Source organism: Brevibacillus sp. B_LB10_24, from assembly GCF_046036945.1.
Lineage (GTDB): Bacteria > Bacillota > Bacilli > Brevibacillales > Brevibacillaceae > Brevibacillus_C.
This window is the reverse complement of sequence record NZ_JBJQOQ010000001.1, coordinates 113795-170651: the sequence shown is the minus strand read 5'-3', so window position 1 is coordinate 170651 and position 56857 is coordinate 113795. Positions and strand designations below refer to the sequence as shown.

Annotated in this window: 58 protein-coding genes, 1 other RNA gene and 1 pseudogene (2 of these 60 cut by a window edge); 12 read left to right on the top strand and 48 right to left on the bottom strand. The window is 56.1% G+C overall.

Features of this window, described 5'->3' with window-relative positions; genetic code table 11:
• From priA to ACI7RC_RS00825, 6 genes are all read right to left on the bottom strand, one after another.
• On the bottom strand, positions 1-1624 hold the 5' portion of the coding sequence (priA, locus tag ACI7RC_RS00850; protein ID WP_408106324.1) for a primosomal protein N'. The gene continues 815 nt to the left of window position 1, outside the view; only the first 1624 of its 2439 coding nucleotides appear in the window; its start codon is at positions 1622-1624; the stop codon falls past the left edge of the window.
• Positions 1621-2868, bottom strand: a complete 1248-nt coding sequence (coaBC, locus tag ACI7RC_RS00845; protein ID WP_408106323.1) for a bifunctional phosphopantothenoylcysteine decarboxylase/phosphopantothenate--cysteine ligase CoaBC — start codon at positions 2866-2868, stop codon at positions 1621-1623. The genes priA and coaBC overlap by 4 nt, the downstream gene beginning before the upstream one ends.
• A 99-nt stretch (positions 2869-2967) precedes the next feature.
• On the bottom strand, positions 2968-3174 hold the full coding sequence (gene rpoZ, locus ACI7RC_RS00840; protein WP_408106322.1) for a DNA-directed RNA polymerase subunit omega: 207 nt from the start codon (positions 3172-3174) through the stop codon (positions 2968-2970).
• 5 nt (positions 3175-3179) lie between these two features.
• Positions 3180-3800 (bottom strand): guanylate kinase, encoded by a 621-nt coding sequence (gene gmk / locus ACI7RC_RS00835; RefSeq protein WP_408106321.1) that lies wholly within the window; start codon positions 3798-3800, stop codon positions 3180-3182.
• Between the two features lie 60 nt (positions 3801-3860).
• Entirely contained in the window at positions 3861-4121 is a 261-nt protein-coding gene (gene remA, locus ACI7RC_RS00830; protein ID WP_408106320.1) for an extracellular matrix/biofilm regulator RemA, read from the bottom strand.
• 23 nt (positions 4122-4144) lie between these two features.
• Complete coding sequence (locus tag ACI7RC_RS00825; RefSeq protein ID WP_408106319.1) at positions 4145-5032, bottom strand: YicC/YloC family endoribonuclease; 888 nt, start codon at positions 5030-5032, stop codon at positions 4145-4147.
• Between the two features lie 177 nt (positions 5033-5209).
• Here ACI7RC_RS00825 and ACI7RC_RS00820 point away from each other — a divergent pair, with 177 nt between their 5' ends.
• From ACI7RC_RS00820 to ACI7RC_RS00810, 3 genes and pseudogenes are all read left to right on the top strand, one after another.
• Positions 5210-6940, top strand: a complete 1731-nt coding sequence (locus ACI7RC_RS00820; protein WP_408106318.1) for an Rqc2 family fibronectin-binding protein — start codon at positions 5210-5212, stop codon at positions 6938-6940.
• Positions 6941-7011: 71 nt separating this feature from the next.
• Entirely contained in the window at positions 7012-7419 is a 408-nt protein-coding gene (locus ACI7RC_RS00815; RefSeq protein WP_408106317.1) for a hypothetical protein, read from the top strand.
• An 82-nt stretch (positions 7420-7501) separates the two neighbouring features.
• Positions 7502-7675 (top strand): annotated as a pseudogene (locus ACI7RC_RS00810) (AAA family ATPase); the annotation flags it as partial.
• A gap of 116 nt (positions 7676-7791) precedes the next feature.
• Here the strand turns inward: ACI7RC_RS00810 and ACI7RC_RS00805 are convergent.
• The 13 genes from ACI7RC_RS00805 to ACI7RC_RS00745 form a co-directional block, all read right to left on the bottom strand.
• A complete protein-coding gene (locus tag ACI7RC_RS00805) occupies positions 7792-8667 on the bottom strand; it encodes a hypothetical protein (RefSeq protein WP_408106316.1) in 876 nt (291 codons plus the stop codon).
• 154 nt (positions 8668-8821) lie between these two features.
• Positions 8822-9139: a metal-sensitive transcriptional regulator gene (locus tag ACI7RC_RS00800; RefSeq protein WP_408106707.1), complete on the bottom strand. Its 318-nt coding sequence runs from the start codon at positions 9137-9139 to the stop codon at positions 8822-8824.
• Positions 9140-9253: 114 nt separating this feature from the next.
• Positions 9254-10111, bottom strand: a complete 858-nt coding sequence (locus tag ACI7RC_RS00795; protein WP_408106706.1) for a nucleotidyltransferase domain-containing protein — start codon at positions 10109-10111, stop codon at positions 9254-9256.
• Positions 10112-10252: 141 nt separating this feature from the next.
• Positions 10253-10990, bottom strand: coding sequence for an AAA family ATPase (locus ACI7RC_RS00790; RefSeq protein WP_408106705.1), 738 nt, complete (start codon positions 10988-10990; stop codon positions 10253-10255).
• Between the two features lie 107 nt (positions 10991-11097).
• Positions 11098-13902, bottom strand: a complete 2805-nt coding sequence (locus tag ACI7RC_RS00785) for a VWA domain-containing protein (RefSeq protein ID WP_408106315.1) — start codon at positions 13900-13902, stop codon at positions 11098-11100.
• Positions 13892-15754, bottom strand: a complete 1863-nt coding sequence (locus ACI7RC_RS00780) for a vWA domain-containing protein (protein ID WP_408106314.1) — start codon at positions 15752-15754, stop codon at positions 13892-13894. Before ACI7RC_RS00780 ends, ACI7RC_RS00785 begins: the two co-directional genes overlap by 11 nt.
• Before the next feature lie 16 nt (positions 15755-15770).
• Positions 15771-16658: a DUF58 domain-containing protein gene (locus ACI7RC_RS00775; RefSeq protein ID WP_408106313.1), complete on the bottom strand. Its 888-nt coding sequence runs from the start codon at positions 16656-16658 to the stop codon at positions 15771-15773.
• Positions 16655-17638, bottom strand: coding sequence for an AAA family ATPase (locus ACI7RC_RS00770; protein WP_408106312.1), 984 nt, complete (start codon positions 17636-17638; stop codon positions 16655-16657). The genes ACI7RC_RS00775 and ACI7RC_RS00770 overlap by 4 nt, the downstream gene beginning before the upstream one ends.
• 25 nt (positions 17639-17663) lie before the next feature.
• The gene (locus ACI7RC_RS00765) at positions 17664-19361 is read right to left on the bottom strand and encodes a hypothetical protein (protein WP_408106311.1); all 1698 of its coding nucleotides are present in this window, start codon (positions 19359-19361) and stop codon (positions 17664-17666) included.
• 14 nt (positions 19362-19375) lie between these two features.
• Positions 19376-20263 (bottom strand): ABC transporter permease, encoded by an 888-nt coding sequence (locus ACI7RC_RS00760; protein ID WP_408106310.1) that lies wholly within the window; start codon positions 20261-20263, stop codon positions 19376-19378.
• Complete coding sequence (locus ACI7RC_RS00755) at positions 20260-21186, bottom strand: ABC transporter ATP-binding protein (RefSeq protein WP_408106309.1); 927 nt, start codon at positions 21184-21186, stop codon at positions 20260-20262. Before ACI7RC_RS00755 ends, ACI7RC_RS00760 begins: the two co-directional genes overlap by 4 nt.
• A gap of 1 nt (position 21187) precedes the next feature.
• Positions 21188-23551: a DUF7408 domain-containing protein gene (locus tag ACI7RC_RS00750; RefSeq protein WP_408106308.1), complete on the bottom strand. Its 2364-nt coding sequence runs from the start codon at positions 23549-23551 to the stop codon at positions 21188-21190.
• Positions 23552-23667: 116 nt separating this feature from the next.
• Complete coding sequence (locus tag ACI7RC_RS00745; RefSeq protein WP_408106307.1) at positions 23668-24024, bottom strand: DUF2512 family protein; 357 nt, start codon at positions 24022-24024, stop codon at positions 23668-23670.
• 193 nt (positions 24025-24217) lie between these two features.
• On the opposite strand from ACI7RC_RS00745, the gene ACI7RC_RS00740 reads away from it, so the two are divergent.
• Positions 24218-24787, top strand: a complete 570-nt coding sequence (locus ACI7RC_RS00740; RefSeq protein ID WP_408106306.1) for an RNA polymerase sigma factor — start codon at positions 24218-24220, stop codon at positions 24785-24787.
• Positions 24768-26519, top strand: a complete 1752-nt coding sequence (locus tag ACI7RC_RS00735) for a DUF4179 domain-containing protein (RefSeq protein WP_408106305.1) — start codon at positions 24768-24770, stop codon at positions 26517-26519. Before ACI7RC_RS00740 ends, ACI7RC_RS00735 begins: the two co-directional genes overlap by 20 nt.
• A gap of 49 nt (positions 26520-26568) precedes the next feature.
• Here the strand turns inward: ACI7RC_RS00735 and ACI7RC_RS00730 are convergent, their stop codons facing one another.
• The 5 genes from ACI7RC_RS00730 to ACI7RC_RS00710 all read right to left on the bottom strand — a co-directional run bounded on the left by ACI7RC_RS00730 (position 26569) and on the right by ACI7RC_RS00710 (position 30496).
• A complete protein-coding gene (locus ACI7RC_RS00730; RefSeq protein ID WP_408106304.1) occupies positions 26569-26892 on the bottom strand; it encodes a hypothetical protein in 324 nt (107 codons plus the stop codon).
• 80 nt (positions 26893-26972) lie between these two features.
• A non-coding RNA gene (gene ssrS, locus ACI7RC_RS00725) (6S RNA) lies at positions 26973-27161 on the bottom strand.
• 107 nt (positions 27162-27268) lie between these two features.
• Entirely contained in the window at positions 27269-28732 is a 1464-nt protein-coding gene (locus ACI7RC_RS00720; RefSeq protein WP_408106303.1) for a M20/M25/M40 family metallo-hydrolase, read from the bottom strand.
• Between the two features lie 122 nt (positions 28733-28854).
• The gene (locus ACI7RC_RS00715) at positions 28855-30069 is read right to left on the bottom strand and encodes a CaiB/BaiF CoA transferase family protein (RefSeq protein ID WP_408106704.1); all 1215 of its coding nucleotides are present in this window, start codon (positions 30067-30069) and stop codon (positions 28855-28857) included.
• Positions 30070-30142: 73 nt separating this feature from the next.
• Positions 30143-30496 carry a DUF4870 domain-containing protein gene (locus tag ACI7RC_RS00710; protein ID WP_408106302.1) on the bottom strand — a complete coding sequence of 118 codons (354 nt, stop codon included), beginning with the start codon at positions 30494-30496 and terminating at the stop codon, positions 30143-30145.
• Positions 30497-31227: 731 nt separating this feature from the next.
• Between ACI7RC_RS00710 and ACI7RC_RS00705 the strand changes: the two genes are divergently transcribed.
• Entirely contained in the window at positions 31228-31398 is a 171-nt protein-coding gene (locus tag ACI7RC_RS00705) for a YjzC family protein (protein WP_408106301.1), read from the top strand.
• A 51-nt stretch (positions 31399-31449) separates the two neighbouring features.
• On the opposite strand, the gene ACI7RC_RS00700 is transcribed toward ACI7RC_RS00705, so the two are convergent.
• Positions 31450-31680, bottom strand: coding sequence for a hypothetical protein (locus ACI7RC_RS00700; RefSeq protein WP_408106300.1), 231 nt, complete (start codon positions 31678-31680; stop codon positions 31450-31452).
• A 76-nt stretch (positions 31681-31756) separates the two neighbouring features.
• Here ACI7RC_RS00700 and ACI7RC_RS00695 point away from each other — a divergent pair, with 76 nt between their 5' ends.
• Positions 31757-32281 (top strand): DUF309 domain-containing protein, encoded by a 525-nt coding sequence (locus ACI7RC_RS00695; RefSeq protein WP_408106299.1) that lies wholly within the window; start codon positions 31757-31759, stop codon positions 32279-32281.
• Here the strand turns inward: ACI7RC_RS00695 and ACI7RC_RS00690 are convergent.
• Positions 32278-32949: a CPBP family intramembrane glutamic endopeptidase gene (locus tag ACI7RC_RS00690; protein ID WP_408106298.1), complete on the bottom strand. Its 672-nt coding sequence runs from the start codon at positions 32947-32949 to the stop codon at positions 32278-32280. The genes ACI7RC_RS00695 and ACI7RC_RS00690 overlap by 4 nt on opposite strands.
• Before the next feature lie 192 nt (positions 32950-33141).
• Here ACI7RC_RS00690 and ACI7RC_RS00685 point away from each other — a divergent pair, with 192 nt between their 5' ends.
• Positions 33142-33612 carry a CcdC family protein gene (locus ACI7RC_RS00685; RefSeq protein ID WP_408106297.1) on the top strand — a complete coding sequence of 157 codons (471 nt, stop codon included), beginning with the start codon at positions 33142-33144 and terminating at the stop codon, positions 33610-33612.
• A 150-nt stretch (positions 33613-33762) separates the two neighbouring features.
• On the top strand, positions 33763-34152 hold the full coding sequence (locus ACI7RC_RS00680; RefSeq protein ID WP_408106296.1) for a DoxX family protein: 390 nt from the start codon (positions 33763-33765) through the stop codon (positions 34150-34152).
• A gap of 57 nt (positions 34153-34209) precedes the next feature.
• Here the strand turns inward: ACI7RC_RS00680 and pyrE are convergent, their stop codons facing one another.
• The 15 genes from pyrE to ACI7RC_RS00605 all read right to left on the bottom strand — a co-directional run bounded on the left by pyrE (position 34210) and on the right by ACI7RC_RS00605 (position 48486).
• Positions 34210-34854, bottom strand: coding sequence for an orotate phosphoribosyltransferase (pyrE, locus tag ACI7RC_RS00675; RefSeq protein WP_408106703.1), 645 nt, complete (start codon positions 34852-34854; stop codon positions 34210-34212).
• Positions 34855-34875: 21 nt separating this feature from the next.
• Positions 34876-35598 carry an orotidine-5'-phosphate decarboxylase gene (gene pyrF, locus ACI7RC_RS00670; RefSeq protein ID WP_408106295.1) on the bottom strand — a complete coding sequence of 241 codons (723 nt, stop codon included), beginning with the start codon at positions 35596-35598 and terminating at the stop codon, positions 34876-34878.
• A gap of 15 nt (positions 35599-35613) precedes the next feature.
• Positions 35614-38826 (bottom strand): carbamoyl-phosphate synthase large subunit, encoded by a 3213-nt coding sequence (gene carB / locus ACI7RC_RS00665; RefSeq protein ID WP_408106294.1) that lies wholly within the window; start codon positions 38824-38826, stop codon positions 35614-35616.
• Entirely contained in the window at positions 38810-39907 is a 1098-nt protein-coding gene (locus ACI7RC_RS00660) for a carbamoyl phosphate synthase small subunit (RefSeq protein WP_408106293.1), read from the bottom strand. The genes carB and ACI7RC_RS00660 overlap by 17 nt, the downstream gene beginning before the upstream one ends.
• 5 nt (positions 39908-39912) lie before the next feature.
• The gene (locus ACI7RC_RS00655; RefSeq protein WP_408106292.1) at positions 39913-41205 is read right to left on the bottom strand and encodes a dihydroorotase; all 1293 of its coding nucleotides are present in this window, start codon (positions 41203-41205) and stop codon (positions 39913-39915) included.
• Positions 41172-42116 carry an aspartate carbamoyltransferase catalytic subunit gene (locus tag ACI7RC_RS00650; protein ID WP_408106291.1) on the bottom strand — a complete coding sequence of 315 codons (945 nt, stop codon included), beginning with the start codon at positions 42114-42116 and terminating at the stop codon, positions 41172-41174. The genes ACI7RC_RS00655 and ACI7RC_RS00650 overlap by 34 nt, the downstream gene beginning before the upstream one ends.
• A gap of 46 nt (positions 42117-42162) precedes the next feature.
• Positions 42163-43509, bottom strand: coding sequence for a solute carrier family 23 protein (locus ACI7RC_RS00645; RefSeq protein WP_408106290.1), 1347 nt, complete (start codon positions 43507-43509; stop codon positions 42163-42165).
• A 177-nt stretch (positions 43510-43686) separates the two neighbouring features.
• Positions 43687-44223 carry a bifunctional pyr operon transcriptional regulator/uracil phosphoribosyltransferase PyrR gene (pyrR, locus tag ACI7RC_RS00640; protein WP_408106702.1) on the bottom strand — a complete coding sequence of 179 codons (537 nt, stop codon included), beginning with the start codon at positions 44221-44223 and terminating at the stop codon, positions 43687-43689.
• Positions 44224-44457: 234 nt separating this feature from the next.
• Positions 44458-44601 carry a hypothetical protein gene (locus ACI7RC_RS00635; protein ID WP_408106289.1) on the bottom strand — a complete coding sequence of 48 codons (144 nt, stop codon included), beginning with the start codon at positions 44599-44601 and terminating at the stop codon, positions 44458-44460.
• 90 nt (positions 44602-44691) lie between these two features.
• Positions 44692-45213, bottom strand: a complete 522-nt coding sequence (locus ACI7RC_RS00630) for a TolB-like translocation protein (RefSeq protein ID WP_408106288.1) — start codon at positions 45211-45213, stop codon at positions 44692-44694.
• Between the two features lie 108 nt (positions 45214-45321).
• Positions 45322-46251 (bottom strand): RluA family pseudouridine synthase, encoded by a 930-nt coding sequence (locus ACI7RC_RS00625; RefSeq protein WP_408106287.1) that lies wholly within the window; start codon positions 46249-46251, stop codon positions 45322-45324.
• 37 nt (positions 46252-46288) lie between these two features.
• Positions 46289-46741: a signal peptidase II gene (gene lspA / locus ACI7RC_RS00620; RefSeq protein ID WP_408106286.1), complete on the bottom strand. Its 453-nt coding sequence runs from the start codon at positions 46739-46741 to the stop codon at positions 46289-46291.
• A gap of 85 nt (positions 46742-46826) precedes the next feature.
• Entirely contained in the window at positions 46827-47306 is a 480-nt protein-coding gene (locus tag ACI7RC_RS00615) for a DUF2306 domain-containing protein (RefSeq protein ID WP_408106285.1), read from the bottom strand.
• 53 nt (positions 47307-47359) lie between these two features.
• Positions 47360-47866, bottom strand: coding sequence for a DUF4188 domain-containing protein (locus tag ACI7RC_RS00610; protein WP_408106284.1), 507 nt, complete (start codon positions 47864-47866; stop codon positions 47360-47362).
• Between the two features lie 14 nt (positions 47867-47880).
• Entirely contained in the window at positions 47881-48486 is a 606-nt protein-coding gene (locus tag ACI7RC_RS00605; RefSeq protein WP_408106283.1) for a TetR/AcrR family transcriptional regulator, read from the bottom strand.
• 100 nt (positions 48487-48586) lie between these two features.
• On the opposite strand from ACI7RC_RS00605, the gene ACI7RC_RS00600 reads away from it, so the two are divergent.
• Entirely contained in the window at positions 48587-48847 is a 261-nt protein-coding gene (locus tag ACI7RC_RS00600) for a hypothetical protein (RefSeq protein ID WP_408106282.1), read from the top strand.
• A 47-nt stretch (positions 48848-48894) separates the two neighbouring features.
• Here the strand turns inward: ACI7RC_RS00600 and ACI7RC_RS00595 are convergent, their stop codons facing one another.
• Both ACI7RC_RS00595 and ACI7RC_RS00590 read right to left on the bottom strand, forming a co-directional pair.
• Positions 48895-50316, bottom strand: a complete 1422-nt coding sequence (locus ACI7RC_RS00595) for a phosphoglucomutase/phosphomannomutase family protein (protein WP_408106281.1) — start codon at positions 50314-50316, stop codon at positions 48895-48897.
• Positions 50317-50350: 34 nt separating this feature from the next.
• The gene (locus ACI7RC_RS00590) at positions 50351-50803 is read right to left on the bottom strand and encodes a DUF4912 domain-containing protein (protein WP_408106280.1); all 453 of its coding nucleotides are present in this window, start codon (positions 50801-50803) and stop codon (positions 50351-50353) included.
• A gap of 231 nt (positions 50804-51034) precedes the next feature.
• Between ACI7RC_RS00590 and ACI7RC_RS00585 the strand changes: the two genes are divergently transcribed.
• Positions 51035-51349: a YbjQ family protein gene (locus tag ACI7RC_RS00585; RefSeq protein WP_408106279.1), complete on the top strand. Its 315-nt coding sequence runs from the start codon at positions 51035-51037 to the stop codon at positions 51347-51349.
• A 134-nt stretch (positions 51350-51483) separates the two neighbouring features.
• Here ACI7RC_RS00585 and ACI7RC_RS00580 read toward each other — a convergent pair whose 3' ends face one another.
• Positions 51484-52434 (bottom strand): DUF2167 domain-containing protein, encoded by a 951-nt coding sequence (locus ACI7RC_RS00580; RefSeq protein WP_408106278.1) that lies wholly within the window; start codon positions 52432-52434, stop codon positions 51484-51486.
• A 272-nt stretch (positions 52435-52706) separates the two neighbouring features.
• Here ACI7RC_RS00580 and ACI7RC_RS00575 point away from each other — a divergent pair, with 272 nt between their 5' ends.
• Entirely contained in the window at positions 52707-54644 is a 1938-nt protein-coding gene (locus tag ACI7RC_RS00575; protein WP_408106277.1) for a DNA topoisomerase III, read from the top strand.
• 180 nt (positions 54645-54824) lie between these two features.
• On the opposite strand, the gene copZ is transcribed toward ACI7RC_RS00575, so the two are convergent.
• From copZ to ACI7RC_RS00555, 4 genes are all read right to left on the bottom strand, one after another.
• A complete protein-coding gene (gene copZ, locus ACI7RC_RS00570; protein WP_408106276.1) occupies positions 54825-55031 on the bottom strand; it encodes a copper chaperone CopZ in 207 nt (68 codons plus the stop codon).
• Between the two features lie 56 nt (positions 55032-55087).
• Complete coding sequence (locus ACI7RC_RS00565; protein ID WP_408106275.1) at positions 55088-55945, bottom strand: M15 family metallopeptidase; 858 nt, start codon at positions 55943-55945, stop codon at positions 55088-55090.
• 84 nt (positions 55946-56029) lie between these two features.
• The gene (locus tag ACI7RC_RS00560; RefSeq protein ID WP_408106274.1) at positions 56030-56344 is read right to left on the bottom strand and encodes an AtuA-related protein; all 315 of its coding nucleotides are present in this window, start codon (positions 56342-56344) and stop codon (positions 56030-56032) included.
• A 5-nt stretch (positions 56345-56349) separates the two neighbouring features.
• A protein-coding gene (locus ACI7RC_RS00555; protein ID WP_408106273.1) for an acyclic terpene utilization AtuA family protein crosses the window boundary here: on the bottom strand, positions 56350-56857 show its 3' end. It continues 803 nt past the right edge of the window; only the last 508 of its 1311 coding nucleotides appear in the window; the start codon falls outside the window, past its right edge; its stop codon occupies positions 56350-56352.

The window sequence follows — 56857 nt, the reverse complement described above, 5'->3', positions numbered from 1 at the left end:
CCGTATGGTTGGTCCGGTGGTAGGTAAGCGAGATGTCGCAGTGCGGACAAGAGAGCGTGTAGCCGCACGACCGGCACATGACGAAGGTGGAAAACCCGCGCCGGTTGAGAAACAAGACGATCTGCTCCTGCTTTTCCAGCCGCTGGGCAATCATCTGGAACAGCGTCCGGCTGAACATCGAGCGGTTGTCTGAGCGAAGTTCCTCCCGCATATCCACCACGTGAACGGGCGGCAGAGGGTGGCTTCCCACCCTCTCTTTCATAGTAAGCAGCTGGTACCGTCCGCGTGACGCCAGCGCGTACGTTTCCAACGCGGGCGTGGCGCTGCCCAGGATCAGCGCGCCGCCGGCCTGTCTGGCCCGCCACATCGCCACATCGCGGGCGTGGTAGCGCGGCGTCTCTTCCTGCTTGTAGGAGCCTTCGTGCTCTTCGTCGATGACGATCAGCCCCAGCCGCTGAAACGGCGCAAACACCGCCGAGCGGGCTCCGACCACCACCTTGACTTCTTGCCGGTGGATTTTGCGCCACTCGTCATAGCGCTCCCCGGCAGACAGCGCGCTGTGCAGGACAGCCACCAGATCGCCAAAGCGGGATTTGAACCGCTCTACCATCTGCGGAGTCAGGGAGATCTCCGGAACGAGGAAAATCGCTTCCTTGCCCTGTCCAAGAGCGTGTTCGATGGCGGCCATGTACACTTCGGTCTTCCCGCTGCCGGTCACCCCATGGATGAGAAATGCACCGAACTTCCCAGCGTCGAGAGTTTCGGTGATCGCTGCGAGACTTTGCTGCTGCAGCGGCGTCAACACGTGCCGAACCGGTTGGGAAAACGCTCTATCGGCGTATGGGTCGCGAAAAACCTCCTGCTGCCAGATGCCGACCCAGCCCTTTTTCTCCAGGCTCGTTAAAACGGATCGCGACGCGCCGGTCAGCTCCAGCAGCCGAGACACGGCAAGCGGCTCCCCCCTCTGTGCGAGCAGGGCGATCATCTGTCTCATCCGCTCGGCCCGCTGCGGCAGCGACCGGACTGCCTCTTCCAGCTCCCCCTCGGACAGGACCAGCTTGGCGTAAGTGACATGCTTGCTGGTAACCTTGTCCTTTACATGATACTCCGTCTCCACCCAGCCCGCTTTAATCCAGCCGGGCAGCAAGGGGTACTCTTCGGGAAATCGCTTTTCCGCTTCTGCAAGCGACAAGGTCTTCTGCTGCGACAAATACCCCAGCAGAGCAAACTGCCGGCTGACCGCATCAGTCAGCCCTTCTGCCGCGCGCAAATGCTTCTCGGCCTTCCCCTTCAGTACAGACGGCAGCATCGCCTGGATGGCCGTAATCCACGGACACAGGTATTGACGGCTCATCCACTCGGCAAGTTGCAGCAGTTCTTCCGTGAGCGGCGGCCGGTCGTCCATCACCTCGGCGATTTCCCGCAGCTTTCGCCCGTCAGCAGCGCTGGAAGACAGCTCGCTGATGCCGACGATAAAGCCTTGCAGCTTGCGCGGCCCGAACGGTACAATCACCCGGCTGCCTACTTCGGCCAAGGGCATGAGCCATTCCGGGATCAGGTAGTCAAACGGACGGTTGGTGCGGGAGACAGGGACGTCAACGACGACCTGTGCAACCCTGTTCATGAGTCGGTCAGGGATTCGCCCGATATTTTGGCCAGCACGGCATCCAGCAGTTTGTCCGCGACATCCCGTTTGCTCATGATCGGCAGGGTCAACTTATCGTGGTCTCTGGTTAGAATCGTAACGATATTGGTATCTTTGCCCATTCCGGCACCTTCCTCCAATACGTTGTTGGCCACGATCATATCAAGATTTTTCCGCTCCAGCTTCTCTTGGGCGTAGCGCAGCAGATCCCGGGTCTCGGCGGCAAATCCCACGACGAACTGACCTGTTTTGGCCTGTCCCACCGCAGCCAAAATATCCGGGGCCCTCTCCAGCTCGAGGGTCAGCTCGCCGTCCTGCTTCTTCAGCTTGTGGTCATAGGAAGTCTTTGGCCGGTAGTCGGAAACCGCTGCCGCTTTGATGACAATATCGCTCTCACCCAGCGCGGCAAACACCGCATCGTACATCTCCTGCACCGATTCGACCGGAACGAACACAACCCCCTCCGGCCGCGGCAGAGCGGTCGGGCCGCTGACCAGCACCACCTCGGCGCCGCGGTCTCTCGCCGCCTCGGCGATGGCGTAGCCCATCTTTCCCGACGAATGATTGGAGATGTAGCGCACCGGATCGATCTTCTCCCGGGTCGGCCCGGCCGTAATGAGAATCCGCTTGCCAGCCAAGTCCCGCTGGGCCGCGTCTCTTTGTCCCATCTCTTCCTGGGCAAAAAACGCAGCTGCCGTCTCCAGAATCTCTTCCGGTTCAGCCATTCTGCCTTTGCCGACCCAGCCGCAGGCCAAAAGGCCGACGCCCGGCTCGATAAAGCGGTACCCGTCCTCAGCCAACCGCCGCAAGTTCCGCTGGACAGCAGGATGGTCATACATGTTGACATTCATCGCCGGAGCGATCATCACCGGGGCCTTCGTCGCCAGCAGGACGGTTGACAGCATGTCATCCGCAATGCCGTTCGCCAGCTTGCCGATCAGATTGGCTGTGGCCGGAGCGACAATGACCAGGTCGGCCCTGTCGGCCAAATCGATGTGGGCGATCACATTCGGGTCAGGTTCGTCAAACGTATCCGTATAGACGGGCAGATGGGAAAGCGCCTGGAACGTAATCGGCCCGACAAACTTGCGGGCATTTTCGGTCATGATGACGTAGACGCGAGCTCCCGCCTGTGTCAGCTTGCTGGTCAGCGCCGCAGCCTTATAGGCGGCAATCCCTCCGGTAACGCCCAAAACAATGGTTTTTCCGGTCAAAGACTGCATGGCATGTTCTCCTCTCAATCCAAATCTGCTTTACCGCTTTATGTAAGGAAACTTCTGCAGGAAAAGGCACTGAAAAAAAACAACCTGCGGTGAGGTTGTTTACTTGCGTGTACTGCTATTCTCGTAGATCAGCCTGTCGGAAAACAGCTCCTCTAAAGCCTGACCGACGTATTTGCTCGACTTCGGTTTTTCCAGCTGCGTCTGATGGGTCTCCCTTAACCGGCGGGCGCGCTTTGCCGCAACCGTCACCAGCACGTATTTGCTATCTACTTTTTCCATCAATTTGTCTATCGAAGGATACAGCATGACATCTAGTCCTCCTTGAGCCATTTGCGATATTTGTTGATTTGCCGCTCTTTTTTCAGGTGTTCGGCAGTGATGATCGCCTCGATGCTCCGGCATGCGGATTCGATCCGATCATTGACTACGACGTAATCGTAGTTGTCCATCATTTCAATCTCTGTGCGGGCAATGCTCATCCTGCTCTTGATCGAGTCTTCCGTTTCGGTGCCGCGTCCGACGATGCGGTTTTGCAGCTCCTGCAGATCGGGCGGTGCGAGGAAGAGAAAGATCCCTTGGGGAAACTTCTCCTTGACCTGCATGGCACCCTGAACTTCGATCTCCAGAATCACGTCGCGGCCGCCCGCCAGCGTTTCTTCGACGAACTGGCGCGGTGTTCCATAGTAATTGCCGGAGTACTCGGCCCACTCCAACAATTCGTCGTGCTCGATCATGCGGACAAATTCGTCTTTGGTCTTAAAAAAGTAATTCACCCCGTCTACTTCGCCCACTCGGGGTGATCGCGTCGTCGCAGATACGGAGTACACCAGATCCGGCATTCTCTTTCGCAGGGCGGCGCAGACCGTTCCCTTGCCTACCCCTGAAGGCCCGGACAGAACCAGAAGGAGGCCATTGTCAAAATCCATGCTCATTTGTTCAACTCCCTGTAAGGCGGTCCAAAAAGGCTGCTCCTCTTCGGACTGATGATCTCTTTATTCGTCGGATTCGTCGTCTTTGGCGCTCAGCCTCTGCGCTACTGTCTCAGGCTGCACAGCCGACAGGATGACGTGATCGCTGTCCGTAATGATTACCGCGCGTGTGCGCCGTCCATAGGTCGCGTCGACCAGCATGCTGCGGTCGCGCGCCTCCTGGATAATCCGTTTGATGGGAGCTGACTCCGGACTGACGATAGAAATAATTCGATTCGCGTTTACAATGTTCCCAAAACCGATATTGATCAACTTAATGGCCATGCTGACAGCCTCCCCTTCTTTCCTCACTCGATGTTTTGAACCTGCTCTCTCATTTTTTCCAGCTCGGTCTTGATCTCAACAGTGAGGCGTTGAATAGGTAAGTAATTCGCTTTTGAACCGATCGTATTGGCTTCCCGATTCATTTCCTGCAACAAGAAGTCAAGCTTGCGTCCTACCGCCCCCGTACCCCCGAGCAGCTCGGAAAACTGCGCGCAGTGGCTGCCGAGTCTTGTCGTCTCTTCGGAGATGTCGACGCGTTCGGCAAAGAGGGCTGCCTCCTGGATGACGCGCTGCTGATCAAACGGAAAGGCTGCCTCGCGCGACAATTCGGAAATGCGCTGCTCCAACCGTTTCACATATTCGTCTTTGACGGATGGAGCCAGCTGCCCAATCTCCCTGTTCCAATCGGCAATGCGCATCAAGCGCTCCAACAAGTCACGCTGCAGCTTCTCGCCCTCGGTCTGTCTCATGACCACCAGATCGACGGTCGCCCGGGTCACCAGCGGCAGCAGACTCTCCGCCAGTTCCTCCGCTGTCAGCTCCACTTCCTGCTCCTGCCGGATGATGCCGGGCAGCCTGAGCAAGTCCGTTACTTCCAAGGGCTGTTTGAGTGAAAACTGCAGCTGCAATTGACGGGCCATCTGGACGTACTGTTCGGCCAACTCCCAATCAAGCGACAGTCCGCCGGATTGCCCCGCCCGTTTTTCTATGGTAATGACGGCCTCCACGCGGCCGCGGTAGACCTGCTCGGCGATTTGCTGCTTGATTCGATCCTCCAGCACCGCCCAGGTCCGGGGCATGCGAACAATCACTTCGCCATAGCGGTGATTGACGGACCTCAGCTCTACAGCTAGGTGCATGTCCCCCCGCTGTTCCTCTTGCCGGCCGTATCCTGTCATACTTCTGATCATGGATTTCACATCCAGAGCCTTGGTAAAAGCCTCTTAAAATCATTATATTATTATAGAAGACAAAGCTTGCCAGTGTCAACTCGGCCAGCCCGCGGCGCAGAAGTGCTTAGCGAGACTCCCTCCGGTGTGTTACACTAACAGGAAAACGCGCAGCGTGTCCGATAGAGGTGAACCCATATGGCGTTTGACGGAATCGTCACTCGCGCCGTCGTCCACGAACTGCAAATGCTCGTCGGCGGCCGCATAACCCGCATACATCAACCCCATACAAGCGACATCGTCCTTACGGTTCGCGCTCAGGAAGGCAGCGTCAAACTGCTCCTGTCCGCCAACCCCACCTACCCGAGGCTGCACCTTACCAGCGAGGAGTTCGTCAATCCGCAGATCGCTCCCATGTTTTGCATGCTGCTGCGAAAGCACTGCGAGGGAGGGAGGATCGAAGCGATCAGCCAGGTAGACACCGAACGGATCGTCCACATAGACGTAAAGACCCGTGACGAATTGGGAGACACGGCCCACAGGCGCCTGATCGTCGAGATCATGGGACGCCACAGCAACATCATCCTCGTCGATCCAGGCAGCGGCACCATCCTGGACGGCATTCACCACGTCACGCATGCCATCAGCCAGTATCGCCAGGTTCTCCCCGGCCGAACCTACACAGTCCCGCCGGAACAGCATAAAAAGAATCCGCTGGCGGCGACGGAACAAGACTTTTTGCAGGCGCTGCAGTGGAACGCGGGCAAGCTGGACAGACAGATCGTCGACGCCTTCAGCGGAATCAGCCCTCTCTTGGGCAGGGAAATCGTCCACCGGGCCGGGCTGCCTACACGCGAGGCGCTGTGGCAAGCCTTTTCCACTCTATTCCGGCAGATCAGGCTTCACGACTATGCGCCCACGATCGTGCTGACGAGCGACCGGGCTGCCTTTTCCGTGGTGGAACTGACTCATTTGAACGGAGAATCGACCGGCTTTGAATCGGTCAGCGGCTGCCTGCAGGAGTTTTACCAGGAAAAAGCCCTGCGGGACACGGTGAAGCAAAAGGTGCACGACCTGATCCGGATCGTCACGACGGAAAAACAAAAAAACGAAAAGAAGCTGGAAAAACTGCAGCAAACGCTGGACGATGCACAGGAAGCGGAACGCTTCCGCCTGTACGGCGAGCTGATTACCGCCAACATGCACCAAATGAGGCGCGGCGATACCGAACTGGTCGCCGTAAACTGGTACGACGAAGCGGGGGGAACCGTCTCCATTCCGCTCGACCCGCTGAAAACACCTTCAGAAAATCTGCAAGCGTACTACAAGCGGTACAACAAAGCAAAGAACAGCGTCCAGATCGTCCAAGAACAACAGCGGCTGGCCCAGGAAGAGATCACCTATCTGGACGGCCTGCTGGTCCAGCTGGAACACGCCTCGGTCGCGGAAGCCGAGGAGATTCGCGAGGAACTGACGGAACAGGGCTACGTTCGCTATCGGGGCAAAAAAGGCCCGCGCAAGAAACAAGCGGACCGGCCTGAGCTGGAAACCTACTTCTCGAGCGAAGGCATCCCGATCCTGGTCGGCAAAAACAACAAACAAAATGACTATCTCACCAACAAGCTGGCCCATGCCCACGATACATGGCTGCATACAAAGGACATCCCCGGATCGCACGTCGTCATCCGCGCCCGCGAATACTCGGAGCAGACGCTCCGGGAGGCGGCCAACCTGGCCGCTTTTTTCAGCAAGGCCAAGCACGGCAGCCAGGTACCGGTGGACTATACATTGGTCAAGCACGTAAAAAAACCGTCCGGGGCCAAACCGGGATTTTGTATCTACGAGCAGCAGCGCACGCTTTACGTCACACCGGATGAATCCCTGGTCAAAAAACTGCGAATCCGGCCTGGCGCAAATGTGAGCGAATAGGAGGACCGAGGAAGTCCATACTAAGATTGGAGATATGGGAAGCCATAAGACCGACTAAAGGAGATTGGTCAATGAACGTGATTGGAATCGTGCAAACGGACCTCAATGAATTCAACATATTATTTGAAGAAGAGCGAAAGCACGGCCGCGGTCAGGACGGTGAAGATCAGCAGGATGACCAGGACAACGGACAGGACAGCGGGCAGGACGGCGGACAGAACGATGGCGGCGATTCTTCCGGGATTGAAGATCTCTTCGGACTCGGCGGCAGCGGTCAAAACCAGAACGGGGGGCAGGGACCGCAGGAGATGATGGTCCGGATCAAAGGAGTTCCGGAAGGGCAAAAAGCCACCTTTTTGCAGATGTATCAGATCATCCAGGACGCAAAAAAGATCAGGGATCTGGAAAAGCAGCTGACGATCGTCAGCCGGGGCGATGACAACAGCGACCAGCAGCAAGGACAGGATAAAAAACACTGAGCTTGCCCGAATGACAGGAGCCGGATTTCCTGGGAAGGAGAACCGGCTTCCTTTTTGCTTGCACTGAAATGATGGGAGGAATATTGCGACCCACTCCCCGATCCTATTGGCCTATCCCGGTGCCCAAATCCTGAATTTTGACGCAGCCCCCATCCAGGAGATATCGTACGAGAATACGCTTCACTACCAGCTTACCAGGCGCTTTTTGGAAAACCGGGATGCCATGCTTGACGAGTTGTTTCACGACCCTACGTAAAGACCACGAGCAGAAACCGGGCCTCCTGGTCTTGAGCGCACTTTCCCGTCCAGTTCTGCCGGGGTCGCCATTTCATACGTGCAGGAGTAGTCGGGCATGAGCAGTTTGCGCATTATTTATTTCACATCGACGACAAAGGGGACGGTGATGACTTCTCCGCGATGTTGAAACTGCCCCCAAATCTTGTAGGTGCCGCTTCGCGGAAATGCTGTCATGAACTGTGCCAGCGGTCCGGTTGTTTGCTCGTTTTGCGGGTGAACATGCAGGTACTGCTCCGCATCGGCCGATAAGATTACCACGTGGCCGACAGCACCCAAATAAGGTTCCAGGTCGTCTATGCCCCGCTTGGTCCTGGCGTCGCGAAACGAATACGTCAGCGTAACGTCGTCACTCGCTTTTGTACTGCTGAGGGACAGCTCAATTTCCTTGCCGTCCGCCTCTTTTACCAGCTTCGGGTCGGCTGTGATCGGAGTATGCTCCCCTTCTTTGCCTTCTACCTGTATCCATTGGCTCTGTGTCGTGCCGGCGCCGCCAGCCGGAGTAAAGTCCGCAAATACTTTGTACTTCCCGCCTGCCGGAAAGGAAGTCACGACCGTAAATTTGCCGTTTCCCCGGTATTCGGGATGGATGTGGCGGAAGAACGACTGATCGTGATTGACGATGATGAGATGAAGCAATTTCTCGTGATTGACCTCAAAATCCCGTACCGGCTTACCGGCTTTATCGGTGATTTGGATGGTCATCTCTGCTGTTTGATTTGCTGTTGCCCCTCCGTTGGCGAACGTAAACGAGGCTTTGAAGTTGTCTCCCGCGCTCTGCCGCCCGCCGCCGCGGCCGCTGTGCCCGCCGTGGCTGCCGGTCTGCCCGGCAGCGCTTGCCTGACTATGTAGCGCCTCCTGTCCGGGCACCTGGACCGCCTGGCTCTCTTTGTCGCATGCGGACAACAAACCGAAAGCCAGTATACTTGTGATGAGGATCGTTCTCTGCTGCATGGCTGGATCGCTCCATTCTTTTTCCGGATGGACTGTAGGTTGATCGTTGACCCGCAAGTGGCGTAATCAGCCCCTTTTTACTATAGCCCTGTACCCTATTTTATATCCAATAGAAAAAAGCAGCATACCTGCTGCTTCCCGCTCTATGTGTTCGTTATTTGATCAATTTATTCATCGTAGTCATCAGTTCTGTCAGCACGTCCGTATCGCCTTCCTGGATTCGCTCGATGACGCAGCTTTTCAGATGATGCTCCAGCAAGAGCTTCCCAACGCCGTTTAAAGCTGATTGAACGGAGGCGATTTGATTTAAAACGTCATCACAATAGGTATCCTTTTCAATGAGTCCCTTGATGCCGCGCACCTGGCCTTCAATTCGATTCAAGCGGTTGATCAAACTGTTTTTTACTTTATCCGAATGATGGCTCTTTCGGACGGGCTCTTCGTGTGAGCAGCAGCCCTCGTCTTGATCCATCGCTTGATCCGGCATCTCCATTTCTACGCTCATGCGGCTCGCCTCCTTTTCTTTTATTATACTATACTCCCACCCCCTATTTCAATTCTGCTGCTTCTACCCTTGGCGTTTGGCTTACCTGCCCTTGAGAAGTCCCGCATCTGATGCAATTTCTTTCGTTTCTGAGACAAGTTCGCGAAGTATCTGTACTCCCTCCCTTGTCTTGTCATCGTCGGAAGAGATCAATGTCACGATCTTATCGATTCTTTTCTTGTAGTCTTGCGGTTTGACAGGAAATCCATCTGCCGTCGCTACTGCTTTTTTCTCATTGATACAGTATTCTTCATTCTTGGCAAACAGGACTTGATTCAAACAGGAGATGGTTCGAAAACAGCACCCTGACACATAGGAAATGTCATCCTTATCCGTGTTCGCTTCGGCGAACATGAGAGAGAAAGAGGCTTCGAACAGAAAATATCGGATGATCTCATCCTGCAGCGGTTTGGGGTACGGTACCGTTTTCGCTTTTAATTGGGCAATTTGATTGGTCGGATCGGTTATGATTCTGCAAATGGCTGCTTCGCCCATGTACATCGCGTTCAGATAAGCGTGGGGATGGCCAGCGTGATAATGAGCTGATACAGCACCCGCCAAACAATCGTCAATCACCCGGCGGACCCTGTGTATATCGCGAAAGATAAAGTCGACATGATATCCCTGCATCACCAGCCATCCGCCGCCATTGACCCACGGTCCCCATCCTCCTAAAGAGGATATCAAGCCCTCTCTGTGCTCATCATCCAATTGAGCAGCGATGGGCTCCAATTTCCTCACGTCGAAACCGGCTGTTTCATCATAATAGATGCCGATATCAATGTCAGATGTTGGCCGATGTGTCCCTCTTGCCCTGGATCCGCCCAAAACGATCCCGACAATGCCCGGCACACCTTCCAGATTTTTTGCTACCTCGTTTATGATTTCTTGTACTGTCATGAATTCGCTGTTTCCTTCGTTATTCATCGTATCTCCCTCCGTCGCTGTTGCAGCAAAAACTAGCACTTCTGCTCTGCTTTGCAATTCTCCATCCATTCATCACCGCCCATCGCTTTGCTTACAGCCTCCATCATGTTTTCACTACTCGTCGTCGCGAAACAAATCCACTAAAAACTTCTCCGTCCTGTTCAGAAATCCTTTGGTTATTTGGTAATGCTCGGTGTCCTCATACCTGACGCTTTCGATGATGTCGGAATCAAAACTGAAAATCTTTGCGCCCGGATACCCCAGAAGAATCGGCGAATGGGTCGCGACGATAAATTGGGCTTTTCCGCCACTGGCCAATTGATGCATCAGTCGTAAAAAGACAAGCTGACGCGCGGGTGACAACGCCGCCTCAGGTTCGTCCAACAGGTAGATGCCTCTGCCGCTAAATCGATTTAAAAAAAGCGACAGAAAGGACTCTCCATGGGACTGTTCGTGCAGCGACCTTCCGCCGTACCCCCGGTAGTTGAAAGAAGGGTCTTCCTTGGCCAACTGATCGAGATAGGAGGCAAAATGATAAAAGCTTTCCGCCCGCAAAAAGAAGCCCTGCGTCACTTTTGGCAGCCAAGAGAGGCGTATATACTCTCCCAATGCAGCTTGCGATGAATCCACCTCGTAATAGTTATTTTTTCCACCGCCTGCCGTATGAAATCCACACTGGTACGCAATTGCCTCCAGCAGGGTAGACTTTCCTGAGCCGTTTTCCCCTACAAAAAATGTTACTCCGTTGGCGAAATCCAGCGTATCCATTTCCCTTATGGCCGAAATGGAGAACGGATACGCTTTGTCATTTGTGATTTTTTCTTTTAGAAGAGTTACGCTGCGCAAAAACAAATGAGCCACCCCTCCCTGTGAAACAAACCTGTTTGATTTTCATCTACACTCTCCATCCTATCTGACAGAAAGCGAAGGGGCAACTGCCTGCACAGCTGCCCCATGCGTTATTTTTGCTTTCGCTTCTTCGCTTCCAACAGGCGGTTGAAAGCTTCCGTGTTTCGTTCGGCAGGCGTCGTCTGTCTCGTTTTCTGCCCTGCGGCACGCTCAGCCTTTTGTGCTTGCGGCCGGTTGGGGTCAATCCCGGTATCCCTCGGGGCGGCAGATGGCGATTTGCTGCTTCCCGCAGGCGGCGGAGATGATGCAGAGACCGGAGCAGGCACAGTGCCTCTCGCTTTGTCTAACCGCACGATGCGAACCGCTCTTTGCCACCACTGCTCGGGAAGCTGCAGGCGCCGGGCGGCGACATCCAGCGGCCAGAGGATGGCCGCCAAGACCAGCAGCAGCTCGGAAATCGGTTGACGCTCCCACTTTTTCGGAAGTTTTCCGCTGAAGACGGATGCCGGATCGTCGATCAACGCCCCGTCTGCGGCCCGGACGAGCTCTTGCAGCCGCTCTTCTCCGTCCTGCCTGAGACCGTATTCGGGGGAATACGGGATGGCAAGTCCGGCGGTCTGGCTGGAGGCGATCTTCCCGCCTTGCAGCTTCATCACTTGCAGCAGGTACGTGCCCGGATCGGCGGCAGCAAATTCTCCCTGCAGCTTGCCGGGTGCGATCGGCTTTAACGGAACCTTCTCCCGCTCCAGCTTGTGATTTACGACGACCGCTTCCATCTCCTGGGGCATCTCGGCCCCTTCCGGGAGGGTGACGGTGACAATGCCGCGAGAACCATCCTGCTTCGTCTCGGTTCTCCATTCCCCGCTCGCGATCTGCGGAAATGTCCAGCCTACGATGTCGCTCCACAGCGGGCTGCTGCCTGCCCAGGTAATCCAGTCAGGTGCCCACTTCCCTTCCAGATCGCTCGTCCATGCCACCGTGCGGCCCAGCCCGTACTGCCACCTGGCCAGGATCGGATCAGAGTCGGCGCTGACCAACACCTGCTCGGCCGTCTGCTTGACCGTCGTTGCCACGTAGGCGTGGATCGGCGGTACTCCCGACCGCAGCACCGGCCAGTCCCGGCCCCCGGCAAGCGCGGGAATCTGCGGTTTTTCCACGATGAACGTCTTGCTGGCCAGCGCAGTCTCTTTGCTGAAAATCTGCGGAATCGCGGAGGGGTCGTTGGCGAAGTAAAACCGCCCCTTGCCCATCGTGGCAATGTCTTCGAGCAGATAAGTGTCGGCGTCGTCGCCAACCGCCACAGTCGACACCGTGATCCCTTCTTTTGCCATTTGTCCCAGCAGGCCTTCGTAGTCGTCATCGCGCCCGGACTGGCCGTCTGTCAGCAGGATCACGTGTTTTCGCTGCGTCGGCAGAGCTTTCACCTGCTCATAAGCGGTCTCGAGCGCCGGGAAGATGTCGGTCCCTCCGTCCGCGTAGATTCTGCCGATTTGCTCCTGAATCTTTGGCAGATCGGTTACCGCTTGGGGTTCGAGGACCACCCACGGTTCGCCGTCAAAGGCGACGACGCCGATCTGATCCTTCTCATTCAACATCTCTGTCGAGCGGATGGCAGCTTCCTTGGCCAATTCCATTTTGTTGTACCCGCCCATTCCGGCATCCATGCTGCCTGATTTGTCGATCACGAGGACAAGGCCCAGCGAAGGCAGTTTTTCTTTGCCCCGCAGGTCCATGTAGACAGGCAGCGCCTCCTCGATCGGTGTCTTGAACCAGCCGCCGAGACCGAAACTGTCCGCCCCTCCCGTCATGACCAGGCCGATGCCCAAATCTGACACTGCCGTGCGAAGCCGAACCATGTCCGGTTCCTTTACCTGGGTCGCGGCTACATCAGCCAGGACGATCGACGCGTACGCTTTATATCCGTCCAATTCCTGCGGCAGCAGCGCCGGCTCCTTGACATCGACACGCATGCCGCCTGCTTCCAGCGCACTGGCCAGGTTTTTGGCCGCGCCGGGATGGCCTTCGATCAGCAGCACCCGGGCAGCCCCGGCAACCTGGGTGAAGGCGTACGCCTGGTTGTTGGCCAAAACCGTATCGCTCTCCGGGAGGATCTCCGCCCGGTAGCGCTGAAAGCCTTCGCTCCCCGCCCGCTGGGAAAACAGGAAGTGGTTTTGCCCTTTTTCAATCGCCACCTGCTGGACGCCGATCTGCTGATTTCCTGCATACAGGCGGAGCAGCGCCCGGGTGGCCACGGTACTCTCGACGTCCACTTTGATCTGGAATTCTTCCCCGAGGTAGAGCTGGTCGGGAATGCGAACGGATGACAGCACGACCTCGTCGCCGGGCGGCTGCTGCAAGGAGACGGCTTCAAAGGCAATCCCTCGCGATTTGGCCAGCGCAAGCTCCGCCTCAGCGTCGCCATGGGTGGCGAGCCCGTCGGAGAGCAGGACGATTTTGCCCCGGGCCCCGCTCGGGATCATCCCCGCCGCCAGCCGGATTCCTTCCGCCAGGTTGGTCGCATGTGCCCCTACCTCCACGCCGAGCGACGTCAATTCGCTTCTCGTCGTCAGCGGCTGTTCGACTCCTGCCGTCTGCCCCACGGCGACAATGCCGTACGGGTCAACTTCTTGTTTGTGTGCCACTGCTTCGCGCAAAAAAGGAACCAGCCTGCTGTCGTCCTTCATCGAGGCGGAGCGGTCGACGACAAAGACAACGGTCTCAGCCTTGACCGAATAGAGCAGCTGGGTGCCCGCCAATGCGAGGATCAGGCAGGCAAAAACAAGCGTGCGAATCGAAGCGATGAACAGCCGCCGCTGCTTTTGCATGTTTTTCTGCCCGCGCCACCACCAGATCACCGCAAACAGGGCCAAAAACAGCAGCAGCAGGTACATCGGCCGCAAAAAACTAATACCCACGTTGGTACACCCTCCATTCCGCAAAGACAATGATGAGGGCGAGGAGGACAAGCCAGAACGTCAGATCCTGGTAGCTGCCGGCCGCTTGCGGCGCCTGCTCGCTTTGTTCTGCCTGTGCTTGACCCGCAGCGACGTGCATCCTCCGCGGGGCGATCTGAGATTCGGCTTCCCTCATCTGTACCGAAAAGTACCGCGTCAGCTTCCCTTCGCCCTGCTGCTCCTCCAGCCGGTATAGCCCTACCTGCTCCGGTACGGCGTAGACAAATGAGGTCCCCTGTGCAGACAGCACCTCAGACGTGCCATCCGGCAGCGTCAGCACCCTTTTCACAGCGCCGGGTGTGAGGGGGATTTCCAACGGCTCGCCGGGATGGCCGCCGCCGATCGGCAGCGACTGCACTGGCGACAGCCACGTCAGTGCATTTTGCATGAAAATGGGGAAAGCGGGACGCAGCACAAGATCGGATTGGTGCAGGTCAAAAGCGATGATGACCACCCTTCTGCCGTCGATCGTTCCGGCCAGCACGGCGTTGTCTTCACCCGTGCGGATCAGTCCGCGCATCCCTGCCAGCTGTCCCAATCGAGCAATGCTGTCCACGTGAACCTGACTCCAGTCGACGTGCTGCAGCAGGGGGCTTGCTTGATCCAGAACGTCCCAGCCGCTGGCGACCTGCTGCTTTCCTTTATATGGAAGCCAATGTACTGCCCGGTCGGGATTGATCAGCAGCACGTTGCCTTCGGGCAGCTTATCCGGGACTACGCCGTCAAACACCCAGACGTCGGCAGGATTGGCCGCAGCCGCCTCAGCAGTGTTCAACTGTTCCACGTCAAACCTGCCGCCGATCTTCAGCACCTCGTACAAAAAACGGTTCCCCCCGGGGGATACGAGCGCGGACCTGCCTTTTTCCGCGAGGTAGGGGACGCTCCACAGCTCGTTGTCTTCCTGCAAACCGTCCTGTTCGACGTCGATCACAGCGCGGTAGGCCGGGCTTGCAGGCAGGCTGTGAAAGACGGCGGAATGGCTGCCGTGCGGGGCTAATTCAAATGGAGCAGCATCGAGGAGCTGCTGGTTCACATCGTAAATCGTCACTTTGCCTTTCTTCTCTTTCGCACCGTAATTGTCGATGCGCAGCAGACCGTCTGCCCCCTGTGCTGTTTTCTGGGTGGCAAACGTCCCGATGGCGACGTTTTCTGCTGCAGTACCCGCCTGAACGAAGCGAAAAGATTGGAGGTTGATGGCGTCTGATTCGGCGGCTGGTATCTCCTCCCCTCCGCCGTCGCCGATCCAGATGATGCCGCTGTCCGGTTCTGCGGAAGCGATCGCCTTTGCCAAGGACAAGGCAGCCCGGCTGTCAGCTGTTCCCGGGCGGACGGTGACCGCATCGAGCGCATCCTGCAGGGCAGTCTGGTCGGAGCTGTCAGACAGGAGCACTTTTGGCACTTTGCCCGCTTCGATCAGGGTAATGGATTGATCGGGACCCAGCTTTTCGATGACTTTTTTCGCTTCCTGCTTGGCTGACTCAAAACGGGTAAACTCCCCTTCGCGGGCCAGCATGCTTCCAGATGAGTCCAGCACGAGCACCGTATGCCGGGCGATGGCCCCGTCTTCAGTCGGCCACGCTGGCTGCAGCAGCGCCAAGACGATCAGCAGCGCAGCCAGAAGCTGCAGGAACAAAAGCAGATTTTGTCTAAGCTTCTGAAACGGCCGGCTGACCTCGAGTTCAGTGAGCATTTGCTGCCACAAAAGAATACTGGCTACCTCTCGGTTTTCATACTTCCGCTTCAGGAGGTACAGCAGCAGAATGGCAGGGATAATCAAAGCAAAGCCAAGGTAGTGCGGCGACAGCCACTGCACGCGCGTTCTCCTCCCTTCAGCGAATCAACCCGGACTGCCGGAACAGGTGAAGCACGACCTGTTCGACCGGCAGCTCCGGTTCCACGTCAAAGTAATGCATGCCGCGGCGGTGGGCGTACGACGCCAGCTTCGTCTGAAACGCCTCTACCGCCCGGCGGTACTCAGCCAGCAGCACAGGAGTAAACGAGATCTCCCTCTGCTCCTGGGTCTCGCTGTCGATCAGGCGAAGTCCGCCTTCGTAGCCGGGGCGGCGCTCCTCTCCGGTCAACAGCTGGACCAGTGCCACCTCTTGCCTGGCTGCTTGAACAAAGCCAATCCCCTGCTCGTATCCGGACGGGAACAGAAAATCGGACAGGACGATGGAAATGCCGGGCTTTCCCTGTACGGCACGGCCCGACCGCAGCGCTTCGTTGATGTTCCCTGCGCCCATCGGCTCCAAAGAAGCCAGGAATGAAAACAGCTGATGCACCCCTCCCTTGCCGTGCAGAGACAAGAGCGACGACTGGATGCGATCCGTAAACGCGTAGACGGAGACGTAGTCCAGGTGATGGAGAGAGAGGTAGCCAAGGGCAGCCGCCAGTTGAACCGCCCGCTGAAACTTGCTCGGCTCCCCGTACGTCATCGACTTGCTGCAGTCGATATAGAGGGAGATATGTACTTCTTGCTCGTCGAGGAATTTTTTGACAAACAGCTTGCCGGAGCGGGCATAGGCGTTCCAGTCGAGCTGCCGCAAGTCATCTCCTGGCGCATAGACGCGGTAATCGGCGAATTCAAGCGAGCTTCCCGTGTTGCGGGAGCGCCGCTTGCCCGCATGCGTCCCCCGCATCGCTCGCTTGGCCGCGAGCCGCAGGCGTTCCAGACGATGCAAAAACGACGGATCCAGTACGGGTGTCTCTGCCATCATGCAGGTCTCTCCAGGGATGCCAAAACCTCGCGGATGATCTGGTCGGGATGGATGCCCAAAGCTTCTCCCTCAAAATTCAAGAAAATGCGATGACGCAGTGCCGGCAGCGCGACGGCGTCAATATCCTCGTAGGCGAGATTGAACCGCCCGGCCATGAAGGCCCGCACCTTGCCGGCGGCGATGATCCCCTGCACCCCGCGCGGACCCGCACCGGCTTTGACGTACTTTTGCACCGGTTCGACAGCCCCTTCCCTGGGATGGGTGGCGAGGAGCAGTCTTACAGCATAGGAAAGCACTTCCTCGGCGACGAGAATCTCCCGGATCCACCGCTGAATGCTCTCGATCTGCGATCCGTCCGCCACTTTTTCTACGGAAGTAGCGTATACGCCTGTCGTGCGCAAAACGATCTCGCGCAATTCTTCCTCGGTCGGGAATGGCACGTCGATCTTCAAGAGGAACCTGTCCAACTGCGCCTCCGGCAGCGGGTATGTCCCCTCCTGCTCCAATGGATTTTGCGTCGCCAGGACGAAAAATGGCCGGGGCAGCGGACGGGTAGCGCCGCCGGCGGACACCGTGCCTTCCTGCATCGCCTCCAGAAGCGCACTCTGGGTTTTTGGCGTCGCGCGGTTAATTTCGTCGGCGAGCACGACATGGGCAAACACAGGGCCCTGTTGAAACTGAAAATGCTGCCTGCCCGCCTCATCCACCTGCAAAATGCTCGTCCCGGTAATATCGGTCGGCATCAAGTCGGGGGTAAACTGGATTCGTTGAAAGGAGAGCTCAAACGCTTCGGCCAGCGTCTTGACCAGCAGGGTTTTCCCCAATCCCGGCACCCCTTCCAGGAGGACGTGGCCGCCGGAGAAGACGGCCCACATCATCTGTTCGATCACGTCACGCTGTCCGACCATGACTTTGCCGATCTCCTGCCTGACCTGGCCGATTTGCTCCAGGTAGATCTCCAGCTGCTGTGCATTGACCATGTTTTTTGGCTCCTATCTGTAAGATTTATGGCTCGATTCGTTGAAAGTAGTCTCTTACCATTTCCTTGTAATCCTCGGGAATCTGCTGCCGCTCCAGGCTCTCCCGGGTAAACTGCTCGTACTGGCGGTAGACCTCCTCATACGGCCGGACCACACCGGCGCTGACTTGCGTCGTCCCGCTCGTACGGGTCTCGCTGTCCCCTTCGCCGAGCGGGCCTCCGACTGTCTCCGTCGGACCGCCCTCGCCCGCGATTCGCTCGGCAGGCACGCTGACAAGCTCATGGCTGCCGCTGCCCAGACCGGCACCGCCGCCTTTGCCTGATCCCGAACCTCCTGAACCTCCCGAACCGGAACCTGACCCCTGGCCGCCACTGCCTCCGCCGCCAGGTTGATTGCCGCTGCTGCCGGAACCGCCTCTGCCCGCACCTTGGCCTGCCTGAGTGCCGCTGCCCTGGCCGCTTCCTTGCGTCTGGGAGCCGCCCGCACCTGCAGACTGTCCGGCAGGGGCGGAACTCGCCTGACCGCTGCCTGATCCGGCAGCAGCCGAAGCCGCTGTGGCTGCGCCCGCGAATACCATTTGCGATTGCTGAACGCCGGTCAGGGATTGCGATACCTGGACCAGCATCGAATTCGTCTGCGCGGCAAGCTGCATCGCCTGCATAAAACCGTTCTGCAGTTGATGTACCGTATCGGCTATATTGCCGCTCTGCAGGGCTGTCCCTGCCTGCCGGAGCTGTTCCGCTATCTTGGCGGCTTCTTCGGAATGGGCGGCGCTGGCTGCTTGCGCGAGCTGCTCGGCTACCTCCTGGAGATAAGCGGCAAGCTCCGCCCGCTCTTCCTCGGTAAGTTCTGCCAGCTCCCGCTCCATGCTTCGAAAAGCTGCCTCGATCGCGGCCTGATCCTGCTTCCTCATTGCGTTGGCAGCCTCTTTCGTCTGTTCCTGCTGGGCCAGCTGCCGCTGCAGCTGTTCCAGCGAAGAGAGGACCTGCTGCTCATCTGCCTGCATTTTTTCCAGCATCTTCGCAGCCGACTGCAGAGCATTCGCCTGCTGCTCGGGATTGTCCGCAGTTTTCAGCTCGTTTTTCACTTGTTCAAAAACCTCGTCAAGCTTCGCTTTTTGCGCTTCATTCAACTGGTCGTTGTCCGCTGCGTCCTGCCTCGCTTCATCGATTTGCTCTACTGCCTGAGCTGCCTGCTCCGCCTGTTTCATCCGCTCCCGCACCGTCTCGTCCATCGGGTTGGCGGCGAGTGCGAGCAGCAGCCATACCGGCAGCAGAGCGCCAAGCACATAGATCTGTCTGTTTGGGATGCGCCAGATCCGGATGGCTGCCAGCACCTGCGGCAGCGCCCTTTGCAGCCGTTCCTCGGCATCGGAGCGCTGCAGCTCGGCCAGCGGCGACGGGTGATCCCGCTGGAGATAAGCGGTCAGCACCCGCTCCGACAGTCCCTGCCGGTCGGCAAATGACGCCGCTGCTCTCAGGTCAGGCTGACGGCAGCAGACGAAAATCAAGCCGCCAAGCAGCGCCACCAGCACGAGAGAGGCGGCGATTTCTTTTCCGTACAGCGTCACCGGCAGCACCCTTGTGACGAGCAGCAGCAGGATTCCTGCCGCCAGTCCCGCTATGAGAAAACGGCAGAGAGTGCCGATCAGCCGCTGCCAAAACAGCCTTTTGCGGATCGCCGCAAGCAAGGCGGACAACCTGTCATTCCGCTGTACAAACACTCCGGCCTCACTCCTTATCTCTTGCCAAGCCGCGGCCTGACAGGCTTGATCAGGTAGATGGCGAGGATGATCGCGACCGCCGCCAGCACGGCAAAGAAGGCAACGTAAATCCAGTAGGGATCCATCGGCAGCGGTACGACGTTCCCGGCTGTACTCCGGCTAACTGCCTGCGGAAGCGGCCCTACCTCGAAGACGCGCAGAATTGCCGCCAGAGGATTGAGGCTCATGAGCAGGTCAGGCCACATCGGAAAGGGCTGCGCCGTTGCCGTGACGCCTGCCAGGCTGCGCTGCCGGTCGATCACCATCTGGATGAATTCTGACGCCATGAAGGTTCCAGCCGTATAGGCAAACAAGAGGCCGTACGTAACTACGGTAGAGACCCCCGTTCGCTTGAAGATGGTCGAACTGAGCACGCCGACGCTGCCAATCCCGAGCATCGTAATCAGGTAGAGGCCAAACACTTCAATGAGCTGCACTGGAGATACGCCCCCGAACAGCACGACGATCGCGTACAACGGAAGCGAGGCCAAGACCAGGTAGGTCATAAAGCTGAGCGATGACAGCCATTTGCCGATGATCAGCTTGGTCGCCGTCAGATTGGTCGTGAGCAGCACGCTCAACGTCTGCCGTTCGCGCTCGCCGCTGATCACGCCCGAGGTAAGACCCGGAGTAAACATGCAGATCATCGCCAGCTGCAGGACAGACAAAAACAGGAAGATGTCCCGCGTCCCGTTCGGGTCGAACCGCTGATTCCAGCCCGTCCGCAGGTAAATAAAGGCGAAAGCAATCCCGCCCAGCACCAGCAGGTACAAGGAAATGACCAGCGCGGACCGGTTGGAGCGCATCCTCACTTTCAGTTCGTTGAGCAAAACGGGGTTTCTCATGTGCCTGACGAGGTTCATGACCCTACTCCTTTCGTAATCTCCAAGAATATTTCTTCCAGGTTTCCTTCCGCCTCGCCAAAAGAGGCCAACGGCAGGCCGGCTTCGACCAGCCGGTGCAGCAGCTCTACCTGTTCGTCGTCCGTTCCGGTAAAGCCGGCGACCAGCGTGTTCCCCTCTCTCGTCACACTGGTAAGCTGCGGTATCTGGCGCAAGAGCTGGGCCGCTTCGTCCCAGCGATCGAGCAAACGGAGTTTGAGCAGCTTTTGCCCCTGCATCCGGGCGTTGATCTCCTCCACGCTGCCGGTGGCAATCATCTCTCCCCCTTCGATCACGCCGATGACGTCGCACATCTCCGCCAGCTCCGGCAGAATATGAGAACTGATGAGAATCGTCTTGCCCATCTCTCGCAGCTCCTTCAGGATTTCCCGCAGCTCGATCCGGGCGCGGGGATCCAGACCTGAGGCCGGTTCGTCGAGGATCAGCACTTCCGGATTGTGCACCAGGCTGCGGGCGAGGCCCAGACGCTGTTTCATCCCCCGCGAGAGGGAATCGACGTACGCGTCCCGCTTGTGGCTCAGGCTGACCAATTCCAGCAGCTTGGGGATGATCTCCCGCCGCTCGGCAGCCGGTATATCGTAGTTGGAGGCGTAAAAATCCAGGTACTCGTCGGCAGTCACGTTGTCGTATACCCCGAAGAAGTCCGGCATGTACCCGATCAGCTTGCGCACCTCCCGCGGCTGTTTGACAACGTCAAACCCTCCGACGTACGCCTTGCCGCTGGTCGGTTCCAGCAGGGTGGCAAGGATTAACATCGTCGTCGACTTTCCCGCACCGTTGGGGCCGACGAATCCAAACACCTGCCCTTTGCCGATTTCCAAGGAGAGTCCTTTCAACGCCTGCATTTTTCCGTATTGTTTTCGCAGATTCTCTATCTGGATCATGTTACTTTGCCACCCATCCTTCAACGCTGATTTCCGGCAGCCCGATATGCCTGTCTTCTTCGTACTTGTGCGAGAGCATCAACCGCAGTTTTCCGGCGGACGAGACGTACTGTTTCAGCTTGTCGCCCGACAGCGCATTATTTTCAAACGCATCGGAAAACGGGTCAAAAGCATTCGTTTTCCAGTTGTACACTTTTTTGTCAAAGCTCGTTCGATCTTCTGACCATGTGTACAGGTACACCTTTGTCACATTGATCGGCTGCTGCTCTTTTTGGATGTCAAATTCAAACGTGATCTCTCCCGCCCCCATGTAGTAACCGCTGCCGTTTTCATAGGTGCGGGGCGGGCTTGAAGTCTTCTCGGGAGTAAACGTTCCCGCCGGGTAAAAGACGTAACCGTCCGCCGATGGCTTCACGTCAAGGCTGGAGCTGACCAAAGCCAGATTCGCCTCTTTGGTGCGCTTTCCGATGATTTCCACGTCGGCAATGGGCTGCTCCGTCCAGCCGATCACTTTTACCGGCGTTCGCCAAAAATTGGTTCCCCTGTCTTCGTCAAGCATGCCGAGCATGCTGAATTCCCGGGTGGCGTCAAATTGCTTTTGCTGCTGCAATTCCGACGGAAGCAGCCCCTTTCTCGCCTGGTAGCTGTCCCGGTTTGGCTGGGCCATCACCTCAAAATTCATTTCGACATCGGCGGAGGCTCCGACAGCCAACGTGCCAAGATCCTGAACGTTGCGTCCATTCAGAAGCTTCACATCGCGCAGCGGATAGCTGGTTTTATTGGTCACGGTTCCGACCAGCTTGCCATCGCGGTACATGAGGTCGGATTCGATCCGCCCCGCATCCTTGATCATCTTTTTGGTAAACCCGCTCTTGATCGACCAGTAACTCGCGTCGTCAAAATGAATGCTGCTTTGCTGGGGAGTTACGTTGATCCGGGTGGTCCCCGACGTGAGTCCCCTGTAGTACCAGCGATTCGGCAGAATCATTTCTCCATTCTTGGCCCGCATCTCGTAATCGCCGCCGGACGGAACGAAGATGGCCGTTGCGGTTGCCGCACTTGCCTGTCCTGTGCCGGTCAGCTCTAGATAGCTGACATTATGTACAATGACATCCGTGCCGCGCTGTGCGATCCCGTAGAGAAAAACTCCCAGACACATGGCGATTGCCGCAGCCGGCCCCACGCCCCACAAGTAGCTGCGCCGCTTCTTGCCGCGAAAGAGCAGGAAGAGCACCGGACCGGCAAGCAGGATATAACCTGCGAAAAACAAGCTGAGAAAAGTCAGGTTTGGCGCTGTCAGCCCCGGAATGTTTTCAGAAGCATCGATCAGCTGATAGGAATTCCCAAACGGGTCAAACTTCGAATTGTTCGATGTCTGACCAAACGCTTTTGCCAGCAGTTCTGCCCACAGTTCACTGTTCCCCGGCCAACTGGCCATCGGCTCTTCAGCCAGATCGTAAGCGGCGTAGAGTACCTTGCCCTTGTTTGCTTCCGCCATGGCGAATACGGGAATGTTTCCTTCCTGATAGAGGACTTGACCCGCTTTCACCGTTCCCGTACTCACGGTAAAGGGATGTTCCAGCGAAATCGGTTTGTTGTGCTTGCCTGATACCAGACTGGCCAGTGACTGCACGGCCGCTGTCCCGTCGACGCTGACCGGTGAGAGCTCCCGCAGTTCACTGCTTGTTTTGCCCCAGTAGGCGCCTCCTGCCAACACGAGCCTGCCCCCCTGGTTGGTCCAGTCTCTGATCGCCTGTACCTGCTCTACATTGAGGCTGCCCGTGGAGAAGTTGTTCAAAACCAACACGTCCATCATCTGCAGCGGCAAAACGGCGTTGGGAAGATCCTCCGCCTGCAGCCAGACCGGCCGAACCGGTCGGGAGAAGGAACTTTTCGGCAGCGTTGCCAAAAAGTTGGCCGTATCAGGCTCGGATGCAAGTATGCCGATAAATACGGTATCCGAGTTAAACCGGCTCCCTGCGACAATCCCTTTGGCCACCTCCGTTTTGCCCTGCATCAGCCGAATGGAAGAGGTTCGCTGGACATTGCCCGGAATCATCATGGTCACTTTTTTCGTCGATCCTTTTCCGATGGAGATGGGCTGGTAGTAGACCGCATTGCCGGAATCATCGTTGTCAGCCGTGAAGACCAGCTCCCCCTCGATATCCGCCCCGTTGTTGGTAACGGTGATCTGCACCGGAATCAGCTCCGCATCTTTATACTCGCCCCCGAAACCGGCGCTCACCTGCAGCGATACTGCAGTATCTGCGTGTGCAGGCGGCGGCAAGACCATTTGCCATCCGGCTGCGAGCAGAAGACACATGCAGAAGTACAGAATCAATTGCTTTATTTTTACGACATTCATGGGCGGCACCCTCCGCTATGTAGTGTACTTTTCAAGAGGTATGACGCAGCTTGCCGCCAAAAAGATACAAGAAAAATGAAAAACGCCGGGAATGTCGCCCCGGCGCCTGACTATACCTATGTTCTTTCCTTCTCCACACGGCCGGTCTGGACGAGCCAGATGTGCTGCAGATGCTCCAACACGCCGATAGCCAATGCCGTGATCAGCGCCGCTGCCAATGTGACACGGGCGCCGATGAATACGAACTGGCTGAGGTAGATGAGCAGTGCCCCGATAACAAAATCCATTGCGGTACTGAGCCAAATCGTATCCCGCCTCAGGATCATCACTTCGGTAAAATAACCGACCACAGCGAACAGCAGACCGACCAGCAGATCTTGATACATGGACGGATAGTACATGCCTGGGAGCACGACATCTGCCAAAAACACTGTAATCAGCGCCACGACCAATTTCACGACAAAACCGCTCATGACTGCACCTCCAACATCGTGATACGCTAAGCTTTTGCTAAACAGGGCTGTTCGTATACTTGGAGAGCGAGGTCAGCTGCAGATTTTTTTCATCGGCCTGTAAGATTATTGCAGAAGTTGTCGTTTTACTAAGTGAGCGTGCAAAAAGGAATCCGTTGCTGCGCAGCACGCCTTTTTGAAGGAGGAGAAAATCATGCTGGAGGAGCAGGAGCTCATTGTACAGATCTTGCAGGGCAACCAGCAGGCTTACGCTCAGATCATCGACAGGTACAAATCGAGACTGTATGCCGTCCTGATCAAAATGGTCGGCCAGCCGCAAGACGCCCAAGATATGCTGCAGGAAGTGTTTATCAAAATCTATTACAAGCTGAATGAATATTCCCCAACAGGGAAATTTTCAGCCTGGATCTATCGCATCGCCATCAACCACTGTCTGGATGAGCTGCGGCGCCGAAAAAGGGAACTGCCGAACATCCCGATCAGCGATTCGGACCATCCGCACGATGATACTCCGGAAAAACTATACTTGGAAAAGGAGCAGGCTGCCGCGTTTCAGAAGATTTTGCTCAGCTTGCCGGAGGACTACCGCATCGTGTTGCTGCTCCGCCACAGCGAGCAGCTCAGCTACAGGGAGATCAGTGAAACGTTGATGATCCCCGTCAATACGGTACAGGTTCGCCTGCACCGCGCCCGGAAAAAGTTCCAGGAATGCTGGTTAAAAAGGAAAGAAGGGGGGGGTGTGTATGAAATGTATCCACTCTGAGGAATTGATGAAATTTTGCGACCAGGAGCTCCCCTCTGCGGAGAACAGGCGAATTCAAAGCCACCTCGATGAATGTCAAGAGTGTCGACAGCGCCTGCAGCAGTATCGGGAGTTGTGCCATTCCATTGACGATCTGCTCACTTTGACAGCCCCTCCGCTTCCCGAATCGTTTACGGCCGAAACTTTATCGCAACTTCCCCCGGCTGAAGCGGTCCCGCAAGCGGCCCGGACAGCAAAATTCCAAAGGATGAAACAAAGGAGTTGGATCATTGTGAAAAGAATTACATGGACGGCAGCCGGTTTGGCTGTAGCGATTTCGCTCGGCACTTTCGTCTCTCCGACGTTTGCCGCGTTTGTAAAAGAAACGTTGTTTAACATCACGGATGACGCAGGGGTAAAAAAAGCTGCAGAACAGGGATTTATCACCCAGTCAGAGGTGAAGGTAACCGATCAGGGGATCACGCTCGCCGTCACGGAAGTCCTGGCCGATCCGAAACGCATCGTGTTTACGTTTGGACTTGCGGACAAAGACGGAAACGCCCTTCCTCGGGAACTGCTCAGAGGAGAAGAGATCACACGGGAAGACAACCAGTACTACCTGACCGATGAAAAGGGGAATACCGTCTACCATGACTGGGACGGCGGACTAAGGTCAGACCCGCAACAAGGCTACATGGAAATTCCGTTGGAAAAAGAAGTACCCAACAAGCTGACCCTCCATCTTGACATTCATAAAATTGGCAAGACAAAAGGAAATTGGCATCTGCAAGTTCCCATCGACATGGAAAAGAGCAAAACCGCATCCAAGGTGATTCCGGTGAACCAGCAGTACACCACACCGCAGGGAATTGCCATCTCCTTGAAACAAGTAGACCTGTCGCCGAGCACTACGAATCTTCTGTTCCAAACCGAGCTGACAGCCGAATGGGATAAACAGATAAAGGCGCGATGGGGAAAAGCATCGCAACCAGCAGTCGCGGGCGAGAGACAGGTCATCTTCCCTCCCGGAATGAGCGAGGAGAAAAAACAGCAGCTATTGCAGGAAATGGCCAAACAACCGCCGTTTCATCCAAACAATTATTACATGAATGAATACGGCTTCTACTACCGTCTGCTCAACGAACGAGGGGAAGTAGTCGCAGCCTGGGACGATGTGAACGATACAAATCTGACCCGCGAAAAGAACGAAGTAACCAGCCAAATGTCCAAGAGTAAAGAGGAGGGTTCACGGCAAAAAGATGAACAGCACGCATTCGCGCCGCTTGGCGACGTCAAAAACCTGACGCTGGAACTGGAGGCTGTTTACACCTATGAGCCAGCCGACTTCTCCATGACAGTAAAACCTGATCATATAGCCAAACAGCCGGTCAGCCAGGAGTATCAAGGCAATACGGTTACGGCAAAAAGCTTCCGGATGAAAACCGATTCCACAGAGGAGAAACTGAGCTACTGGACGATTGATCAACCGGCAGCCCTGATCGAGATTGAAGGAAAACTGGCGAAAGGCACCGTCAAGCCGGAAGAATGGAAGGTAAAAGACAGCCAAGGCAATGTCCTCAGACCAGGGGTCGCTTTAGACTACAAGCGGGATGAGGACGGTACCGTCAACTTCCACGGCTGGCTGTGGGTCGAAACGGAACAGAAGCCGTCAGAGTTGACACTGAACTTCTCCTACCTGCAAAAAGAGCACCGCGATGTCAACTGGAGCGTTCCGATCACTTTGCAACCATAATCAAAAACGGCAGAACCGCCTGCAGGTTTTATTGCAGCGGTTCTGCCATTCACACATTGCCTTCCGGTGTTCTCATGCCGCTCAAGATCTCCTCGGCCCACCGCTTGAATACCGGAAGTGCTGTTTCCGCATCAGGACAGTGCTCTTCCGCTTCGCAGATGTAATCCGGGAAACAAGTGATGCGGTTTTTCCGTACGCGTACGCCGGCCGCTTCGCACTTGATCTCCAAAAAAGTGTGAACAGGATCGTCCAGCCCGTATTGATTCTCCAAAAATTCGTAAGTCCGCACCCACTCCAGTACCCGGATTTCGTTTGGCTTCAGGTCCATGGCCTGTTCCAGCGACATGACCGTCTCATTCCCATAGTAATGCATGGCTGCAGCTCCTTTTTTGTATAAAATGGAAAAAAGCCCAGGATCCTTTTCAAGGCTCTGGGCTTCCTTGTCTTATGTACAAGGCCCCCGCTCTGCCGTCCGACCTCATGTTTCTTTAACCTGCACTGACAGGTGGGTGACCCGTCCACGCTTCTGCCTTCCCATGCATCCGCAAACGGAGGTGGGCCTGACATACACGTGAAGTTCTGTCTCCCTAGAAACACTCAAGGTTAAAAACATAAGCAGCCGAACGTACATCGCAGGATCGCTGTTTCATCTCGCAATAGAATAATCTTATACTAACACAGGATTCAACCATGCTCAACGAAAAATGTTTTCCTGTTTGCCTCAATCTTACCAGGCAGACAGATCAGGTTTAACGTCCGGCCACCTTCCGCAGCGTTTCATAAATCATCTCTGTTCCTTCATTGAGTGATCGAATCGAGATTCTTTCATCGTTTCCATGCATCCGCTCCAAGGTTTCGTTGTCAAGAGGATAGGGATAGATGCCGTAGACGGGAACACCTCTGTCCCGCCAGGCAGATCCGTCTGTCCCCGCCTCGAACAGGGCCGGAACTACCTCTGCCTTGGGCCAAACCTGCTTGCTGCTTTCCTCCAGTGCCCGGTAGAGTTCCGTATCGACAGGCGATGCCGGAGCATTTGTCTTCTTATCGTAATATTCCCGTGCCTCGCTGTCCGTCATGCCGGAAGCCAATTCGATTTTCACCTCGGGATCATTGACGACCTTGCGCAGTTGTTCCATTACTTCGTAGGGAGTAGAACCTGGTACCAGACGGACATTTATGATCGCCTCCGCCGTACCCGGGATGACATTTTCCTTAATACCGGCATTGACCATCGTCGGCGCGACAGTATTGCGCATCAAAGCGTGCCAGAGCAGCGGATAATCGCCAAGTTCAACCACTTTCCGCCCCGCCTCGCGCAGCTCCTCCGGCTTTTTGCCTTCGGCCAGCTTTTTGAGATGGCTGGCAAGCGGCTCTTTCGCTGTTCTCGACAGTGCCCGGAAGTACTCCCGCGTCTGCTCGTTGAGAGTAGGGTCGGTATCCCATTGAGTGATTTTGGCCAAGGCCTGGGTCAGGTGTGAAATAGCACTCTCCGTCATCGGACGGGAAGAATGCGTAGGCTTGCCCGCAGCCGTCAGTTTCAGCGAGACGTAAATCTTGTCGCGAGTCGTAATGTTCACCTGTGTGGTTTCTCCGGCGCCGTTCTGAAAAATCCACCCGCCTTCATTCAGCGCAAATTCGGCGTCGATCTTCTCCCAGTAATTCTCAGCCAGCCAACTCGTACCGTACTCCCCCGCTTCCTCATCCGCCTCGGCCAGAAAAATGACATCCCTTGAGAGCGGCACCTTGTTTTCCGCCAGCATCAAAACTGCCCTGGCAAAAACGGCCTGACCTCCTTTAAAGTCCATCGCTCCTCGTCCCAGCACATACCCGTCCTGAATCACGCCGGCAAAGGGATCAACACTCCAGCCGCTCCTTTCTGCAGGAACGACATCGGAGTGTGCAGCGAGCAGGACCGGTTTTTTGCTACCGTCCCCTTTCAGCCGGGCGATGAAGTGGGCCTGGCCCGAAGGAGTCACGATAATCTCCGTCTCGGCTCCGGCCGCATCGAACAGCTTTTTCAGGTATTCGGCCTGACCCAGCGTTTGGCCGCCCGGATTGCTTGAATCGAAGCGAAGCAATTCCTGCAGCAATTTTGCTGTTTTGCTGCTGGTTTCCTCGATCCGCGTGTCTTCTGCCGCCACTGCTGCCGACAGCGGGAATGCGCTTGTCAGCAGAGAAACGGCCAGTATCGTACCAAGCAGAGAACACCTCATATGCCACTCTCCCTCAACATCTATTTTCAAATGCCAAAAGTAACATATGATCGGTGTTTCCCCATTATGTAATGAATCCAAACAAAAAAACAGGCGCCGATTTCACAGCGCCGACAGTGATGTCACTTTTTATCCGGTATGATTCCCAATGAGGCGTACTTCCTCAATTCCGAATCGCCAATCGCCAATTTGCTTCGCAGCACATCGTGCGTATCCGCTCCACTGCCCCCTGCGTATAACGCGGCCTCCGCCATCCTGCTTTGAACGATAAGCGGGGAAGTCGTCTGAATCGGCGGCTCATCATAAGCCGAAGCGGCGAAGCGCCTGCTCCGGACGTACATGCTCCTCGCCCAGTTATCGGCCTCTTCCACTGCTGTCAAGCAGCAGTCAACCTCCATCCCCAGCTCGTTCCACTCTGCCTGCGTCCGGGTCAAAAAGAGCCCTTTCAACTCCTCGTACAATTCCGGCGCTTCTTCGACCCGCAATCCGCCATACGGTTCCCAGTCCTCTCGTCCGACTGCAGAGCAAAAATTCAGCCAGAACTTTTCCTCCAGTGCCGCTAACGCCACAAAGCGCCCATCTGCTGCTTCATACACATTGTAATTGACTCGCAGACACGGAAAGCCGGTCTCTCTACTCTCCTGGCCCCGCTGACCCGTCCATTCCGGCAGTACTCGCATGGAAAGCCACGATGCCAGGACGTCAACCAATGCAATATCGAGGTAAGCCCCTTGCCCGAACCGTTCTTTTTGAACGAGAGCCGCGCAGATTTGTTCGGCCGCAAACAATCCTCCAGCCAGCTCGGCAAGCGGAATTTCCGCCACCACCGGCCGGCCGTCAACATCCCGGTTTACCCCCAGAAATCCGCTTACCGCTTGATAGTTGAGATCGTGTCCGCCCAATTGGCCCATGGTTCCGGTCTGGCCAAACCCCGTGATCGAGCAGTAGATCAACTCCGGCTTTGCCTCGCGAAGCGCGGCATAGTCCAAACCGAGATGGGAGACGACGCCCGGCCGGAAGCTTTCGATCACGACATCAGCTTCGGCAGCCAAGGCAAAGGCCAAATCGCACCCTTCCGGCGCCCGCAGGTTGAGCCATACGCTTTTCTTTTTGCCGATCCCGTCTGGGTACAAGGCATGGGCTTCAGTGGTAAAAACGCCCGTTTCAACAGGGCGGACAGAGTCTCCCAGCGACTCCACCTTGATGACTTCCGCCCCCATCCCGGCGAGCCTGATGCCGCAGTAATGACCTGGCAAATGTCGTGTAAAATCAATGACGGTAATGCCCGTGAGCAAGATGATCCCTCCTTCGTAGAAGAGATGCCATTTGCCGAGCATATTCGCCACGCGAACTAAAAATCCTCTTTTTATTCTGAAAATTTGGACTCCCAAGGATCAAGTGATTCTATCGCTATTTCAGAAAGCGAATGGTGAGCGGATAGCGGTAATTCACCCCCTCATTGGCTTTGACCGCCGCTATGATCACAATGACAATCCACGCCAACAGCAGCACAAACAGCAGCGGAACTCCGATCAGGATGATGACGAGCAAAGAGAGGACGATCCCGTAAATAGAAAAGCTGATGTTAAAGTTAACTGCTTCCCTCCCCTGTTGATCGACAAAGCCCCCATCCTCCCGCTTGATCAGCCATACAACCAGGGGGCCCAAGATGTGGCCAAAAGGAATAATACAGCCGATAAATGCCGCGAGATGGCAGATCGTCGCCCAAAGCCGTTCGTCCTTTGACGGAATGCTCGTGTTCATGAAGCTCTTCCCTCCCTTCTGCTTTAGTCTTAATGTACGATGGCAGCTTTAAAAGATTGCCTGGCATGAAGAAAAGCTTCGATTGAAGCCTTCTCGAAGAAGTAGTCGAGTCCTTCTTTAGCGGAAGCTTTTACCGAAGCTAATGCCGGATGCAGACGCTGAGGTACTTCGTCATGCAGGATAAGGAAGCTGTCTGAAGGAAGTTATGCTTTCTTATCCTGTCGGAAAAGGCAAAAAGCGCCTTGGCGGCGCTTTTTGTTCCCCTAGCTGTCCCAGCCTCTCCAACCGTCGCCCATCCATCCGTCGTGCCAGCCGCCCATGGAACGGCCGCCCCACATCGATGAACCGGAAGACGAATCATGGTAATGGTGGCGGTGATGATGATGCCCACCTTTGTGATAGGTATGGCACTTCATCTTGTAGTAAGGTGTGTAGCAGCAATGCTTCTTGTAATACTTTTTCTTACAGCACTTTCTGCATTTGGTGTGGCAATGTGACTTTCCGCATCCACAACTCATTAACCTCACCCCCTTGAACTGATACAGTTACAAAGTATGATGAAGGTGCCGCTTTCGAATGGTACATCAGACCATCCCGAGGAAAATCAGCTTTTGCCCCCCGGGAACACACATTTGCTTTTCCTCTGTTCACGCTTGTGCCAAGCGCAGTGGATGAGCAGTCGCTGCCCGGGGATACTACGTAAATAACGGTTGAGAGCGAGGTGAGAACAGATGGGGGAACCAACCCGATTTAAGGCTGGCGACAAGTCTCCGAAAAACGCCGTCTACCGTGAAATCGGCGAGACCGGGGCCAATGTGGAGGATCCCATGATCATCGAATTGGGAAGAGGAGATACCTTTCCGGCTACCCGCAATAAAAACCGCGTTTGGACATATAAGTAAGCAAACGCGAAAAAGCGCCAAGAGCCCGTCGGCTTGGCGCACATTTTCCCTTCAATCATCAGCTTCTTCATCATCTTCGTCGAACTCTACGTAGGTTATGGTCACACCGAGGCTTCTCAGCAAGTCCAAAACGGCCGTGTTCAGCCGTTCGTCAGCGAGCAGTCCGATGCTCTCCACCAGTTCCAGCTCTTCCAGTTCCCCCGATTTTGCGTCCTCAATCAACTCCAGAATTTCCTTCATGTTTTGCTGCTCCAATATGGAGAGGATTTCCTCTTTCGTCACGTCTTTTCCCTGCCTTTTCTGCGTGTAATCCTGTATAATTATATCCTATCAGATTACAAAGGGGTTCACGTAATAAATGTTGAAATATCCCGACGCCTACATCCGTTACCTTGTCCATTTCCATGGGGACCGCGACTATTTTGAATGTCATGAAATCCTGGAAGAGTATTGGAAAGAGCTGGGGAAACCGCAGGATCCTGTCTGGGTCGGCCTGATCCAGCTCGCCGTTGCCTTGTACCATCAGCGGCGGGGAAATTTCGCCGGCGGCATAAAGATGATGGCCAGCGCCATTCGCAACCTGGAGAACACAAGTGCAAGCGTCCGTCAGCTGGGACTAGACGATCAAAAACTGCTCGATCTGCTTCGTCAGCGGTTGGCCGAGCTTGAACAAAACCAGCCGTACACCAGCTTGAATCTTCCGTTTTCAGATGAAGAGCTGCTGCTCGCCTGCTCGGACCTCTGCCGGCAAAGCGGCGTGTCATTTGGCCAGCCGAGCGATGAATCGAATCGTTTTCTGCTGCACAAACATACCCTGCGCGATCGCAGCGGCGTCATCAGCGAGCGGCTGAACAGCTTGAAAAGCAAACATCGGCAGCCTTAAAAAATCCACCTTACTAGCGCGGTCATCAGTCCCAGATCGGCCAGCATGTGGCTGAACCAGCTCGCGTATATCGACTGGTAGCGAAGACCAAGCCAGCCCCAGAAGGCGCCCACCGCAAACACCAGACAAGTAATCGCGATTCCCCAGGCCCAGCCGAACAGGCAGACGCCCAGAATCAGGTGATAGATGGAAAAGAACAGACTGGTCAGCGGGATGGACCGCTCGGGGGGCATGCTGACCGACAGACGCTCGAGGACAAACCCCCGCCAGAACCACTCTTCCAACAGCGAGTTGACGATCGTGATATAACCGGCAAACAGCCAGATAAACCGTGAGGAAAGTCCCCAGCTCATCAGCGTCTGCCGGATCAAAAGTCCGTCGATGCCCGCCGTCAGCAGCAGCCGGGTTCCGATGAGCACCGCGGCGAATAACAGAATGCCGCTGGAAAACCCCACCCAAAGCCCCTTTGCATGCTTGCCTCGCCCGGTTCGCCAGACTCGCTGCCAAATATCCTGCAGTCTGCCCTCCCGCCATCCGTGAATCATCGGAATCCCAAGGCAGACGAACAAGTGAAACGCGACGAACGTAACCACCAAGCTGTGACGGTAGACAAGTCCGTAAAAGATCGCCAACGTGGCAACGAAGCCGTAGCAGATAAAGAGCAACACAGATTGTTTTGCTGTTGGCCGCCTCCTCTCCCCTTAACCCGTCCCGTATATTGTTTCTCTTTGCCATCAGATACATTCGTTTCCAGAGACACGTAAAATTCGCCAAGCTGTAATATTTTTATTGGAGGAACCGGAGGAGATTGTGTAAACTATAGGTATGATGAAATGAAATGGTGTGGAGGGATTATTCCCATGGATCATCTCTTGTCGCCTGCTGTAATCGGTTTGGCAGTCGGCCTCTGCATGGCCATGTTCGTGATGTTTGTTCGCCTGCGTGCCGCCAAAAAGCCGGTTTCGATGAAAAAAATCATCATCCCTCCGATCGCGATGTCGACGGGGTTTGCGATGTTTTTTTTCCCGGGAACGGCGTCTCCGTTTCCCTATGATATCCTCGCTTTTTTTGCCGGTACATTGCTATCTATTCCGCTGATCCTCTCCTCCAAGTTTGAGGTGAAGGGAAATGAAATTTACCTGAAGAGGTCCAGGGCGTTTATCGCCATTCTGTTATGTCTCGTTTTGATTCGGTCCGGCATCAAACTGTGGATTGGCGATTCGATTTCTGCGATGCAATCCGCCGGTCTGTTTTTCATTTTGGCTTTTGGCATGATTTTGACGTGGCGAATCGCGATGCTGATCAAGTATCGGCAGCTGGCTAAAAATTAACGTTTAATCCCATAAAAAGCATCTGCAGCTATCTTGCGCTGCAGATGCTTTTTTCTGTGAATCGGAATTGCCACTTGACAAAAGTAAGTAACGTGAGGATAATACTAATTAAAAGTAAGTAACATTAGTTTAATAATCAAGGAGGACATGATGATCAATCTCGGTCTTTTACTCATTCGTCTCGTCGTAGGTCTCACATTCATGGGGCATGGCGCCCAAAAGCTGTTTGGCATGTTTGGCGGTTACGGCCTGAAAGGAACCGGCCAGTGGCTGGAATCGATCGGGGTCAAACCAGGTACGGCAATGGCTTTGCTGGCCGGTTTGAGCGAACTCGTCGGAGGTGCGCTGTTCGCCGCCGGGTTTTTAACTCCTGTCGGTGCGTTCCTGATCGTCGTCACGATGCTGGTCGCTATCTTCACCGTCCATGGCAAAAACGGCTATTGGGCTACAGCCAATGGGTTTGAGTACAATCTCATCCTGATTGCCGTGGCAGTCGGGGTTGCCCTGATCGGCCCTGGCGCCTACGCGATTGGCGGTTAAAATACAACAACGGCAAATCCCCTGCACGCTCGCTTTGACGAGTATGCAGGGGATTGTTTAGTTTGCAGGATAAAACGTATGTGGATCCTGTTTCCAAAGTCCAAGAACCTGCTCCTGATTGGCGTCGATCACGCCTTGTTCCCGTGCCGCTTCCAACAGGGCCGTATAGTTGGACAGGGTGTGCACCGGGATGCCAGCCTCGGCAAACAGCGCTTCTGCCGACGGGAACTGATAGGAGAAAATCGCAGCTACACCGAGCACATTGCCCCCTTCTACCTGTACTGCCTGCGCCGCTTTTAACGAGCTTCCGCCAGTGGAGATCAAGTCTTCGATCACGACGACCTGCTGGTTCGGACGAAGCACGCCTTCAATCTGGTTTTGCCGTCCGTGCCCCTTGGCCTTGTCCCGGACGTAGATCATCGGCAATTCCAAACGCTCCGCCACCCATGCTGCATGGGGGATCCCCGCCGTAGCCGTGCCCGCTATCACCTCTGCACCAGGGAACCGCTCACGAATCACCCGGACAAAAGCGTCTGCGATCTGCTTGCGAACGGCAGGGTAAGACATCGTCACCCGATTGTCGCAGTAGATCGGCGACTTGATTCCCGACGTCCAGGTAAACGGCTGATCGGGCCGCAAGTGGACAGCGCCAATTTGCAGCAGACTGCTTGCGATTTGCTTTGCCAGCTGGGTTGTTTCCATCTGATTCATCTTAAGTTCCCCTCACCCTTTTATCGATTGCACCATGGCCTGCCATGCAGCCAACGGTTCTTTTGCCTGTGTGATCGCCCGGCCGACGACAATAAAGTCGCTGCCCCGGCCAAAGGCATCTGCCGGAGTGGTCACCCGTATCTGATCCCCGCGGTCCCCACCGGCGGGGCGGATGCCCGGCGTGACGGTGTAGAAGTCGGCACCGGCAGCTTGCTTGATCAGCGGCACTTCCAGCGGCGAGGCCACGACGCCGTCCAGGCCGGCTCGTTTCGCCAGTGTGGCGTAGTGACCGACCGCGGCTTCCAGCTCACCGGGGATGCCGAGCTCCTGATTCATCACCTGCTGACTGGTGCTGGTCAGCATCGTTACGCCGATCAAGAGCGGCCGAGCGGGGCCGGACGCCCCTGCTTCCAAGCCTTCCCGCGCCGCCTCCATCATCGCTGCACCGCCGGCGACGTGGACATTGACCATGTCGGCCCCAAGGCGGGCGAGACTTTTCATCGCCCCCTTGGCCGTGTTGGGGATGTCGTGCACTTTTAAATCGACGAAGACCTTGAGGCCTCGCTCCTTCAACCGGCTGACGACACCGGGGCCGGCAGCGTAGAAGAGCTCCATGCCTACCTTCACGTAGCGCACTTCCTCACCCAATTGGGCCAAACAGCGCTCGATCTCCTCGCCGGACGAAAAATCGAGGGCGAGGATGATCCGCTCGCGGATGTCATCGGACAATGCCATCCCTTCATTCCTCCTTTACTGGGCGACGACGGCCTTGCCTGTACGCTGCTGCGGCATCGCCTCTGTGGAGAAGGTGATCGTCTCCAGGACGTGCAGCAGTGCTGTCGCGGTATCGAGTGACGTCAGACAGACGGCACCGTTCTCCACTGCTTCGCGGCGGATACGGAAGCCGTCCCGCTCCGGTGCCTTGCCTCTCGTCAACGTGTTGAGGACGATGTTGGCCTCGCCCGTGCGAATGACGTCCAGCAGGTTGGGCGTGCCTTCCGACAGTTTTTGCACCCGCGTCACAGCCAGACCGGCCTGCTCAAGGCAATCTGCCGTACCGTCTGTCGCCATCAATTTGAAACCGAGCAGGTGGAAGCGTTTGACAATCCCCAGCGCTTCCGCTTTGTCCTTGTCAGCCACCGTCACCAAGAGCGTTCCGTGCGTCGGAATGTTCATTCCTGCCGCCAGCAATCCTTTGTACAGCGCCTTGGCCAGCGTCTGCTCGCGCCCCATCACTTCCCCGGTCGATTTCATCTCCGGCCCCAGCGTGATATCCACCCGGCGCAGTTTGGTAAAGGAGAAGACAGGCACTTTGACTGAGACCATCTGCTCTTCCGGATGGTAACCCGGCTCAAAGCCCTGCTCGATGATCGAATGTCCGAGGATCGCCTTGGTGGCGATGTTGGCCATCGGAATGCCGGTGACTTTGGACAAGAACGGCACCGTGCGCGAAGAGCGCGGATTTACTTCGATGACATAAGGGCGATTTTTGTAGATGACGAACTGGATGTTGAGCAGCCCCTTGATTTGCAGTGCCCGGGCCAGCTTGGTCGTCATTTCGATCAATTCCCGCTTAATCTCGGCGGAAAGCGACTGCGGCGGGTAGACCGCGATCGAGTCCCCGGAGTGAACCCCGGCCCGTTCGATGTGTTCCATGATACCCGGGATCAGCACGTTTTCGCCGTCGCAAATCGCGTCTACTTCCGCTTCCGTTCCAAGCATGTAGCGGTCGATCAGCACCGGATGATCCGGATTTACCTTGACCGCCTGCTCCATGTAGGCAGTCAATTCCGCGTCGTTATAGACGATCTCCATCGCACGTCCGCCCAGCACATAGGAGGGGCGGACCAGTACCGGAAAGCCGATCGATTCTGCCGCTCCGATGGCTTCCGCGACGGACGTGACGGTTTTGCCCGGCGGCTGCGCCAGATCGAGCTTGCGCAGCAGCGCCTCGAACTTCTCGCGGTTCTCGGCGGCGTCGATATTTTCCAGGCTGGTGCCGAGAATGCGCACGCCTCTTGCGGCAAGCTTGTCAGCCAGGTTGATCGCCGTCTGGCCGCCGAACTGGACGATGACGCCTTCCGGTTGTTCCTGGTCGATGATGTTCATCACGTCTTCGATGTAGAGCGGTTCGAAGTACAGGCGGTCCGAAGTGTTGAAGTCAGTCGAGACCGTTTCCGGATTGTTGTTGATAATGATCGCCTCGTAGCCGGCCTCTTTCAAGGCCCAGACGGCGTGAACGGTGGCGTAGTCAAATTCGATCCCCTGCCCGATCCGGATTGGGCCGGAACCGAGCACGATGACCCGCTTTTTGTTCGTCCCGGTCCGTTCGTCCTCCTGCTCGTAGGCGGAGTAATAGTACGGCGTGGCCGCTTCGAACTCGGCGGCGCAAGTATCGACCATCTTGAACACGGGGATGATTCCGCCTGCTTTCCGCAGTTGACGGATGTCTTCTTCGCTTCTCCCCGCCAGCTCGCCAATTTTCCGATCGGTAAAGCCGAGCCGCTTTGCCTTTCGCAGCAGCTCCTGATCCAGTTCGCCTTCGCGCAGTTCCGATTCAAAAGCGACGATGCGGGCAAACTTGTGCAGGAAAAACAGGTCGATCTTGCTCATGTCGTGAATTTCATCGATGCTGATGCCGCGGCGCAGCGCTTCCGCGATCAGGAAGAGCCGCTCATCGTCCGCTGTCCGCAGCCGCTGGCGCAGGTCTGCTTCGGCAATCTTGTCGGCATCCTTCAATTCGAGGTGGTAACAGCCGATCTCCAGCGAACGGATCGCTTTCATGATCGATTCCTCGAACGTGCGGCCGATGGCCATCACTTCACCGGTCGCCTTCATCTGAGTGCCCAGCTTCCGGTTGGCCGACTGGAATTTGTCGAACGGCCAGCGCGGAATTTTGCTGACGATGTAGTCGATGGTCGGCTCAAAGCATGCGTACGTCTGTCCGGTGACAGGATTTTTCAGTTCATCCAGGGTGTAGCCGATGGCGATCTTGGCTGCCATTTTGGCGATCGGATAGCCGGTCGCCTTGGAAGCCAGCGCCGAGGAGCGGCTGACCCGCGGGTTTACTTCAATGACGTAGTATTGGAAGCTATTCGGATCCAGCGCATACTGAACGTTGCAGCCGCCTTCGATACCGAGTGCGCGGATGATTCTCAGGGCCGAGGAGCGCAGCATTTGGTACTCGCGGTCGGCCAGCGTCTGGCTGGGAGCGACGACGATGCTGTCGCCGGTGTGGACCCCGACCGGGTCGATGTTTTCCATATTGCAGACGACGATGCAGTTGTCGTTGGCGTCGCGCATGACTTCGTACTCGATCTCTTTCATCCCGGCGATGCTCTGTTCGATCAGGCATTGGCTGATCGGCGAGTACTTGAGGCCGCTGGCGACGATCTCCCGCAGGCTCTCCTCGTTGTCGCAGATGCCGCCGCCGGTTCCGCCCAAGGTGTACGCCGGGCGGACGATCAGGGGATAGCCGATCTCACCCGCAAACGCTACCGCTTCTTCTACAGTGGAGACGATCACCGACTCCGGCACCGGTTCGCCCAGCTCGTTCATCAGGGCGCGGAACAACTCCCGGTCTTCCGCCCGCTTGATCGAATCGAGATTGGTGCCGAGCAGCTTCACGTTCTCGGCCTCCAGCACGCCTGCCTCAGCCAGGGCGACAGCCATGTTGAGCCCGGTCTGTCCGCCCAGTGTAGGCAGGAGCCCGTCCGGTTTTTCCTGCCGGATCACGCGGGCGACAAACTCAGGCGTAATCGGTTCGATGTACACCTTGTCGGCCATGTTGGTATCGGTCATGATCGTGGCCGGATTGGAGTTGATCAGCACCACTTCCAGCCCTTCTTCTTTTAAAGCCTCACACGCCTGCGTTCCGGCGTAGTCAAATTCTGCCGCCTGTCCGATGACGATCGGGCCTGAGCCGATGACGAGGATTTTTTTCATGTTATCGAGCTTTGGCATAGGTTTTTTCCTCCTTCGCGCGAGCGACCATTTCCAAAAACTGGTCAAACAAGTATCCCGAATCGTACGGACCTGGAGCCGCTTCCGGATGGTACTGGACGGAAAATGCCTGTTTGTCCGGATGGCGCAGTCCTTCAACCGTTCCATCGTTTAGGGCGATATGCGTCACTTCCAGTCCCGTTCCTTGAATCGACTCGGCAGCTACCGCATAGCCGTGGTTTTGCGCCGTGATGTAGGTGCGGCCCGTCGCCAGCTCTTTCACTGGGTGGTTGCCGCCGCGGTGGCCGAACTTCATTTTGGCCGTGTCTGCACCGGAGGCGAGCGCCAGCAGTTGATGACCCAGGCAGATGCCGAACAGCGGAAACTCGCCGAGCAGCTGCCGGATCGTCTCGATCGATTGCGGCACGTCTTTGGGGTCGCCAGGGCCGTTGGACAAGAGGATGCCGTCCGGCTGAATCCGGCGAATCTCGTCAGCCGTCACGTCGTACGGAGTGACGACGACGTCACAGCCGCGTTTGGTCAGTTCGCGCAGGATGCCGTGTTTGGCGCCGTAATCGATCAGCACGATCCGATCTCCCGCTCCCGGGCAGCTAAACACGCTTTTGGTTGAAACCCGCGAGACCTGGTCCGTCATCAGCGGGGTGGAGGCCAGCTGTGCTGCCAGTTCCTGTGCCGGTGTGCCGCTCGTGGTAATGATCCCGCGCAGCGTGCCGTAGTGGCGGATCTTGCGGGTCAGCATTCGCGTATCGACGCCGCTGATGCCGGGAATGTCGTACGCCTTCAGCAGTTGGTCCAGCGTCTGCGCATTGCGCCAGTTGCTCGGCTGGTCGCAGTGCTCGCGGACGACGAAGCCGTGGATAAACGGACGAACGGCCTCAAAGTCGTCCCGGTTGACACCGTAATTGCCGATCAAGGGATAGGTCATGACGACGAGTTGTCCGCAGAAGGACGGGTCAGACAGCACTTCCTGATAACCGGTCATCCCGGTCGTGAACACGACCTCGCCGCGTCTCTCCCCGGCTGCTCCAAACGCTTCCCCGATGCACTCCGTTCCGTCTTCCAAGATCAATCTGGCTCTCATGCGGTTCACTCCTCTTCCTTCTCCTGTTGGTAAACTACCTTGCCGTCGACGATAGTCAGCACCGGCCAGCCTTTGCACCGCCACCCGGCAAACGGCGTATTTCTTCCTTTACTTGCAAAGCGGGCAGGGTCAATCTCCCGCTCCGACTCCAGATCGATGACTGTCAGATCGGCAAGCTCGCCTTCTGCCAGTCTTCCGTAGGGCAGGCCGAAGATCTCCGCCGGCTTGACGGTCAGCTTCGCCACCAGCTCGGCCAGAGTCAATTCGCCTGTCAGCACCAGATGGGTGTAGAGCAGCGGAAACGCCGTCTCCGATCCGACGATGCCAAACGGCGCCCGCTCCAGGCCCTTGGCCTTTTCCTCTTCTGTATGCGGCGCGTGGTCTGTCGCAATCATGTCAATCGTGCCATCCTTCAGTCCGGCCAGGAGAGCGGCCCGGTCTTCCTTCGAGCGCAGCGGCGGATTCATCTTCCAGCGGGCATCGAGATCGTCCGGAATGTCCTCATCGCACAAGAGCAGATGGTGCGGGCTTACTTCTGCCGTGACATTCACTCCGGCCCGTTTGCCGTCGCGCACCAGCCGCACCGACTCCTTCGCGCTGATGTGGCAGACGTGGTAGTGAACCCCTGTCTGTTCGGCGAGCAGAATATCGCGTCCGACGTGGATCGACTCCGATTCGGACGGGATGCCGGGAAGTCCGTGGCGAGCCGCTGTGATGCCGTCGTGCAGAGCAGCACCGGGGATAAGCAGGTCGTCGTCTTCGCAGTGGGCGACGATGGACAGCCCGTGCTCCTTGGCCTGCTGCATCGCCTTTTTCATCATCGCGCTCGATTGTACCCCGACACCGTCATCGGTCAGGGCGAAGATGCCTGCGGCTTTAAGGGCAGCGAAATCTGTCAGTTCTTTGCCAAGCTGCCGCTGGGTGATCGCCCCGTAAGGCAGCACGCGGGCTTTCCCTGCCGCGCTCGCCTTGTCGAGAATGCTGCGCACGATCTCCACGCTGTCGATGACGGGACGAGTGTTCGGCATGCAGGCGACGGTCGTAAACCCGCCATGGACGGCTGCGTTTGCACCTGTCTCAATCGTTTCCTTGGCTTCAAAACCTGGTTCCCGCAGGTGAACGTGTACATCGATCAAGCCGGCGGAAAGAAACTTTCCGGCCAGTTCGATTACCTCGTGACCCTCGCTGTCGAGTAATTCCGCTATCTTGGCGATCCGGTTATGTTCGATCAAAATATCTCGTTTCACCAATTCTCCCGCTTCGTTTAAAATCCTACCGTTTCTAAGGACGATGCCCATGTTCCGATTCCCCCGTTCATCAAGTCTTCAAGTACTGCCATCCGTGCTGCGACGCCGTTTGCCACTTGGGTAAAAATCAGCGAGCGGTCGGAGTCGACCAAATCGGTGTGGATCTCTACGCCGCGGTTAAACGGGCCAGGGTGCATGATCACGGCACCCGGTTTCATCAGCCGGGCACGCTCCAGCGTCAAGCCATATGCCTGGTGGTATGCTTCCGCGGAAGAAAACAGCGCTTCTGCATGCCGTTCCAGCTGCACCCGCAGCATCATGACGACGTCGGCCGTGCGGATCGCTTCATCGAGATCGGCTACACGGACGCCGGCCGGCAGCTCTTCCTCTGGCCGCATCATCGCCGGCGGACCTGCCAGGAGCAGCTTGGCTCCCAATTTTGGCAGTGCGTGCAGATGCGAGCCGACGACGCGGCTGTGGCGCAGATCACCGATGATCGCTATGGTCTGGCCGGCGATTTTGCCGAAGTGCTGTTTGATCGTGAGCAGATCCAGGAGACACTGGGTCGGATGTTCGTTCGTTCCGTCACCGGCATTGACCAGGTGCAGCCGGACGTTCTCGGCCAGGTTTTGCAGCAGTCCGTTTTCACTGGTACGGATCACCGCCGCCTCTACCCCCATCATCTCCAGCATGCGGAGCGTGTCAAGGATGGTTTCCCCCTTGGTCGTCGAGGACGACTCTGCAGCGAAGTTAAGCACGTGTGCCCCCAGCCGCTTTTGCGCTACCTCGAAGGAAAACCGCGTCCGCGTGCTCGGCTCAAAGAAGAGGTTGGCTATGATGCGTCCCGCGAGCAGTCCGCTCTGTTCTCCCGGCCGTTTGGCCCAGTATTCCGCGCGCTCCAACAGCGCCTCCAGATGCCCGGCGGCAAGCTCCCTGATACCCGTCAAATGCTGTACTCTCATGTTTCGCACCCTCCCGTTTGTCTCTTGTAAAAACCCCGGAAATTTGCTACTCTCCCGCGCGCTCTCCCATCGCCGACTCCTTGCCCGGCAGCACCGCATGCAGCACGATGCCGAGGAAAGTGGAGAAGGCGACATTGTCGATCGTCAGGTTGGACAAGAACGACTGCCAGATGGCGGCGTCGGCAAAGCTGATCTTGTATCCGCCGATCCCTGTAACGAGAATGGCGGCCGTGATAATCATGTTCCGCTTATTGGCAAAGTCTACTTTGTTCTCGACGTACATCCTGAGCCCCTGGGCCGCGATCAGACCGAACAGCACGATCGAAACACCGCCCAAGACAGGCGTCGGGATGGTCATCAAAAGAGCGCTGATCTTCCCGATGAAGGAAAACAGGATGGCGAACACGGCAGCCAGGCCGATGACACTGCGGCTGTACACGCGGGTAATCGCCAGGACGCCGATGTTTTCGCCGTACGTCGTGCTGGGCGGGCCCCCGAGAAAAGCCGCGATCGAGGTGGAGACACCGTCACCCAAGAGGCTGCGGTGCAGTCCCGGATCCTTCATCAAATCCCGGTTCAGGATGCGCCCGGTGACGAGCAGGTGGCCCAGGTGTTCGGCCAAGGTGACAAACGCGACCGGCGCGATGACCAGCGCGGAGATCCAGGCACCCGGAGTCCTCATCGTTTCGACCATCAAGCCTACGTGCAGATGCTGCGAGAACATCTCCGCCGGGCTGATCAGCCACTTTGCGTTAACCACTTGCGCCCAGTCGACGATTTCCGGGTGGCGCAGCAGGCTGTAGACGTACCCGGCGATAATTCCGATCAGGATCGGGATGAGGGCAAAAAATCCGCGCAGCACCACGGCCGCGAGTATGGTCACGATCAAGGTGACGAAGGAAACCTCCATCGAGGTAAGCGAGAACACCGACTTGTCGCCCACCTTGATGTTGGTGGCCATATCGACGGCGACGCCGGAGAGGCTCAGCCCGATGACGACGATGACCGAAGCGATCACCACCGGCGGCAGCAGCTTGTTCAGCCAGTTGACCCCGCTCTTGGCGACGATCGCCGCCACGATCATGTAGACGATTCCGGAAAGGAAGCAGCCGAGCAGTGCCGTGCCTACTCCTTGTGTTGCGCTGACAGTCATGATGGGACCGATAAAGGCGAAGGAAGAACCCAGGTAGTTGGGAATCTTTCCTTTCGTTATGAATAAGAACAGCAGCGTCCCGATTCCGCTTGAGATGAGTGCCGCCGATACGTCTAGTCCGGTCAGGATCGGAACCAGGACAGTCGAGCCGAACATCGCGAACAAGTGCTGGATGCTGAGTGGAAACAACCGTGTCAGTGCAGGTGTCTCGTGAACGTCGATAAAATCTTTTTGCTTCATCTTTTTCCCCTTCTCTCTACTGTCATGTATCTCTTTTGCCCAGAAAAAAACCTCTTTACCCGGGGGGCAAAGAGGCAGACACCTTCTCACAGCATACTGACGCAATTGTCATACGCTATGTGGGAATCCTCTTGCCGACCTCACGGGATCAGCGTTAAAGAGGCGTATTCAACTGTGTTAACTGTGTTGGCGAATCGTCACCTGGTCGATCGGGTCGACCTCGGCCAACTGCACCGCGACGATCTCGCTGCGCGATGTCGGCACGTTTTTTCCGACGAAATCCGGCCGGATCGGCAGCTCGCGATGTCCTCTATCCACGAGAACGGCTAACTGGATCATCTTCGGCCTGCCCTGGTCGATCAGGGCGTCGAGCGCGGCCCTGACGGTTCGTCCGGTATACAGGACGTCGTCGACGAGCACCACGGTTTTGCCTGTTACCTCGGTCGGAAGCTTGGCTCCTTTGAACTGGGCGTCTTCCGCTTTGTGCGTCAAGTCGTCGCGGTAAAAGGTGATATCCAGCTCGCCTACGGGAATTTGCGCGTTCTCGATCTGTCCGATCCGCTCCGCAAGCCGTTTGGCTAGATAGACGCCGCGCGTCTTGATGCCGACGACGACGCAATCCTCGACTCCCTTGTTTCGCTCAATGATCTCATGGGCGATTCTCGTCAGCGCCCGGCGGATCGCCGCTTCATCCATCAGCACATTTTTTTCAATCAACGGCCATCTTCTCCTTTTGATTTTCCTGGCGAAAAACTTCTGCTGCCAAAACAAAAAGGCTTCTTGCCGCACTGGCAAGAAGCCTTTTCACACACGAAAAAAACGGTGCGTTCTCCTGTGTGTGAAAGTTGTCCGATTCCTTGCCAGCCTCACGGGACTGGGTTTAAAGGTTCCTTATGTCATCTATGATTATGACATGAATCGACAGCGGAGTCAACCCGTCATTTTCGCTTATTTTTGCCAGTGCACCGCGACCCACTTCGGCAGGTAATTGCCGTAATAGCCGCAGTCGCCGACAAGGTGGCGCAGCAGTTCCGTCTCCTGCCCGCTGCCTGCCGATTTTACGTAGAGCGAACCGTGTTCAGCCCCGTCCATCCGGACAAAGAGCAGTTGCCTGCCATCGGGAGAAACCGCCGCTCACTGATTCCGCTCTTGCCGGCTGCTGCATGTCGAGCAAGTAGATGCCTACCCCGTTGAGATGGATGCAGAGTTTGGCCGGACAAAAAAAGCGGCGTAGCGTCCATTTGGCGAAACCGCGAAACCATCTGCCTGGAATTGCTCAAAGTACATCTCTTCATTCGCTTTCTGATTCTCGCCGATTTGAAACATATCCTGCAGCTTCCCGGACAGATCCACTTTCATCATCCGGATCGGCTCATCCTTGTTGGCAGAGGTGGACACCAGCAGGCTTCTGCCGTCCGGCATCCAGGACACCTCGCGCAGTTCCTTGTCGCCCAGCGGGTGAGTGGTGGTTGCCTTTCCTTGTTCTATTTTGGTCAGCGAGAGGGTTAGCTGGAGACTCTGCTGGCTGTTTTGTGCCAAGTAGACCACAGACGTCTCAATCGGCGACCATCTTGGCAGGCCGACAACAGGCTTTGTATCAAGCTGGATCGATTCGCTGCCGTCCGCCTTCACCGCCCATAGAAACGCCGGAGATGCATACGACTTTTCCGAGCTGTGCTGGCAGTATAGCAGCCATTCCTCCACATTTTCTCCCATTTCCATGAGTAATGACGAGGATTTACTCCGCTTTGTTTCGCCTATTTTTTCCAATAAATCGGTCAAAAAAAATACGCCGGGATATCCCGGCGCTGTTTAGAGCTGACGCAAATAAGCGAGCAGATCGCTAAGCTCATCAGGCAGCGGCGCATCAAATTCAAGGTATTCTTTTGTTCGCGGATGGACAAATCCAAGCGTTTTCGCGTGGAGCGCTTGCCCTTCTATCTCTAGCCGATCCTTTTGCCCGTATTTCGGATCCCCTACCAATGGATAACCGATGTACTTCATATGTACGCGAATTTGATGCGTCCGCCCCGTCTCCAGTTTACATTCCACCAAAGTGTACCCTTTAAACCGTTCCAGCACGACAAAATGAGTGACTGCCGGCTTGCTGTTCTCAAAGACGACCGCCATCTGCTGCCGGTTTTTCGGGTCGCGTCCGATCGGGGCGTCGATCGTCCCCATTTCGTGGGGAATCACGCCGTGGACAATCGCCACATACTTGCGGTTTACCGTGTGCTCTTTCAGCTGTTCAGCCAGTCCGAGGTGAGCCTTGTCGTTCTTGGCCGCCACCAGAAGGCCCGAGGTATCCTTGTCGATGCGGTGGACGATGCCCGGCCGCAGCACCCCGTTAATCCCGGACAAGTCACGGCAGTGGTACAATAAGCCGTTTACCATGGTGCCGCTGTAGTGCCCCGGCGCGGGATGCACCACCAACCCGCGGGGCTTGTTGACTACAACCAGGTCGGCGTCTTCGTAGACGATGTCCAGAGGGATCGCCTCCGGCTTGATGTCTAGCTCCTTTGGCGGCGGAACACGCAGGGTAACCTCGTCTTCCGCCGCCAGCTTGTAGTTGTTTTTGACCGGCTGGCCATTTACCGTTACGCGCTCTTCCTTGATCCAGGTCTGGACCTGGGAGCGGGACCAGTCCTGATCCTGCATGGTGATGAACTTGTCGATCCGCTCTCCTTTATCCGCCGGATCGACTGTCCAATCGTATCGTTCAAAGGGTGTTGTCTCGTTCATCTCGTACTCCTTGTCGCGTTTCTTCGTTAGTATGCCCTTACCGTCGGTTCCGCCGCGATTCCGTGAGAACATCCCACAGAAGCAGGATGACGCCGACGGTAATGGCCGAATCGGCGACGTTAAAGATCGGGAAGCGAATCAGCGTAAAGTCGAGAAAGTCTACCACTTGCCCCGTGCTGACCCTGTCGATAAAATTGCCGATCGCTCCGCCCAGGACAAGCGCCAGGCCAAGTGACGTGACCGGCAGTTTGCGGCCGATTCGGTAGAGTGTGACGATAATCCCCACGACGACGACCAGGGTAATCACCACAAACAGCCAGCGCTGGTTTTGCAGAATCCCGAACGCCGCTCCCATGTTGCGGTGGGAAGTCAAGTGAAACACGCCGGGAATGAGCGGGATTGATTCGCCGAGAGCCATGTTTTTCACAACCGCGAACTTCGTTACCTGGTCCAATACAATGACGATGAGTGCTATCACATAGTAGAGCAAGCAAGCTCCTCCTTACCATAACGCAGATAGACACACGAATTGTACCATAGCCCTCCTGGCGTGGCAACCAAACCCACGGCGCCGCTTATAATGTTTTGTCCGATTTATTTGACTTTGTGTACCGCCGGCCGACAAAAGAGATGATCGGCGTGCCGATGATCGTCGGAAGGAACCACAGCCACAGCGAAGGAATTTGGCTGATGAGCGGCATGTTCTCGCCATTGACGACGAGAATCGCCGTGATCACTCCGATATAGGAACCCAGCATACCGCCGATGTGCGAGGCAAGCCAGTTCTTCCAGCGCTGCTTTCTCGCCAGATAGCCGAGCAGCGCCAGCCCGTATGAAAAGATGGCGACATAGAGCAAAAAACCGCTTTTCGACCAATTGAGCACCGCCATCACGGCCGACGTGATGAATATCACGACATAGGCCCCGTGGTAAATCTCCCCTGATACGGTGTGGACCCCTTTTCTTTTCTTCACCCCTGCAGCCAGCGCGCCGGCAACCAGACAAATACTGCCGGCTGCGATGTGCATCAGAAGCATCGTGTCAAATAAGCTCACCTTGGCATTCTCCTTTATTGTTGGTCAAGAATCCCGCTTGCCGACCGGGCGGCTCAGGGATTGGGCGGAGACGGCACGGCAGGCTCGTTTTCGCCGCCCAAGCGCTTCCTCGCCGTCTCCTTGCGGCCGAGCGCCGGCAGGTGGCGGGCGGCTTTGGCTAATCCGAAGACGGGCATGTTGTTGTACAGGCATTCGTACCGTCCTGCTTCGACGAGATACGTCTCATGATAGACCCCTACCGTCCCGTCCGTGCCGACGGATTGGTTAAACTTTTTCCACGCTTCCAGATGCAGACCGCCTCGTGCGTATGTCTCCAGCTGTTCAAACGACTTCCAGTACTGGACCATCAAGGTTCCCCGCCACATGAGAAAGTTTTCCGCCCCCAGAAAGCCGCTCTCCGGATGCTGGTACAACTCCCGCATCATCGGCACCATCGCCCGAAACACAGGGAGCCACTTGTGAACAGCACTTAGGCGGTTGATCCGCATGCCGATCAGAAATACAACAAACGGCTCCTCCCACTGTGCGGTAAATCGTCCGGGGATCACTTTTTTTGCCATGAGAATTTCCTCCCTCATTCTAAGCGTTGCGGTTGGGTCAATACCCCTTCGGTAAATCTCAATATTCTCTGTTTGCTCTGCCCGGTGACAGAGAGGGAACTTTCGATGAGCACTCCCAGGTAGAACGTAACCAACAGAGAACTCGCCTCCTGTGCAGGCAGCGCGGCAGGTATCGCTCCGCCTGTCTTCCCTGCCTCAATCCACGTCTCGCAGATCTCTCGCCATTTGGCGTGAAAGTCAGACAATACCTTGGCGATTTCCGGATTCTCTTGCCGGCTGACCAGATAGAGCAGCACCTTGCGAAACACCTGTGTCTCTTCAGCGATGAGCCGCAGAAACCCGTCGACAATGACATGCAGCGGGCTGTGCAGATCACCGCATGCCGCCCGGGAAACCGCCTCCCGAAAACGCCGGTCAATCTCTTCGATGCGCGCTTGCAGGATCAGCCCGAACAACTCGTCTTTGCTTTTGACGTAGTGGTAGATGCCTCCCATCGACACTCCCGTCCGGTTGACGATGTCACGAATAGTCGTCGATTGACAGCCTTTTTCAGCTACGAGCCGCTCTGTCGTCTCCCTGAGTGTCTGCAGTGTCGTCTTGCCGTTAGGTTCGCTTGTCACGAAATCATCTCCATTCTCGCTTTTCTCACGGTAAAAAAACCGAACATCGTTCTGTTCAGAGCATAACAGAACGACGTTCGGTTGTAAAGAGGAATCCTGGATGTGGTATGATGATGTGGAGCAAAGGAGTGTGAAGAAGTTGGAGGACAAACAGTTTTACTACATCGTGACATGGGACGAGGCCGCCTATATGACCAAGGCCTTGCAGGCGATGGAGATACCCCATACGATCGAGTCCCCCGGAAACAACCTGGAGATCCATGAAGGAGAACTGGCGATTGTCTTCCCTAACGTACCGGTGCGAAAGTACGTGGAAATAAGAGAACTGTTCGGCTTTGACGGGATGCGCTATCCCCACTAATCCGGGGCGCCTCGGACAGACTCCGGTCGAACCCGTAGCTCGGGATCTCAATATCCTGCGCGCCAATCCTCCACTGCCTCGTACAGTTCCGCCAATGCCTCCCGACTGGCAGCTTCGCAGTATATGCGCAGCAGCGGCTCCGTGCCGGATGGGCGGATCAGCATCCAATGCCCTTGTTCGAGCAGCAGCTTGACCCCGTCACACTCTACCGCACTCTTTACTCTATAAGGCCCAACCTGTTCAGGCGGCGTCTGCAGAAAGCTTTTCATCCTCGCCGCCTGTCCGTCAAGCCGGACGTCCAGGCGGGTGCTGTACAGTTTGCCTGCCTCCTCATGCAGATCTGAGAGCATCTGTTCAAGGCTTTTCCGCTCCCAGGCGCACATCTCCGCGACCAACAGATTGAGCAAAATGCCGTCCTTCTCGGGAATGTGGCCGCTGACGCTTCCGCCGCCGCTCTCCTCGCCCCCAAGCAATACATCCCCCTGCAGCATTTCTGCGCCGATGTACTTGAAGCCAACCGGCGTCTCCGTCACTCCCAAACCGTATTTTCCGGCGATTCGATCGATTAGGTGGGTTGTGGCTACGGTCCGTACCACACGCCCGACCTGTCCGCGGTTCTTCACCAGGTGGCGGGTCAAAAGCGACAAGATTTGATTAGCGGAGACGTACCTTCCGGTATGATCGACGACGCCGAAACGGTCGGCGTCACCGTCGGTAGCCAATCCGAGGTCAGCCCGCTGTCTGACCACCTCTTCCGCCAGGCCTTTCAGCCGCGGCTCTGTCGGTTCAGGCAGGTCTTTGCCAAAGAGCGGATCGGCATAGCCGCGTATGACCGTTACTTCCGCTCCCGCCTCGGCCAGCAGTCTGCTGACGTAACCGATCCCCGCGCCGTGCATCGGATCGACGACAACGCGAAGGCCCGCTTGCTTGATCACGTCGAAGTGAATCATCCGGCGAAGATGGGCCTCGTAATGCGGCCGCAGATAAATATGGCGCATCAGTCTGCGGGCGATCGCCTCCTCCACGCTGATCAGCTTCACCTGACCTGTCTCCTGAATCTCCCGGATCAACGCTTCGATCCGTTCGGTAATCTCGGGATTAGCCGGGCCGGCGTAATCAGGGATATACTTGATCCCGTTGTACTCAGGCGGGTTGTGGCTGGCGGTGACAACGACAGCCCCGCTGGCGGCAAAGGTCTTTACGCCAAACGCTACCACCGGTGTGGGTGTTGCTTCATTTGCGATGTACGTCTTGATTCCGTTGGCCGTCAGCGTGCGAACGACCTCCTCGGCAAACGACCGCCCCATGAAACGCGTGTCGTAACCGACAATCATCCCCTGCTCCTGCTGCCCCTTTTCCACGGTTAAAGCGGCGATCGCCTGTGCGACAATGCGGACATTTTCCACCGTGAATCCATCGGCGAACACCGCCCGCCATCCATCTGTGCCAAATGTGATCCGTCGGCTCATGCCTGTTCCTCCCTTGCAGCTTATCACTGTTTCCCTATGTCGTGGCAACTTGTTTTCCTGCAGCGGCCTGGTCGCAGCCCCCCCTCATCCGCGACCAGGCGGAAGGCTGGCTGCGGGGAGTGGCTGCCGGCTCGGAGCGCAGGATCGGACAAAAGCGCTCGCCGTGGAACAGACCCAAATCGACAATGTACGTGTGCCCAGGCACAACGTCCGGTATGTACCATGAGCTCGCCTCTTGATCGACGATGATATCCCGGCTGCTATGAACGCTGGCTCCGTCAAAGCAGCGGCCGGTCACATCGTACAGCCGGATCCCTTTTTTGATCAAAGCGCTGTCCGCCTGCAAATAGGATGCGACCATGCGTATCCGGGGCCTGGCGATGTCCCAGCGGATGTAAAGGACCGTTGGGCTGTGAGACAGGCATTCGATCACATTTTCACCGTGAAACGACGGCCATTTCCTGTACGAATAAGTCCGCTCTTTCATGAATAGTCCCCTTTCCGCAAAACATGACTTGCATAGTAGTGCTGCTTGAATCATCGTATGCCTTATTCCCGAAAAGAAGTATAGCCCATTTAACAAAGAAAGGCTGTCGAACGCTGGGCACATATCCCTTCTTCTTTTGTCGAGACAAATGTTTTTTTGAAACGGCTAAAAGATGCAACTTATTGACAGGATAATCGTTAGACATACTGGGACAGAAAGGGTGGATGAAACATGATTTTGACGACAACCAATAATATTGAAGGAAGGCAAATCAAAGACTACCTCGGGCTGGTCAACGGCGAGGCGATCATGGGGGCAAATATCGTGCGGGATCTCTTCGCTTCGATCACCGACATCGTAGGGGGACGTTCCGGCGCGTATGAAACCAAGCTGGCCGAAGCCCGGGATATTGCCACGAAAGAGATGATGGACCGGGCGAGGCAAAAAGGAGCCAACGCCATCGTCGGTATCGACGTCGACTATGAAGTGGTTCGCGAAGGCATGCTGATGGTAGCAGTCAGCGGCACGGCGGTTAGAATCGAATAACCTCAGAAAAGCGGCCTTCATGTGCGTCTCCGGGAGCAGGGTACCGCTTCCGATCCGTTTCCGGTCTGTTGAACGTATCACCATACCAATGACAGAAAAAAGAACCCACGGACATGATCCGTGGGTTCTTAATTTTACATCCGGTTCGTATTCTCATTTGATTCCGCCTGGGCACTGTCCGCTTCAGCCGTGGCTTCCGCCGGAGCTGTCTGTGCAGACTGTTTACGGATTTTTCTTCTGACGAAGTTCCAGATCGCAACTGGGATGGCGATGATCAAAAACCAGGCCTTTTTCACAACGACGAGCAGCAAGGCTAACAGTCCCGCCTTTTTCGCTACTGCCAGGCCGGCCCCGCCCAAGATCAGGCCGGTCAGTCCATACTCCGCAATCTTATCTGTGCTGGGGTCAAAATCTTCGTATTTTTCCCCTGATTTGAAACCGAAGCCAGGCAGTACCTTTTCCGTAAATATCGCTTTATCCTTGGCTAAGCTGGACGGGTCGGAGATCAGCGTTGCCGACACAAAGCCTTTCCGGGACAGCAGGCGAACGTTGTAATTGATGATTTTTTCGCCCCGTCCGTTGTGGCCGAGCAGCGACCAGGTCAAATTGTGCGTTTTTTCATCGTAGTGCGGCTTCAAATCCCAGCCGTCCACGTAAAGCTTTTGCGAGTCAGGCAGGTTTTCATTGTGTTCCTCTGTTCCCTGTTTATAGCTTTCCAACAGGTCATCGGCATTGATCGATTCCTTTTCATCGTCTTTGATGTAACCGGAATTCTCGTATTCGAAGAGGATCACCCAATTTTCCTCGGGATTCATCGGAAAAACGGAACCGATTTCGTTGCCGGAGATGACGCTGTTGGATTCGGTCATCATTTTTTTGGTATCCTCTGCACCTAGAAACGCATGATCCGGATCCAGCTTGAGCTCTGCCAATTGGTTGCCCATATCGACAGTCGTTCCGCCCTCGATCCAGTTGTAATCATCCTGGCCTTCACCTTCTGCCAAGGCAACGGCCGGAATACATGCCGCCCAAACGGTGATGGCAAGTACAAGGGAAAGATATGGCCATAATTTCAAGTGCTTCATTGATTCCACTCCTAAAATTTCCAAATTTAAAACAGTTTCTATTTTAGAACTGGTACTAATTGTATGTCAAGGTTTTTTTTATAATTAAATCCAAACATTACCGAAAAATAGATTCCCAACCCCTTCATCCCCGTCCTGTCCCGTTTTTTTCTGGTGCTTGCGGCCAATGTTGTGTTACGATTTCGACTGAGAACCCTCTGATCCGTCACCGTTTCAGGAAACATTACTTCCCGCGGTGGGCGCATCACACTGAACTTACAAGGAGTCTTGTCATGAAAGTAATCATCGCGGAAAAGCCTGATCAGGCTTCAAAACTTGCCGGCCCCTTCACGCACAAAAAGCGGCAGGGATACATCGAGATACAGCCTCATTCGCTCTTTCCCCAGGGGGCCCTCGTCACCTGGGCGGTCGGCCATGTCTGTGAACTGGTGCCCCCGGAAAAGTACAATCCAGCCTGGAAAAAGTGGAGCATCCAGACCCTGCCGATCATCCCCGAGCAGTTTCGCTATCAGGTCATGCGCTCCAAATCCAAGCAGTTCTCCGTGATCAAACAGCTTCTGACCCGTTCCGACGTCACGGAGATTATTCACGCCGGTGACGCCGGGCGGGAAGGCGAACTGATCATCCGCACCATCGTCAATCTGTGCGGTGTAAAAAAACCGATGAAGCGGCTCTGGATCTCCTCGCTTACCGAGAAAGCGATCCGTGAGGGCTTCGCCTCTCTCCTGTCTGAAACGGATACGCGAAACCTGTATTATGAAGCCTACAGCCGCGCATGTGCAGACTGGCTCGTCGGGATGAACGCTTCCCGCATCTACACCCTCCTCTTGCAGCAAAAGGGAGTTTCCGACGTCTTCTCCGCCGGACGGGTACAGACACCCACGCTGGCACTGGTTGTCAAACGGGAAAAGGAAATTGCCAGCTTCAAGCCTGAGCCGTTCTGGGAAGTGATCGCCAAATTCCACATCGACGGAAAGGAATACGAAGGTACTTGGCAAAAAGAAGGTGAATCACGCCTGAACAATGAAGAGCTGGCCCAAAAAATCGCCGCCTTCTGCCAGGGAAAACCCGCCCAGGTCAAAGAAGTCGCCAAGGAGCGGAAAGAGTACCAGCCGCCCTATCTGTTCAACCTGTCCGGGCTTCAGGCCGCAGCCAACAAGCTGTACAAATTCTCTCCCAAGAAGACCCTAGACTTAGCCCAGCAATTATATCTCATGGGAGTTTTGTCCTACCCCCGTTCCGACTCCAGCTTCGTGACGCCAGGGGAGGCGCAGACTTTTCCCGGCATCTTGCAAAAAATCGGGCAATTCCCTATGTATAAAGACCTATTTCCGACTCCGGTCGGTTCGCTCATGAACAACAAACGGTATGTCAACGAGAAGAAGGTGACAGACCACTACGCCATCATCCCAACCGAACAGGTCCCAGATCTTGCGAAGCTGTCCGCAGATGAACAAAAGCTCTACGATCTGGTCGTGCGCCGGTTGATCGCCGCCCATTACGACTCGGCTATATTCGACTACACGACGATTACCACTGTCGTAGACGGACGGGCGGAATTCATCAGCAAAGGCAGACAGCTAATCCGGGAGGGTTGGCGCAAGGTGCTGTTTTCCGAGGACAAAGATGAGGAAGCTGGCGCCATTCTGCCAGAGGTGGAACAAGGGGCTGTCGGTAAGGTAAAGCGAGTCAAGGTAAAAGAGGGCAAAACCCAGCCGCCCAAGCGCTACACGGAAGGGCAGCTCATCACGTTGATGAAGACAGCCGGCAAGCACCTGGATAATGAAGAATTGGAAAAGGTGCTGATGAAAACGGAAGGGCTGGGCACCGAAGCCACACGAGCCGGAATTATCGGTACGCTCAAGGACAGAAAGTACATCGAAGTGAAGCGAAATCAGGTCTTCGCTACAGCCAAAGGCACGCTCCTGATCGAAGCGATCGGGGATAAAATCCTCGCCTCCCCGGAAATGACCGCCCGCTGGGAACAGCGCCTGAGTGAAATCGGACAGGGAGCCGCTTCGGCGCAGGCGTTTATGGAGCAGGTGAAAAAGCTCTCGCAAAAGCTGGTCCAGGATGCCGCCGGGCAGGCAAAAGATTGGAATTTTGCCGGTATCGACATCGCTTCTATCCCCAAAAGGGTGCCGCGGCCAAAAAAGCGAACGGCAAAAGCTCCAGGCCGCAAACGAACAAGCAGCCGCCCAACAAAATGAGTAGAAGGAACCCCCTCTACCCGGACGATGTACCTTATCCTACCAATTGATCAGGAATATGTAAATGCATCTCAAAGACTACGACTAAACGACTACTCCAATATGCCTGCAATGCACGCGAAGAGGGCTGTGCGCCCTTGGTTGATGACGCACAGCCCTCTTCCTATTTTCCTGCTTGTATTAAACGACGTCGTATCCCTGTTCTTCGATTGTTTCCTTGACTTCTGCGAGCGATACGGCAGCTTCGTCAAAAGATACCATCACCTGGCCCGCTGCCAGATCCACTTTCGCCTGGCCGACTCCCGCCACTTTGTTCAGCGCTCCCTCGATGCTGTTGACACAGTGATTGCACGACATTCCTCTCACGCCTAAAGTAACCGTTTTCACCGTAAGTCCTCCTTCCTTTTCCCTAGTCTCCCCAAAAGGCTATCGGTACGTCAGCTTTATTTTTTCTGCGGCATGTACTCTCCCAGGTACTCATCCAGGGTAATCCCCCGCCGAGTCACCTCCTGGGCGACTTTGGCCCCGACGTAGCGGATATGCCAAGGCTCATAGGCATACCCGGTAATCCCTTCCTTGCCCTTGGGGTAGCGGATGATAAAACCGTACTCGGGCGCGTGCTGTGCCAACCATTTTCCCTCGGGCGTATCGCCAAATTCCTCCTCCAGGCCGAACTTTGCGCTTCGGCTGGAGACGTCGATCGCCAGTCCTGTCTGGTGCTCGCTGTGTCCCGGGATGGCGCTCACCCGGTTTGCCGCTTCCACTCCTTGGGTTTTTACGTTCTGGTTGTAGACCGCCACTTGAGTGGCGTACGAACGGTAGCCCGAGACGCCGTACAGCTCGATACCGTCCTGCTTGGCTCCGGCAAACAACTGTTCCAAAGCCTCAGCAGCTTCTTTGCGCAGGTACTTTTTCGGCAGATCTTCCTTAAAGGGGAACGGCACGTTTGGCTTCACCAAGTCTGCCGGCGCGTAATCCTCAGGCAGCGGGACGCTTTTATTGACCAGAACCGTGATGCTGTCGGCTTCGGCCGGTTTGGGGGCATCTGCCTGGGCAACAGCTTCCGGTGCAGGAGTTTCCTCCGCACTGTTTCCCGCTGGCGGCTCTGGCGTTGAAACAGCCGCACCGCCAGTTGAACCATTCCGGTCGTGCTCACCGGCGGATTGTGCCACTTCCAGGTCAGAGGGTTTTGCTTCAAACAGCTTGGAGAACGCCATATTATCCTTCATGAAAAAAGCTGCGATGATCAATCCGGCCGGAACCGCGCCAAGCCAGAGTCTTCCCGATCTTTTTCTGCGCATCCGACACCCATCCTATCGAGATACTTTGTTTCCTCTCAATTATAATGCGAGACGGCGGGATCGCAAGAAAAAAATGGGTATCCGTCAGGACAGCTCTATTTCCATCTCCAGCAGGGCAGCGCTCAGGCTCTTGCCGTGCGTATCCATGGCCAAAGAGGTTGTCACCCCGCCAAGCAGCGCGCCTGAACAGACGAATTGAAGGGCGGAAATATGCGGAAGCTCGTAGCGAACCACCCCTCCCGCCACGATGTTGTGCAAATGCGCTGCCACTCTCTCTGCCGTCACTTTCTCGCACAGGAGCGGATAGATTTGTTCATCATACGGAATCAAGGACAGAATCAGCGTATTTCCCTTGTCACCGGCCCTGCTGTGGGCCAGCTTGTACAGTTTTGTTCGCATCTGTTTCACTCCAAGACGGTTACGTGTGTCGTAACTTTTTCTCGCGGGATCAACGTCGACACAATCCCGATCAATTCATTGACATACTTCCTGGCTCCTCCCCCGCCGGCAGGACCATTGGTGTACAGCGCTTCCACTTCTTCGCCGATCAGCTCGGCCAACTCGCGGGTGGGCACCTTTCCCGCCACCCGCAGACGCACTTCATACGGTTCGACATCCGGCCAAAAGCTCTGCCGGTGAACGGAGGTGCTGCCGATGAAATCCACTCTCAGGTCCCTGCAGCGATCTTGCAACCGTTCCCGTACGATCTCGCCAGCCAGCTTCGCCCGGGCCGCCGCATTTGAGCCAGCGTAGGAAATTTCCCCCTCGCCGAGAAAGCCTGCCTGGTAGCCGATGCTCACCTTGAGCGCTTGCGGCCTCTGTCTCCCCCGACCGTTTGACACCTCGATCAGATCGCTCCCTGCCTCCCTCAGACGGACCGCGGCAAAATCGGCCACCACATCGGGGGTCACA

Bases quoted from the DNA above. Each gene is read 5' to 3' on its own strand.
- coaBC (WP_408106323.1), bottom strand. From the start codon at position 2,868: ATGCAGTCTTTGACCGGAAAAACCATTGTTTTGGGCGTTACCGGAGGG.
- rpoZ (WP_408106322.1), bottom strand. From the start codon at position 3,174: ATGCTGTATCCTTCGATAGACAAATTGATGGAAAAAGTAGATAGCAAA.
- gmk (WP_408106321.1), bottom strand. From the start codon at position 3,800: ATGAGCATGGATTTTGACAATGGCCTCCTTCTGGTTCTGTCCGGGCCT.
- remA (WP_408106320.1), bottom strand. From the start codon at position 4,121: ATGGCCATTAAGTTGATCAATATCGGTTTTGGGAACATTGTAAACGCG.
- ACI7RC_RS00825 (WP_408106319.1), bottom strand. From the start codon at position 5,032: ATGATCAGAAGTATGACAGGATACGGCCGGCAAGAGGAACAGCGGGGG.
- ACI7RC_RS00820 (WP_408106318.1), top strand. From the start codon at position 5,210: ATGGCGTTTGACGGAATCGTCACTCGCGCCGTCGTCCACGAACTGCAA.
- ACI7RC_RS00815 (WP_408106317.1), top strand. From the start codon at position 7,012: ATGAACGTGATTGGAATCGTGCAAACGGACCTCAATGAATTCAACATA.
- ACI7RC_RS00805 (WP_408106316.1), bottom strand. From the start codon at position 8,667: ATGCAGCAGAGAACGATCCTCATCACAAGTATACTGGCTTTCGGTTTG.
- ACI7RC_RS00800 (WP_408106707.1), bottom strand. From the start codon at position 9,139: ATGGATCAAGACGAGGGCTGCTGCTCACACGAAGAGCCCGTCCGAAAG.
- ACI7RC_RS00795 (WP_408106706.1), bottom strand. From the start codon at position 10,111: ATGACAGTACAAGAAATCATAAACGAGGTAGCAAAAAATCTGGAAGGT.
- ACI7RC_RS00775 (WP_408106313.1), bottom strand. From the start codon at position 16,658: ATGATGGCAGAGACACCCGTACTGGATCCGTCGTTTTTGCATCGTCTG.
- ACI7RC_RS00770 (WP_408106312.1), bottom strand. From the start codon at position 17,638: ATGGTCAATGCACAGCAGCTGGAGATCTACCTGGAGCAAATCGGCCAG.
- ACI7RC_RS00760 (WP_408106310.1), bottom strand. From the start codon at position 20,263: ATGAACCTCGTCAGGCACATGAGAAACCCCGTTTTGCTCAACGAACTG.
- ACI7RC_RS00755 (WP_408106309.1), bottom strand. From the start codon at position 21,186: ATGATCCAGATAGAGAATCTGCGAAAACAATACGGAAAAATGCAGGCG.
- ACI7RC_RS00750 (WP_408106308.1), bottom strand. From the start codon at position 23,551: ATGAATGTCGTAAAAATAAAGCAATTGATTCTGTACTTCTGCATGTGT.
- ACI7RC_RS00745 (WP_408106307.1), bottom strand. From the start codon at position 24,024: ATGAGCGGTTTTGTCGTGAAATTGGTCGTGGCGCTGATTACAGTGTTT.
- ACI7RC_RS00740 (WP_408106306.1), top strand. From the start codon at position 24,218: ATGCTGGAGGAGCAGGAGCTCATTGTACAGATCTTGCAGGGCAACCAG.
- ACI7RC_RS00735 (WP_408106305.1), top strand. From the start codon at position 24,768: ATGAAATGTATCCACTCTGAGGAATTGATGAAATTTTGCGACCAGGAG.
- ACI7RC_RS00730 (WP_408106304.1), bottom strand. From the start codon at position 26,892: ATGCATTACTATGGGAATGAGACGGTCATGTCGCTGGAACAGGCCATG.
- ACI7RC_RS00720 (WP_408106303.1), bottom strand. From the start codon at position 28,732: ATGAGGTGTTCTCTGCTTGGTACGATACTGGCCGTTTCTCTGCTGACA.
- ACI7RC_RS00715 (WP_408106704.1), bottom strand. From the start codon at position 30,069: ATGCTCGGCAAATGGCATCTCTTCTACGAAGGAGGGATCATCTTGCTC.
- ACI7RC_RS00710 (WP_408106302.1), bottom strand. From the start codon at position 30,496: ATGAACACGAGCATTCCGTCAAAGGACGAACGGCTTTGGGCGACGATC.
- ACI7RC_RS00705 (WP_408106301.1), top strand. From the start codon at position 31,228: ATGGGGGAACCAACCCGATTTAAGGCTGGCGACAAGTCTCCGAAAAAC.
- ACI7RC_RS00695 (WP_408106299.1), top strand. From the start codon at position 31,757: ATGTTGAAATATCCCGACGCCTACATCCGTTACCTTGTCCATTTCCAT.
- ACI7RC_RS00685 (WP_408106297.1), top strand. From the start codon at position 33,142: ATGGATCATCTCTTGTCGCCTGCTGTAATCGGTTTGGCAGTCGGCCTC.
- ACI7RC_RS00680 (WP_408106296.1), top strand. From the start codon at position 33,763: ATGATCAATCTCGGTCTTTTACTCATTCGTCTCGTCGTAGGTCTCACA.
- pyrE (WP_408106703.1), bottom strand. From the start codon at position 34,854: ATGGAAACAACCCAGCTGGCAAAGCAAATCGCAAGCAGTCTGCTGCAA.
- pyrF (WP_408106295.1), bottom strand. From the start codon at position 35,598: ATGGCATTGTCCGATGACATCCGCGAGCGGATCATCCTCGCCCTCGAT.
- carB (WP_408106294.1), bottom strand. From the start codon at position 38,826: ATGCCAAAGCTCGATAACATGAAAAAAATCCTCGTCATCGGCTCAGGC.
- ACI7RC_RS00660 (WP_408106293.1), bottom strand. From the start codon at position 39,907: ATGAGAGCCAGATTGATCTTGGAAGACGGAACGGAGTGCATCGGGGAA.
- ACI7RC_RS00655 (WP_408106292.1), bottom strand. From the start codon at position 41,205: ATGGGCATCGTCCTTAGAAACGGTAGGATTTTAAACGAAGCGGGAGAA.
- ACI7RC_RS00650 (WP_408106291.1), bottom strand. From the start codon at position 42,116: ATGAGAGTACAGCATTTGACGGGTATCAGGGAGCTTGCCGCCGGGCAT.
- ACI7RC_RS00645 (WP_408106290.1), bottom strand. From the start codon at position 43,509: ATGAAGCAAAAAGATTTTATCGACGTTCACGAGACACCTGCACTGACA.
- ACI7RC_RS00635 (WP_408106289.1), bottom strand. From the start codon at position 44,601: ATGGACGGGGCTGAACACGGTTCGCTCTACGTAAAATCGGCAGGCAGC.
- ACI7RC_RS00625 (WP_408106287.1), bottom strand. From the start codon at position 46,251: ATGAACGAGACAACACCCTTTGAACGATACGATTGGACAGTCGATCCG.
- ACI7RC_RS00610 (WP_408106284.1), bottom strand. From the start codon at position 47,866: ATGGCAAAAAAAGTGATCCCCGGACGATTTACCGCACAGTGGGAGGAG.
- ACI7RC_RS00600 (WP_408106282.1), top strand. From the start codon at position 48,587: ATGTGGTATGATGATGTGGAGCAAAGGAGTGTGAAGAAGTTGGAGGAC.
- ACI7RC_RS00595 (WP_408106281.1), bottom strand. From the start codon at position 50,316: ATGAGCCGACGGATCACATTTGGCACAGATGGATGGCGGGCGGTGTTC.
- ACI7RC_RS00590 (WP_408106280.1), bottom strand. From the start codon at position 50,803: ATGAAAGAGCGGACTTATTCGTACAGGAAATGGCCGTCGTTTCACGGT.
- ACI7RC_RS00585 (WP_408106279.1), top strand. From the start codon at position 51,035: ATGATTTTGACGACAACCAATAATATTGAAGGAAGGCAAATCAAAGAC.
- ACI7RC_RS00580 (WP_408106278.1), bottom strand. From the start codon at position 52,434: ATGAAGCACTTGAAATTATGGCCATATCTTTCCCTTGTACTTGCCATC.
- ACI7RC_RS00575 (WP_408106277.1), top strand. From the start codon at position 52,707: ATGAAAGTAATCATCGCGGAAAAGCCTGATCAGGCTTCAAAACTTGCC.
- ACI7RC_RS00565 (WP_408106275.1), bottom strand. From the start codon at position 55,945: ATGCGCAGAAAAAGATCGGGAAGACTCTGGCTTGGCGCGGTTCCGGCC.
- ACI7RC_RS00560 (WP_408106274.1), bottom strand. From the start codon at position 56,344: ATGCGAACAAAACTGTACAAGCTGGCCCACAGCAGGGCCGGTGACAAG.